The 41,826-nt window shown below is 45.9% G+C and carries 30 protein-coding genes, 1 tRNA gene and 1 pseudogene; 14 read left to right on the forward strand and 18 right to left on the reverse strand.

The features are described 5' to 3' along the window. Positions 1 to 271: 271 nt before the first annotated feature. The 5 genes from ACVA58_RS22775 to ACVA58_RS22795 form a co-directional block, all read right to left on the reverse strand. Positions 272 to 3,079, reverse strand: coding sequence for an ATP-binding protein (locus ACVA58_RS22775; protein WP_446512644.1), 2,808 nt, complete (start codon positions 3,077 to 3,079; stop codon positions 272 to 274). A gap of 241 nt (positions 3,080 to 3,320) precedes the next feature. Then, entirely contained in the window at positions 3,321 to 4,811 is a 1,491-nt protein-coding gene (locus ACVA58_RS22780) for a transposase (RefSeq protein ID WP_446512645.1), read from the reverse strand. 361 nt (positions 4,812 to 5,172) lie between these two features. Continuing rightward, a complete protein-coding gene (deoD, locus tag ACVA58_RS22785) occupies positions 5,173 to 5,883 on the reverse strand; it encodes a purine-nucleoside phosphorylase (RefSeq protein ID WP_446512646.1) in 711 nt (236 codons plus the stop codon). 65 nt (positions 5,884 to 5,948) lie between these two features. Continuing rightward, positions 5,949 to 6,119 (reverse strand): XapX domain-containing protein, encoded by a 171-nt coding sequence (locus ACVA58_RS22790; protein WP_428649646.1) that lies wholly within the window; start codon positions 6,117 to 6,119, stop codon positions 5,949 to 5,951. A 472-nt stretch (positions 6,120 to 6,591) separates the two neighbouring features. Continuing rightward, complete coding sequence (locus ACVA58_RS22795; RefSeq protein ID WP_446512647.1) at positions 6,592 to 7,902, reverse strand: amidohydrolase family protein; 1,311 nt, start codon at positions 7,900 to 7,902, stop codon at positions 6,592 to 6,594. Positions 7,903 to 8,074: 172 nt separating this feature from the next. Here ACVA58_RS22795 and ACVA58_RS22800 point away from each other — a divergent pair, with 172 nt between their 5' ends. Continuing rightward, entirely contained in the window at positions 8,075 to 8,593 is a 519-nt protein-coding gene (locus tag ACVA58_RS22800; protein WP_446512648.1) for a porin family protein, read from the forward strand. A gap of 55 nt (positions 8,594 to 8,648) precedes the next feature. Here ACVA58_RS22800 and ACVA58_RS22805 read toward each other — a convergent pair whose 3' ends face one another. Next, entirely contained in the window at positions 8,649 to 9,059 is a 411-nt protein-coding gene (locus tag ACVA58_RS22805) for a GNAT family N-acetyltransferase (RefSeq protein ID WP_446512649.1), read from the reverse strand. Positions 9,060 to 9,252: 193 nt separating this feature from the next. On the opposite strand from ACVA58_RS22805, the gene ACVA58_RS22810 reads away from it, so the two are divergent. From ACVA58_RS22810 to ACVA58_RS22840, 7 genes are all read left to right on the forward strand, one after another. Further along, positions 9,253 to 10,026: a hypothetical protein gene (locus ACVA58_RS22810; protein ID WP_446512650.1), complete on the forward strand. Its 774-nt coding sequence runs from the start codon at positions 9,253 to 9,255 to the stop codon at positions 10,024 to 10,026. Between the two features lie 159 nt (positions 10,027 to 10,185). Continuing rightward, positions 10,186 to 10,392, forward strand: coding sequence for a DUF3283 family protein (locus ACVA58_RS22815; protein ID WP_446512651.1), 207 nt, complete (start codon positions 10,186 to 10,188; stop codon positions 10,390 to 10,392). Between the two features lie 225 nt (positions 10,393 to 10,617). Next, complete coding sequence (locus ACVA58_RS22820) at positions 10,618 to 11,343, forward strand: response regulator (RefSeq protein WP_446512652.1); 726 nt, start codon at positions 10,618 to 10,620, stop codon at positions 11,341 to 11,343. Between the two features lie 29 nt (positions 11,344 to 11,372). Beyond that, positions 11,373 to 12,818: an ATP-binding protein gene (locus tag ACVA58_RS22825; RefSeq protein WP_446512653.1), complete on the forward strand. Its 1,446-nt coding sequence runs from the start codon at positions 11,373 to 11,375 to the stop codon at positions 12,816 to 12,818. A gap of 3 nt (positions 12,819 to 12,821) precedes the next feature. Continuing rightward, positions 12,822 to 14,069, forward strand: a complete 1,248-nt coding sequence (locus tag ACVA58_RS22830) for an ABC transporter substrate-binding protein (protein ID WP_446512654.1) — start codon at positions 12,822 to 12,824, stop codon at positions 14,067 to 14,069. Between the two features lie 198 nt (positions 14,070 to 14,267). Beyond that, a complete protein-coding gene (locus ACVA58_RS22835) occupies positions 14,268 to 14,789 on the forward strand; it encodes a SixA phosphatase family protein (RefSeq protein WP_446512655.1) in 522 nt (173 codons plus the stop codon). A gap of 104 nt (positions 14,790 to 14,893) precedes the next feature. Further along, a tRNA-Ser gene (locus ACVA58_RS22840) sits at positions 14,894 to 14,984 on the forward strand. A 166-nt stretch (positions 14,985 to 15,150) separates the two neighbouring features. Here the strand turns inward: ACVA58_RS22840 and ACVA58_RS22845 are convergent. The 5 genes from ACVA58_RS22845 to ACVA58_RS22865 all read right to left on the reverse strand — a co-directional run bounded on the left by ACVA58_RS22845 (position 15,151) and on the right by ACVA58_RS22865 (position 19,199). Continuing rightward, a complete protein-coding gene (locus ACVA58_RS22845) occupies positions 15,151 to 16,644 on the reverse strand; it encodes a tripartite tricarboxylate transporter permease (RefSeq protein WP_446512656.1) in 1,494 nt (497 codons plus the stop codon). 10 nt (positions 16,645 to 16,654) lie between these two features. Next, positions 16,655 to 17,116: a tripartite tricarboxylate transporter TctB family protein gene (locus ACVA58_RS22850; RefSeq protein WP_446512657.1), complete on the reverse strand. Its 462-nt coding sequence runs from the start codon at positions 17,114 to 17,116 to the stop codon at positions 16,655 to 16,657. A gap of 67 nt (positions 17,117 to 17,183) precedes the next feature. Then, a complete protein-coding gene (locus ACVA58_RS22855) occupies positions 17,184 to 18,110 on the reverse strand; it encodes a tripartite tricarboxylate transporter substrate binding protein (RefSeq protein WP_446512658.1) in 927 nt (308 codons plus the stop codon). A gap of 17 nt (positions 18,111 to 18,127) precedes the next feature. Further along, entirely contained in the window at positions 18,128 to 18,607 is a 480-nt protein-coding gene (locus ACVA58_RS22860) for a hypothetical protein (protein WP_446512659.1), read from the reverse strand. Between the two features lie 400 nt (positions 18,608 to 19,007). Next, positions 19,008 to 19,199, reverse strand: a complete 192-nt coding sequence (locus tag ACVA58_RS22865) for a hypothetical protein (RefSeq protein WP_428649604.1) — start codon at positions 19,197 to 19,199, stop codon at positions 19,008 to 19,010. Between the two features lie 404 nt (positions 19,200 to 19,603). On the opposite strand from ACVA58_RS22865, the gene ACVA58_RS22870 reads away from it, so the two are divergent. After that, complete coding sequence (locus tag ACVA58_RS22870) at positions 19,604 to 20,440, forward strand: enoyl-CoA hydratase/isomerase family protein (RefSeq protein ID WP_446512672.1); 837 nt, start codon at positions 19,604 to 19,606, stop codon at positions 20,438 to 20,440. A gap of 1,246 nt (positions 20,441 to 21,686) precedes the next feature. On the opposite strand, the gene ACVA58_RS22875 is transcribed toward ACVA58_RS22870, so the two are convergent. Next, positions 21,687 to 22,658: a glycosyl hydrolase family 18 protein gene (locus ACVA58_RS22875; RefSeq protein WP_446512660.1), complete on the reverse strand. Its 972-nt coding sequence runs from the start codon at positions 22,656 to 22,658 to the stop codon at positions 21,687 to 21,689. A 121-nt stretch (positions 22,659 to 22,779) separates the two neighbouring features. After that, positions 22,780 to 25,079: pseudogene (locus tag ACVA58_RS22880) on the reverse strand (GH92 family glycosyl hydrolase). 396 nt (positions 25,080 to 25,475) lie between these two features. On the opposite strand from ACVA58_RS22880, the gene ACVA58_RS22885 reads away from it, so the two are divergent. After that, complete coding sequence (locus ACVA58_RS22885; RefSeq protein WP_446512661.1) at positions 25,476 to 27,779, forward strand: GH92 family glycosyl hydrolase; 2,304 nt, start codon at positions 25,476 to 25,478, stop codon at positions 27,777 to 27,779. A gap of 69 nt (positions 27,780 to 27,848) precedes the next feature. On the opposite strand, the gene ACVA58_RS22890 is transcribed toward ACVA58_RS22885, so the two are convergent. The 3 genes from ACVA58_RS22890 to nhaC all read right to left on the reverse strand — a co-directional run bounded on the left by ACVA58_RS22890 (position 27,849) and on the right by nhaC (position 31,473). Continuing rightward, entirely contained in the window at positions 27,849 to 28,751 is a 903-nt protein-coding gene (locus ACVA58_RS22890) for an ROK family protein (RefSeq protein WP_446512662.1), read from the reverse strand. 28 nt (positions 28,752 to 28,779) lie between these two features. Beyond that, positions 28,780 to 29,949: a MalY/PatB family protein gene (locus ACVA58_RS22895; protein ID WP_446512663.1), complete on the reverse strand. Its 1,170-nt coding sequence runs from the start codon at positions 29,947 to 29,949 to the stop codon at positions 28,780 to 28,782. Between the two features lie 81 nt (positions 29,950 to 30,030). Continuing rightward, positions 30,031 to 31,473 carry a Na+/H+ antiporter NhaC gene (gene nhaC / locus ACVA58_RS22900; protein ID WP_446512664.1) on the reverse strand — a complete coding sequence of 481 codons (1,443 nt, stop codon included), beginning with the start codon at positions 31,471 to 31,473 and terminating at the stop codon, positions 30,031 to 30,033. Between the two features lie 176 nt (positions 31,474 to 31,649). Here nhaC and ACVA58_RS22905 point away from each other — a divergent pair, with 176 nt between their 5' ends. From ACVA58_RS22905 to ACVA58_RS22920, 4 genes are all read left to right on the forward strand, one after another. Then, entirely contained in the window at positions 31,650 to 32,645 is a 996-nt protein-coding gene (locus ACVA58_RS22905; protein ID WP_446512665.1) for a LacI family DNA-binding transcriptional regulator, read from the forward strand. Between the two features lie 302 nt (positions 32,646 to 32,947). After that, positions 32,948 to 35,251 (forward strand): GH92 family glycosyl hydrolase, encoded by a 2,304-nt coding sequence (locus ACVA58_RS22910; RefSeq protein ID WP_446512666.1) that lies wholly within the window; start codon positions 32,948 to 32,950, stop codon positions 35,249 to 35,251. Positions 35,252 to 35,457: 206 nt separating this feature from the next. Next, positions 35,458 to 37,866 (forward strand): GH92 family glycosyl hydrolase, encoded by a 2,409-nt coding sequence (locus ACVA58_RS22915; protein WP_446512667.1) that lies wholly within the window; start codon positions 35,458 to 35,460, stop codon positions 37,864 to 37,866. A gap of 41 nt (positions 37,867 to 37,907) precedes the next feature. After that, positions 37,908 to 40,205: a GH92 family glycosyl hydrolase gene (locus tag ACVA58_RS22920; protein WP_446512668.1), complete on the forward strand. Its 2,298-nt coding sequence runs from the start codon at positions 37,908 to 37,910 to the stop codon at positions 40,203 to 40,205. A 142-nt stretch (positions 40,206 to 40,347) separates the two neighbouring features. Here ACVA58_RS22920 and ACVA58_RS22925 read toward each other — a convergent pair whose 3' ends face one another. Then, positions 40,348 to 41,199: a helix-turn-helix transcriptional regulator gene (locus ACVA58_RS22925; protein ID WP_446512669.1), complete on the reverse strand. Its 852-nt coding sequence runs from the start codon at positions 41,197 to 41,199 to the stop codon at positions 40,348 to 40,350. A 398-nt stretch (positions 41,200 to 41,597) separates the two neighbouring features. Next, on the reverse strand, positions 41,598 to 41,826 hold a 229-nt coding region (locus ACVA58_RS22930; RefSeq protein WP_446512670.1), incomplete at its 5' end, for a hypothetical protein.

The following is a 41,826-nucleotide window of genomic DNA, read 5'->3' on the forward strand; positions in this document are numbered from 1 at the left end:
GTCAGCGCAATTCAATACAAGGCGAAGGTTTGCAGGAATGGCAATCCCTTTCAAAAAGCTTCAACGATGGAGTGAATGGGCTGACACCCTCCCGAAGAGCGAGTTTTCTAAGCTCATGTACAGCGTTATTGTTTCTTAAAGTAGCTTGGGCATATCACTCTGGTTTTAATATTAAAGCCAAATAGGTACAAATTGACGAACAATAATCTGTCAGAAATAAACGGGTGATTGTGCGATGCCATTAAACCGGAAGAATAATGGCACTGCGTCATCAAGTGGTAAGGGTTACCTGATGGTGAATCTCCTCAATCAGCAGCGATAATTGCTGTTCGAGCAATGAAAGAACGTCATCTGAAGGGAGTTTTCCGGCCTTGATTTTCTTTTCGACCGCTGCTGCCGTTTGCTGTACATGGATGGCGCCGATGCTGCCTGATACGCCTTTCAGTGAGTGGCTAATTAATGCCGCTGAATCAAAATCTTGCTCAACCAGGGCTTGCCTTAACTTTTTCATATCCAAGCTATGCTCGTCGACAAACATCTGCAGGAACTGGCATACGATATCGTGGTCGTCGTCCATCATCTCTAGCAGGCTTGTCAGGTCGATTTGTTTAAAGCTGTCTGGATTAAGGTTGCCTTTGCCGTTTGCTGACTGACTGCTGTCGTGGGGGGAAGCCGTTTCATGTGAAAGGGCCTGCCCCTCAGCTTCCTGAACCGAGCGCAGCCGAGCCATATGGGTGATCTTGCTCTTAAAACGCTGGAGGGCATCAACCAGTTTGCGTTCATCCAGCGGTTTAGTGATCATGCATTCCACTCCGGCTTTGAGCATATTGCGCTGGGTCTCGGCAAAGACATCGGCAGTACAGGCAAAGATCGGTGTTTCGCAGGCTGGAGGGGGCAACTTGCGGATCCGCTGGGTCGCTTCGATACCATCCATCACTGGCATATGGTTATCCATCAAAATTAAGTCGAAGGCTTGGGTTTCCATAACTTTTAACGCTTCGGCACCGTTCTCGGCGATAGACGGTATAAAGCCCCTTTGCTTAAGGAAACTTTCAATGATCAGTACGTTGAGATGGTTATCTTCGACAATCAGAACTTTAAGGCCAGTAAATGCATGGCTATCAAAGGCAGTGTCAATGTTTTCTTCGGCGGTATATTGTCCCGGTTGTAACACGACAGAGACATGGAAAGTAGAGCCGGCTCCCTGCTCGCTGGAAACGGATACTTGCCCGCGCATCAGCTGCGCCAGTTGCTTGACGATACTCAACCCCAGTCCTGTACCGCCAAAGCGGCGGCTAGTCGATGCTTCGGCTTGGGCAAATGGGTCGAATATTAGGTTGATGCGCTCGGCAGGAATACCAATGCCGGTATCGGTGATATCAATGTGGAGATATTGCTCGCCGCTGGATTCTCCTGTGGTGAGTGATAGCGATACCGAGACCTTGCCTTTTTCGGTGAATTTAATGGCATTGCTGATGAGGTTAAATAGGATCTGCCGGATCCGTGCCTTATCGGCATAGAACCACTGGCGACGGTCAAAGTCGCACTGGATATTGAATTCGATGCCTTTCTCTTTCGCCAGCGAATAGTAGGTACTCTCGATGGCCCCAACCAAATCGGTAAAGCAGAAGTGGGTGGGGTCAAGCTTCAATTGTCCCTGCTCAATCTTGGAGAAATCCAAAATATCGTTGAGCAGAGCCATCATGTGTTTACCAGACTCGAGCAAGGTGCGCATATGTTGCTCTTGCTCCTTGTTTAGCTCAGTCTTTAACAGCAACTGTGATAAACCTAGCATCCCGTTCATCGGTGTACGGATTTCATGTGACAGGTTGGCAAGGAAGGCGGATTTCGCCCGGTCTGCTGATTCTGCTTTATTCAGGGCCTGATTCAGCCGCTGGGTATCATTGGCGATTTTGTTGGCTCCCTGATTCAATGCATCATGCAGTACTTTGAATTCATAGGGGCCTTTGAATTTATTGTTACGTGAGTAATTGCCAAGTTTGAATTGGGCGGCAAACCGGGTCAGGGTCGCAATAGGCAAGGTGATGTGCTTGGTTAGCATCAAAGACAGCACGATGACGATACCGGCTGTAAACAGCAATGTCAGTAAGAAATACTGCTGAAGGTAGTCGATTGTCGCTGTTACCGTGTGCTCGGGGGTGATGGAGGCGAGGTACCAGTTTGCTTGTCCCTCTAGATGGATGCTGAGCGGGGCAAGGGTCGTGACCATCGCTTGTCCCTGGCGATTATTAAAGCTGTGCAGGTCGCCCGGGTTCTGACTGTCAATTTGTTGGCTTTGCACTGAAAGCTGTAATTGCTGGCGTATGTATGCCTGGAAATCGTCAAATATCGCGAGGCTTATGCCTTGGTGTCGACCTGAAAGGATGATGTCAGCATTTTGGTTGATCAGCATGATGTAGTCGCTGTTGCTGATCCGCTCGCCAAGAAATGTTAGTTGTGCGTTGAGCTCATCGAGCTGGTAACGGATAACAAGATAGGTTTCGTGCTGATCATCGGCATGATGCAGGTGGGTTACCGTACTGATAATATACAGATAGGCAAAATCGTTCTGGTATTGTGGTGATGATATAAGAAGTTTGGCCTTACCGTTGTTTAGCTCGACGAGTTGCTGGTTGATATCTTTCAACCCTGCTTGTTCAAGTGTTGCTGCAATGCCTGTCGGCAGCGTATCGGCAGAACTGGCGACAGCGGTTAACGATTGCTGGTGTGCTTCGATTAGATCTATTTGACTGAAGCTAGGATCAACCTCAGACAACTCCTTGAGGTAGTTGCTGATAAAAGTTCGTTGCTCTGTGAAATGGTCTTCTTTGCGTTCCTGTATCGGTCGTTCGAAAACAGGCGAGCTGGCTAGCTTGCGGATGCTCAACAAGCGTTGGGCGAGGATATCATCAAGATTGTGCGCGGCCAATTCGGTGCGGCTGCTCAATCCCTTGGCGATTTGTTCGGTTGCTACCGTTGTCAGCTTATCGCTACTGAGCCAGTTGTAGATAAAGGCCGGTACAATGCCGATGAAAAGCATACTTCCGAGTAAAATCGGCTTAATTCTATTAGGTATCATCCGTGAACATCCATTCCATTACAGCGGTGCCCGAAGGTCAACACGCATACACTTAGAGAAGAGTGTGATATATCTTCCATGAAGTTATCAACTGATACATGGAAAGGAAGGGGAGAAATTGGATCTCCCCATCATTATTGGCTTGGAAGGTATGATTCTGCCGTGAACAAGCGTTATACCAAACTCAGTAATATTCTGGACTAATCAGCGTGGATTGAATGGTACAGATACAAGGCACTTGTTAGCTAAGAAGTTGCTCGAGAGTCAACGGTTTTGCAACCAGTCCCATGCGCTGGGCTGGAGTGATACCGTCTTTATCTTGGTGGCATAAGTTGTGCCATGCGCGATAGATATCGAGCAAAGGTAATAGGCCGCCTGGTCGTAGTTTACGCCGGGGTTCATTGATAAATTGCGCAAATTGATCTTGGAAGCGCTGTTGGTATCGTGTAATAGCCGTGTGGGTGGCAACTTCCAACCATTTTCCTTCGTTATCCTTTTCACCGCCTAAATGGCAGATCCCTTTGCTGATGTCGTTATGTCGGGTGAAAGCCCAGCGGTCACGCCACCATCCCATCAGCACAATATCAATTCGTCCTGCGAGTTGGCCATGTTGCCATTCGGGATCGGTCTCGACATAAATTGGGTGTATGGTTTTGTCTTTGATGCGGTCGCAAAAAATAGAGATACAGGCCGAACGAAGCAAGGTTTCTTGCGGCATATAAATGGCAAGGTCTTCATTGTGAACCAGCATTTGTTGCAGGTGCATATAATGGGCATACGCCGTGTATTGAGGTCGGATCAAACAGCCTTTGGAGGGATAATTCAAGCGCGGTTTGCTCGACAGTGGGTCTTCGAAATTTGGCCTCGCCATGATTTGCCGGTATACCGCGTCGATATGCGCAAGTAACCCCTGCGGTATTGTGCTTGGGGCTTCAACCAATTGTACGGGGGGAGCAGCCATAAACCGTGCCCCGTTGGTGTACGGGTCATGCCATTCGCTACACTCTTCATGTTCATCGGGCTGGTAGTTGATATCTTGCGCTAATACGTAACCGGACTCGGCTTCGCTACTGGCAACCCAGAGGACACCGTTTCCGCTATTGGGCTGTAAATCACTGACATCTGAGGCTAATGCTAGCTGTGGTGCATGCTTTACCAAGCGAGCATCAAACATGGCTAGTTGTCGGCGACAGCGACTCGCTATATGCGATAGCTGATCGTAGAAAGATTTGGGGTTCATGTTTAGGCGGCGACAGATATCCCTGACCGGATAACCAGTAAACAACATGGCCAGCAATTTTTGCTGGATGAGGTTTTTGCTGTTAAAACCCGACCAGCGGTCGACAAAGGTCGCTTGGCAGCATTTGCAACGGTAGCGCTGGCGATCACCACTGAAACCAAAAGCGTGGTAAAGGTGGCGGTGGGTTAGCACCGGTAGTCCGAGATTATCACAATCAGGGTTGCTGCAAGCTGGCATTCCGCTGCTTTGCTGTTGCTTTAGGCGTAAGGCTTCTTCCACTACGTCATGGTTATTGATGATCGGAGGGAAAGCTCCACACTCTTTGCAGACCAACATTGGTTTGTTCGGATTGTTGCGCTGAAGAACGTAATGTTCAGGATCGGTAGAACCAAAATGGATGCAGCTGACGGTTTTACAATGATTGAGTTGATGACCGTTACTGGCTTGGGGAAGTAACGATGCGTGGTTGTCGATGCGGCGTGTATTCATCATGGCAGCCTAACCTTATCCATGGGCTTAAGCAACAAGCGCGTTATGTGTATTTGTTGGCAGGGGAGAGCCCATAAGGGGGTGGTACAGAGCAGGTATCCCCTGCTCTGTACCATTAGTAACTACAACGGGCTTTATCTTGATATCTTCGCCGGCATTCCATCGCGAGTGCCATTCAAATTGTGTAAGACGCCACATTTTACAAAATTTTGAGCTGCTTGATAGCCAAACAAAGCAATGTTGTAGAAACTAATAATTCTCACTATCTGTCATACCGATACCATCTGATCAAATGGCATTGGTATGAATGTAATAACTAAGGTGTGGCCGATGAATCGGGGTTACATCGACCACGGTAGGTTCGTTACAGCTTGATGGCCGTTTCCAATGCAACATTCATCATTTGTGCAAAGGATTTCTGGCGGTCTTCAGAGCTTAGTTTTTCACCACGCTTAATGTGGTCAGAAACCGTCAGGATAGTCAGTGCCTTAGCGCCCAACTCAGCGGCAACACCGTAGATACCTGCTGCTTCCATATCAACGCCTAGCATGCCTAGTTTTTCCATTTTGTCGAACAAGTCGGCTTCTGGGCTGTAGAACAGGTCGGCAGAGAAAACATTACCAACACGAACCGGTACGCTCTGTGCGCGGGCTTCGTTAACAGCAGTTTCTAGTAAACCGAAGTCAGCGATGGCTGCAAAGTCGTGGTCGTTGAAGCGAATACGGTTAACTTTAGAGTCAGTCGATGCGCCCATACCGATGATCACATCCATCAGTTTTACGTCATCGTGAACAGCGCCACAGCTACCTACACGGATAATGTTCTTCACACCAAAATCTTTGATCAGCTCGTGAACATAGATAGAGCACGATGGGATACCCATACCGTGGCCCATTACAGAAACACGCTGGCCTTTGAAAGTACCGGTGTAGCCGAACATGTTACGAACGTCACAAACAAGTTGAACGTCTTCGAGGTAATTTTCAGCAATGAATTTTGCACGCAGTGGATCGCCTGGCATCAGGACTGTTTCTGCAAAATCACCAAGTTCAGCATTGATATGTGGGGTAGCCATAGTTCACTCCAGGTATGTTGTTTGTACGTTATGTTGTCGCTGTATCGTTTTTTAAAAATGTGCGTTTAAGAGAAAAAACGTTCAACGATGCTTTGGTAGGCAACGCCGCCAAGGTAAACACCGACGATTCCCATGATGCCCGGCAGCACTGGTGGAGCCGGTAATGGAAGTTTTATGGCCGAGAAAAATAGACCAACAATTAATCCTGCAAAAATCGCAAGCAGAATCTCATTCATGTGTTTACCCTCTATATTGTTGTGTATTCTGACCTAGTTGGCTGCTCTTTTGGCGCCTTGACTAGTTGTGTCGTTTTGATGGATTAAAGTGTAAGCAAGGATGTGATTGAATCTCGCGATCATGATCACATTTTATTGAGCCATCAATCAAAAATACCGTATTGATTACCAAATCTGTTGAAATGGTGAGGGGTATCGTTTGCGTGAAAGGTAAGCGATACTTAGTGGCTGGTTTTTGATTTTAAACTTAAGCTCATGAAATATTAGTGTTTATTTTGGTTTTTTTTGAAGTCACTTATCAATGAAACATACTGAAACAGTGTGAGTAAAAATGTGATGTTGTAATGGATTTCATTGCTGCTGAAATCCATGGTGGGAACAAATATACCCAAATAACTTCAAGGTGCTTGGGTATACGCTCATTTAAAAACATAAAAAAAGTGATATCGGTTGAGGGGCGCGCCAAGTCTATTTACTGAAAATCGCTATTGTCGTCGACAATGCCTGGACGGCGAAAAATTGTCTTCCCTTGTTTGATGGTTTCGATGATTTCGATGTCTTTGATAAGACCTGGTGCTACCGTCATCGGGTTAGCAGATAGGATGACGGCATCGGCCTGCTTTCCCGGTACCAGTTCACCTTTATTGTCATCTTCAAAAAATTGAAAGGCAGCATAGGTGCTCATCGTCTGTAGAGCTTGCTGGGGGGTTAGGCGCAACCCACTGCCCATGATGTCTTCCTCTGCCGTCACCCGATTAACCGCAGACCACAATGCGAAAACGGTATCGGCAGCCATTGGGCCGGGGAAACAAATATTGCTGGCGGGTAGGCTATCCTCCAATGCTTGCTTAATCGGGCTCTGACCATTAGCACGGCTGAGACCGAGCTTTTCGACATCATCCTCTCCTTGCTGATATATGTTGCTGGTGTCAAAGCAGCCGATTATTCCCAGCTTGGCATACTGCTGCAATTGGTTATTGCGCATATAACGAGACATTACAACGACATGGCGTTGATCTTGTCCGGCATTGAGTTTTAGGTCGTAACCGGCTTGGATAATAGCATCGATAGCGGCATCGCCCATAGCATGAATAAAAAGCTGGAGCTCATTTTCAACAACCAATTGGAATACGCTGTAAAAGGTGCTGAAAGGTAACAGTGATTCGCTACGCCAGCTCTGTTCGGGTAAGGCCGGATTTTCTTGATAGGGGTAAGCCATCCAAGCCGTGTAGTTTGATGCGCTACCATCAAGGGCCAGCGAAAAGCCCGCCACTTTTAACTTGTTGTTGTATTGCCCAAAGGTGAATTGGTCATCATCGACTAAGGCTTCTATCTCACTGACATTGGGAATTGCGATGATATCTAACAGTAGTTTGTTAGCGTTAGCATGTTGAAGCAAGGTCACGAGATCATTGCGGTTAATACCGATATCGACCAGTGTTGTGATCCCTTGGCTGGCGAATGATAGTTGGGCTTGTTCAATATCGGCTGTTTGTTCAAGGTGTTTGGAAAATTCACTATTGCCGGCAAAAAAACCGGGGACCATAGTGTTGCCGCCTAAGTCGATGACTTCCGTAATATCGCCTTGGTGGCGCATGACGCCGATGCGGGTACCGATTGCTTGTACTCTACCGTTTTTGAACGCAATCGCAGTGACTTTCTCGGCATGAGTTGACAGGGTGAGGATGGTGCCGTTGATATAGATGGTATCGGCATCCGGTGTATCGTCTGTACGGTCACAGCCACTCAGGACGAGCAGTATCAAGACGCAGAGAAATCGCATGATATAGGCTACCTCCTCCGGACAAGACAGTATGGTGAATGAAAACCTGTTTCATGAGTATAGGCAGAGTTGAGCTACGACACGGAAAACAACAATAGAATTGGTAATTTGCTGTGATACGCACTACCCATAATAAGGATGCGGTTAGAATATTTTTCGAAGGATAGGATGCATGAAAAGACTAGGGCTAGTGGCGACATTATTACTCTGCGCAGCGCCTGCTTCAGCAGATCTGCTGGGCATTTCCGTTGGAGCGACGGTGGGGGGCGCTCGCGTTGAGTATAAAGGCAATGACGATACAGGTGTTGAGTATGGTATTAATGGCGCCTACCATTTTAATGATATTTTTAGTGTTAATGCCGGCGTGGTGCAAGGAAGTGCAGACGTAGACGCACCGAATCAATTGGCCAAAAATGAAATTGACTATACATCATTCCCGTTAACGCTAAGGGCGGACTTACCTCTGGTGATAGGCAGTGTGTACGGTAAACTCGGTACCAATTACTACGATTATGATGTCGACCAATCAGGCCAGCCTAGACAAAGTGAAGATGGATGGGGGTTTGCTGGTGGTGCTGGGGTGGTCTTTTCCATGCTGCCATTTGTCGATCTTTCATTGAATTATGAATATCGTGATATGGGGGATGTGACCAATAACTCAATCCTGTTCGGTGTCAGTGCCGGCCTCTGATATCATCCGTTTTCCGCACTCGTTTGGGTTGTCAGTGCGGATTAACCCAATTGAGTTAAAGAATAAGTTTCAGCCTCAGCATATCTTTATGTTGGATGCCATTTTCCATCACCGGTTCATCGTAATGCTTTAGGAAGAAGTCTTTGTCTATATCTATCACCCTGAACCCCTCTCGCTGATAAAAAGCCAGTTGGTATCCAAAGGTTCCGGTTCCAAGTACCAGCGCTTTGGCTTTGTTTTGCCGTGACTCTGCAATCACAAACTGTAACAGCTGGCGGCCGATGCCTTTCCCTTGATAGGTTGGGCTAACCGCAATGTTCATTAACTCTAGGGTTGTTGCCGAATGTGGCTGAAGAACACAGATTCCGATGGTTTCTTGTTGTGATATAGCCGCATAAATATCGGCATTGCTGAGGTATTTCTGTATTTGACTTTCACTGGGGTCGGCCTCAAGTAACAGTGCCATTGGTGCTTGGTCAGCAGAAATTTTTTGAAAATACAGTGTTGGCATAATTGATAAAATACATTACGAATGATATTCGATTTTACCGCATTGCGATGTATTTCACCTCTTATTCAAAACAAGATTCTGATCACCATAATGAAGGCCGTTTTTTTGTACAATGAGGTCAGTCCAGAAAACACCCCGGAGGTGCCTTATGAGCAACTATGAGCATTACCAGTCTACAGTTGAGCAGGTATACCGGGCCATTATGCGGAAAGTCACTAAACCTTGGCATATCGAATACCTTCCTTCGATGGAAGATAGCCAGCAAGTACTGAAACTTGTTTCTCCAAAAGGCACTATCTGTCAGCGTCTGACTTTACCCACTTCATCAGCGCAGCAGTACTGGCCTAATCAAAGTGATGTTAGTCAGCATATTACTGAGTTTGTGGTAAGAGGGGCAGCTCGTCTTGCTCCGCTTCGCCAGAGTGCTTTTCGCAATAATTTCCCGTTTTGGTTAGAAACGTGCCTTCAGCAGCTGCATGGCCTGTGTGATGTAAAAGAAAAGTTGCTCAACATGGTCAGTAATGCACGTTTTCCATTCCCTAGCCAAGTTAATATTGAAGGTAACTATCTACCTTGCTGGGTCTGGAGCGAAGATCAGGGTTATATGGCGGTATCGGTCGTTGATCGCCGTACCGGACGTTTTACTGGGGTGCGCCATGTTGAGTCTCGACACTTGATAGACCAAGAACGTTGGCTGGGCGCCCAGGTTATTGATTCGGTAGAAGAGTCGATTGATACTATCGATCATTACGTGAATGAACTGATCCAATCACAGAAAAAGACTGATTTTGAAGAGCCTAGCTTGGCTGATGCTATCAGTAACCCGTGCGCAGCAACACTCAGCCCCGTGGCAAGCGTGGCGCTGACGATGGCTGTGGTAGCTGGTTTCTTTATTACCTTCAAGTGGTTGCTCGGATTCTGAATCCTTAGGCTCTCTTGGTTTGCTAAGCCCGCAATTCTCCCCCTTGTTATAGTAGGGGCATTGCGGGCTTTTTCGTTGTTAATACCTGAAGAGTACCTTGGGAATAACGGGGGTTTGAGATAAAATCGCCACCGAATTGATCGGAATAGGATATAGGGCATGCATAATTTATCATTGCTTTCAGAAGCAGAAAAAAATCGGGTGGAACTGGATAAGCAAGCTTCTTACTCCGTTTGGCAGGTAAAGAATGGCAAGAAAGGCTATGAGGTGTTTGCCGAAGTCACTGGCAATATTGTCGATGACGACGAGCGAGAGTTTTTTGAGCAAGCGGTGTCGAAGTATAAGATCAAAATGGGTGTCGCATAAGTTTTAACTGTTCAATCGCTAGTGGCAAACGTTTGCTATGCTTGTCATTTTTATCTATTCAGATCATGATTATAAGGCGCGATACGCGCCTTTTTTGATTCAGTTTGGTATGTTAGCGCACAGTATTATTTTGGCGTTAGCATATTGCTTTTTGGCATGATGTTGCCCGGAAGAATGTGTAAAAGAGCTAGGGGGAACCCCTTGCTAGGGCAGAAGGAAAATGTAATGAGCACAAGCAAGAAAGTTCTTGTTGTTGATGATGACCAGGAAATCCGCGAGTTGCTGGATGAATACCTTACCAAGGCGGGGTTTACAGTAATAACCGCTGCTGAAGGGGAGGAAATGAAACGCCGCCTGGCAATGGGGACCCCTGATTTGATCTTGCTGGATGTGATGATGCCGGGTGATGACGGCTTTACCCTGTGCCAATATATTCGTAAAACATCTGATGTGCCTATTATTATGCTGACTGCCGTCTCTGACGAGATGGATCAAATCATTGGGCTCGAGCTGGGTGCTGATGATTATATCGCCAAACCGTTCAGCCCGCGCCAGTTGATGGCACGCATCAAAGCGTTATTACGGCGTGTTAAGCCGACCGAAGCGCAACAGATGCCATCGGTTCCCAAGTCGATCCGGTTTGCCAACTGGCGTTTGGATACCGCTGCCCAACGTCTATATGATTTGGACAAAGAGAAAGATTACGAACTCAGTGGTAGTGACTTCGCGTTGTTGATGCTGTTTTTAACACGTCCTAACGAAGTGTTGGACCGCGATACGATATCCTTTGCGACTCGTGGTCGCGAAGCGACACCATCAGCCCGGAGCATTGATGTTCAGTTGAGCCGTTTGCGCCAGCGTTTAGGAGATAAGGGTACCCAGCAGCGATTGATCAAGACAATTCGTGGCAACGGCTACTCATTCAATGCCGAGGTTACCTACGAGGAATAAACAACCTCGCACTGCTGGTGGTTTTATCTATGAATATTCGAAAGTGGTGGCCAAAGTCCCTATTGGCCCGCACACTCTGGTTTACCCTGCTGGCGGTTTTCCTTGCCCAGGTTATCGCGACCAGTATTTGGTATGGGCAATCAAAGCAGCGTGATTTGGAGGGCTTGGAGTCAGCCTCGGCCAGTATGGCTAACATGTTTGCGTCGACTGTGACCTTCTTCCAGTCCCTGCCTTTGGAATACCGTCATATTGTGTTGGATCAACTGCGTAATATGGGGGGAACTCGTTTCTTTGTTTCCTTCAACCAAGAAGAGATCTTGATTGACCCGATCCCTGATTCTTTGATGAAGAAGACGGCAGTCGGTGCTTTCGAGGACGTGCTCAGTGAGAAGCTTCCTTTACTTGATGTGATCCGGGTGGAATTTTCTCGCCCCGAAACCTTGCATGTCCTTAAGAATGATATTTTGCTCAGCGATCTCCCTCGCTCTTGGGCGCATTATACCCTCAGTCTTGAACCCTTTAATCCACCGATTTTGGTGGTGCAGTTAGAGTTGGCTGAAAATGAGTGGTTGTATATCGCCGCCCTGTTGCCAGCGCCTTATGTAACCTTGGAAGATGAAATCATTACTGGCCAGCAATTGGTGTTTATGGTGTTCATGACCGCGTTGTTGTTGGTGTTCACGTTCTTGATGATCAGACGCCAGACCAAACCGCTGAAACGACTGGCGAATGCGGCGAATGCCATGAGTTTTGATATTTATCAGCCGCCGTTAAAAGAAGAAGGGGCCTCTGAGCTGGTAACGGCGACACGGGCATTTAATCGGATGCAATCGCGGGTACAGCGTTATATTGATGATCGCGAGCATTTGTTTTCGTCTATCTCACATGACTTGAAAACGCCGATCACCCGCTTGAGGCTGCGTGCCGAGCTGATTGACGATGATACTAAGGTCGAAAAATTCAACCATGATCTCGATGAGTTGGAGATGATGGTCAAAGGTGCATTGCAAACGGTGAAAGATACCGACTTGCATGAAAACCTAACTCAAGTGGATCTGAGAGAGATGCTTAACAGTATTGCTGAGCGTCATAACCATCATCAAACAAAGGTGGTGATCCCGCAAATGAAAATCGCCCCACTTACGGGTAAGCCGCTTGCTCTCAAGCGCTGCTTTAGCAACCTGATTGATAACGGGGTGAAATATGGCCATGAGGTAAGACTGATTATCGTCGATGAAAAAGACTCGCTGATCCTTATTATAAAAGACAAAGGCCCAGGGATTCCAAAAGAGTCACTCGAAACGGTATTCGAACCTTATGTTCGTGTCGCAAAAGATGAGGAAGGTCATGGCTTGGGGTTAGGAATAGCCCGTAATATCATTCACGCCCATGGCGGTGATATGGCTATTCATAATGCGGTAGATGGCGGATTGGAAGTGAAAGTCTACATTCCCCGCCTGTTGAAAGAAGATTAAACAATGAACATGAAACACACCTTGATACCGGCTTTATTAATGCTTGCCAGCAGCGCAGCTTCTGCTGGAGAAGTAGAGGTATTGCACTGGTGGACTTCTGGAGGTGAAGCCCGATCCGTCTCTTTGCTGAAAGAAAAAATCCAAGCCCAAGGTAATCACTGGAAGGATTTTGCCATTGCTGGTGGTGGTGGGGAAAGCGCAATGACCGTGTTAAAAACCCGCGCGGTGTCGGGCAACCCGCCTTCGGCAGCCCAAATCAAAGGCCATGATATTCAAGAGTGGGGAAGATTGGGTTTTCTGACCGACTTAAATGATGTCGCCGCAACCGATCATTGGTCAACGATCCTTCCGCCTGTCGCCCGTCAAATCATGATGTACGACGGTGACTATGTGGCTGTGCCGGTCAATATTCACCGAGTGAACTGGCTATGGGCCAACCCAAAGGTGTTTGCCAAAGTCGGGGTTGATGTTCCTAAGTCACTTGATGAATTTTTTGTTGCCGCTGAGAAAATACAGAAAGCCGGGTATGTTCCCTTGGCTCATGGTGGACAGCCTTGGCAAAACGTGACTTTATTTGAAGCGGTTGCTTTGGCGGTATTGGGCCCTGCTGATTATCAGCGTGCGTTTGTTGATCTCGACATGTCGGTGCTTGGTGGCGATAACATGGTGAATGTCTTCACCCAGTTCCGTCGTATGCGTGATTATGTCGGAACGAGTTACCGGGGACGTAATTGGAACTCGGCAACGGCCATGGTAAGCAGTGGCGAAGCCGCGATGCAAATCATGGGGGATTGGGCCAAAGGCGAGTTTGAAGCCGACGGAAAAATTCCGGGACAAGATTACCTGTGTATGGCTGCGCCGGGAACACAGGGATTATTTACCTACAATATCGATAGCTTTGCTTTCTTTAAGTTAACCGATGAAGCTAACAGTCAAGCGCAGAAGGATTTAGCCAGAGCAATACTGGATAAGGAGTTCCAGTCTTCATTCAACCTCAGCAAAGGCTCTATCCCAGTCAGGATGGACATGGACTTGGCCGAGTTTGATCAGTGTGCCAAAGATTCACTAGTGGTGTTCAAGCAAAGTAGCCAATCCGGTGGTTTGGTGCCGAGTGTTTCGCAGGGGTTGGCGACAACAAGTTATGTTCAAGCCGCTATCTTTGATGTGGTCAGCAACTTTTTCAATGCCAAAACAGCTGATCCCAAGCAAGCTGCTGATCGTTTGGCACGGGCGGTGAAATCAGCCATGTAGCGGTGTGTTGAATAACTCGATGTTTTTGTAGGGTTGCCATAAAGGCAGCCCTTTTTTGTAATCGAAACAGTCATCTTTGTTGAGTTTCATATACTAATAGCAAGCATTTAGGATGTAACTAGATGCGTGATGTATGAGTTTGGCGGGTTTCGAGCTGTGGTTGCTAGGGAATCAGCCTGTTCTGAAAAGGGGAGAGCAATGAAATTATTGTTTTTAGTCCGTCATGCGAAATCTCGATGGGACGACCCATCATTAGATGATCACGAGCGGCCTCTAAATAACCGAGGTTTGAAAAATATTCCGAAGATGGTCCACCGCTTGAATGGCTGGCAACAAGGGCCACAGTTAATTGTCACCAGCTCGGCGTTACGTGCTGCCCAAACGGCCTACATGTTTTCAGAAGGTCTGGCTGGTAGTCCTAAGCTTGAATCAAATCCGACGATTTATACCGAATCGGCGTTTGAACTTATGGATATCATTCGTGAAACCACCGATGTCGTAGACAGGTTGATGCTGGTGGGCCATAACCCTGCGATTACGGTACTGGCCCAAATGTTCGGCTTCAAAGAAGACAATATACCCACTTGTGGTGTGGTGGTGTTCGGCTTTGAGGTCGACTGTTGGCAAGCCATTGCCGAAGAGCAGGGGACCATGTTTTATTATGATTACCCTAAGCGGACTCGGCCTGAAAGCGTTAATAAGGGTATCGAGTCAGATTGAGAGTATAAAACACCCTTGTTTGGTATCTTTTGATGGAATGGTAACCATACAGATTTTGTGGGGTTTACAGCTTTAATAAACCTCTATATTATACGCCGCACAAAGGAGAGATGGCTGAGTGGTTGAAAGCACCGGTCTTGAAAACCGGCATACGTTTGTAGCGTATCTAGGGTTCAAATCCCTATCTCTCCGCCAAATTTAAAGGCCTTGTCGAAAGACAAGGCCTTTTTCGTATGCGTTGAGTTAAGTGAAATGGTTTTTTAAACAAATCCGCTATACCTAGATCACTTTGCTACATGTTACAAAACCTCGTCGAAAGACGAGGCTTTGTAATATCGATAATCTGCTACCACACGGTTGACTAAGGCGTCACAGGCTTCTGCGCCTGCTTCTTCTTGAGCTTCATCGTGGAGTAAACCGAGAATACAGCCAACACAATGAATGCAAGGGCAATAGGGCGTTCATACAAGAATGACCAACTGCCATCAAACATCAATAGCGATTTCCTCAGGTTTGTCTCTGCCATCGGCCCGAGAATGATGGCCAACAAGATTGGGGATGAAGGGATCTCCATCTTATTGAGGATAAAGCCGAATAAGCCAAAGCCGATTGCGATACCCACATCAAACATCGAGTTGTTAATGGCGTAGGCACCAATGACTGACAAGAAGATAATAATAGGGATCATGATGATCTTCGGTACCTCGATGATCCGGCAGAAGAAACGGATGCCGAGCAGGCCGATGAGCAACATGACAATGTTGGCAACCAGCATTGAGCTGAACACGCCATATACCACTTCTGGGTTCTGGCTAAACAGTAATGGCCCTGGAGTTAACCCTTGTACTATCAGAGCGCCAAGCAATACTGCCGCAACGGCGTCACCAGGTACCCCCAGTGTTAGTAGCGGAACCAATGAGCCACCAGTAACGCCATTATTGCCTGCTTCTGCTGCGGCCAAACCATGTACCGAGCCTTTGCCAAATTCATCTGGGTTCTTCGCTGAGCGCTTGGCTTCGTTGTAGCAAACGAACGCCGAAATATCGGCACCTGCACCCGGCACTGAGCCAATTGAAGTGCCCATCAAACCACTTTTGATCGCTGTTGGCAGCATGGTTTTCAGATCTTTCTTGCTCAGTAGCTTATGGTCAAATTTAGGTGGTGCGCTTTTCTTCTGGGTGTGTAATTTCTCAAGCTGATTGAGGCCTTCTGAGATAGCAAACAAGCCAATCAGAACCGGAATGACATTGATGCCGCTATATAAGTCCATCACATCAAAGGTAAAGCGTGGCACACTACTGATAGGATCAAGGCCGACGGTAGAAATCAGCAAACCAATGCTACCAGCTAATAAGCCTTTTAGAATGTTCTTTGACGATACACTGGCAATAATGGTTAACCCAAACAGTGCAAGAGCGAAATATTCTGGTGCATTGAATTTAAGGGCAAAATCAGCCAGTAGCGGAGCAATTGCAATCAATACAATAGTACTGATCAAACCGCCAATAAAAGATGCTACCGCAGAAATACTCAGGGCTCGCGCTGCTTGGCCTTTAGCTGCCAAAGTGTGTCCATCAAGCACTGTGGCGGCTGAGGCTGGTGTTCCCGGTGTTTTGAGCAAAATAGCGGCTATCGAACCGCCGTAAATGCCACCGATATATACACCAATCAGCATAACTAGGGCTGCTGTTGGCTCCATGCCAAAGGTAAAAGGCAGTAGGATCGCAACCCCCATGGTGGCTGTTAAACCGGGTAGGGCGCCAAGGATAATACCGCCCAGCACGCCGAAGACCAGGACGGGAAAGACGCTTGGGCTAAAGGCCGTTAGAAGGCCTGAAAATAGATGTTCTAACATAAGCGGCCTCTTACAAAATGATGCCATCAGGAAGTGCGATTACAAACACTTCGCCGAATAAGTAATAAACAGAGAAAACGAAGACGGCTGCAATCACGTAATAGAGGGGTTTCTTCACCTTGAAATAAATAAGATACAGGGCGAAGGCTATAAGGCTTGCAAACAGATAGCCGAGAATATGAATTAAGAAGGCGTATCCAAAGAGGTATGCGATACCAAAAATAGAGAGTTTGGAAAAAAGCGGTTCTTCATGTTCTAGGTGTGGATTTTTCTTGAGCTTATTTTTTTGCCAGTGCTGGAAGATTAATACTGTCGAGATCACCATCATGGCAATGACTACCACGGTTGGGAAAAAGGCCGCATCGACACTAGCATCTTGAAACATGGGCTTGTCGAATTGGCTGATAATAATGAGTGAAGCGGCACCTAATAAAATTATCAGGGACGGGAAAAGAAAGTTTCTATTTAACATAGAATCCATCCTTGTGTTGAGCGTGTTCAAAAGAATGGAGCCAGCACTGGGCTAGCTCCTGATAGGTTTAGTTAATTAGCGTGCCTAGAGATTGAGTATCTTCGTAGACAAATTTAGTAAATTCTTCGGCGTTAAGATTGTGAATAGTCATCGCGCCAGTTGCCATGAATGACTTGAATTCCTCACTAGCCATCGCTTCGTCAAATGCTGTACCTAGCTTTTCAATAATGTGATCTGGTGTGTCTTTAGGGGCACCGATACCACGCCATGTACCTGTTACGACATCCACACCTTGTTCTTTCAATGTCGGAACGTCTTTGATAAACGAGATGCGCTCTTCAGACATCACGCCTAGGGCCTTTAACTGGCCTGAGCGAAGTTGGGCAATTGCCTCGCCTGGTGTCACCATAGTGACATCAGTATGGTTGCCAAGAACGGCTGGGATTGCTTCAGATGCACCATTGTAAGGAATCGCGTTTAGCTTGATTTCTTGGTCTTTCTCAAGTGCCATTAAGTAGAAGTTTGGCGCAGCGGTTGAAGCAAACTTCACTTTACCCGGCTCTTTTTTGGCTTCTTCAATCAAATCGTTGATGCTGTTGTACGGGCTATCGGCAGCCACAAGAACAACGGCTGGATCTAGGTTAACCATGCGGATAAGCTTGAAATCATCTGCATTGTGGCGCATTAGCCCCATTTGTGGCAGTGAAGCAATCTCGCGGGTAACAACGGTCAGGGTATAACCATCAGCACGCTGCTGGGCACCAAAGCTCATCCCTACAGCACCAGCACCACCGGTGCGGTTCATGACGGCAATGTTTTGACCAAGCACATCTTTAGCGCTATTGGCCAGTGTGCGACCTACCGCATCAGTACCGCCACCGGCACCGAACGGGACGACCAAGCGGATATTCTTTGTTGGATAATCAGCGGCCATTGCTGTTGCTGACGCTAATACACCTGCGGTGACCATGACTGCTTTTAGTAGTTTATTCATATTATTAATACCTATTGTTATTTTTCACATCGGTAAGTTTGAGTAGGGTTTTCGATTTTTTGAGTTTGGTAGTCATTTATCGTCAGTTGCTCGATAGCAAGTGCAATCCAGCCGCTAATTAACATGTCATACCATTGCTGCACACCGCTGCAGGCGACGACGACATTGCCGTAGACAAACGAGCCGTAATACAGCACATCATCGTCACGTAATGACGACGGATGGCTAGTTTGATGATTGATGTTGGCTTGAGAATCACGCCAAGCTTGTTGGGCTTTTTTTCGTGCTAGCTGGTCGAAAGGAATCGTCCATGCATCGGGCTGACCGATTGAGGTTTCAACTAAAATGGCTTCTTCAAAGCTGCACTCCCAAGGCTTAAGCCGTGGATCCATCACGACAATATGAAGCTCTTGTCGATTAGTCCGTGAGAATAGGCGCTCTATCGCTGGCCTAACGAGTTCGATTGCGTCTTGGGCAATTTGCTTATGTGTGTTCATCCTTACACCTTAATATCCTTGGTACACATACAAGCTATTGTATTATTTTATGCTAATCAAAGGGGCTTTTAAGAAAGTGATAAACTCATCACTATTGTTGGTATATCTTCATGATTTTGATCACCTTATTTGTGTTTATTGACGAAATTATGGTGATGTTAATCACCTTTGCGCTTTTATGCTTTTGTTGGTTTATTTGTATTATTAAATTAATGTGAGGTGAAGAGGTATTATGGCTGTGGACAAAAGAGTTAGGCGTTATATGTGAAATGATTTATAAACTTAATTTAAGTGTATTTAAATTAAGTTTAATTGAACGGAGTATCATAAGCGGAATAAACTATTAGGGGAAATACAGAATGTTCTTTCCCCATACAGTCAATCACCATAAAGGATATGGTTAGAGTAGGCCTGCTTCACGCGCCTGGTGGAGGACCGCTGGCTCTACCAAGGCATATGCCGCATCCCACAAGGAGGCGATATACAGTTTTTCCTTGCCTTTGGCTTGCCGCTCGAGCTGATCCAGCTTGTGTAGTTCTTCTAAGGTTAGTGGTCTGGTAAATAATTCCTTAGCTAATTTAAGTTTTTCCATCTGCCTGACTCCGCAATACTAAATTGTAAAGTTGGCTGCGCTAAAATTATGTGATGCCGAAATCGGCAAAACAGTGATGTCAGCAAACTTTTCAATTTAGGCTTAATCAAGGCTCAAACTAACCCTAAATCAAACCCATTGTAGGCAGTGACGAATCTTAGTTTCTTTGTTCTAACTTTTATCTCTACCCTAATAGCTACAGCTTTGTAATAGCGTGACCGATACCGCAGTTGTAGTTTTTTTAAACAGTTTTGGTCGGTAATACGATCTACGTTAGATCCTAATTGCAGGTGATGTAGAAAGTTACAGATAAAGGTAGATTGGAAGAACGCATGACTCATTTTTGTTGAGATAGAGTGAATTAAATAGCGTGCCATTGAAGGGAGGCGACCATTGTGAACGACATGCAGCTAGGTACAGTTTCTGCTGGCCAATTATTGACTCAGCTTGAGCAGGGGATTCTAACGATAACGATGAACCGTCCGGCGAAATTAAATGGCTGGACGATGGATATGATGAACGCCCTCAAAGAGGTTTTTGAGAAGGCAAATATTGAGAGTAAGGTCAAAGCCATCATTCTCACTGGGGCGGGGGACTATTATTCCGCCGGGGTGAACCTCAGTGGTACCTTAAAGGTAATGGCACCACGTAAATTGCGTGAGTTGATTGCTTCGAACAACCAAGCGTTGTTCGAGGTTTTCCTTGGTTGCACCAAGCCATTGTTGATCGCAGTGAATGGCCCGGCAATTGGTGCCAGTGTGACATCTGCGACATTAGCCGATGGCATTGTTGCTGCTGACAATGCAACGTTTTCGACGCCTTTTTCTGTACTCGGTGTTACTCCTGAAGGTTGCTCAAGTGTACATTTACCTCGCTTGATTGGGGAGGAGAGCGCGCAGCGTATGCTAGGTGCTGAGGGATGGAAACCCGATGCTCAGCAAGCACTGGCTATTGGGCTCATTCAAGATGTAGCTCCGCAAACGGAGCTGATGGAAAGGGCTGAATATATTGTTCGACAATGGCTTGAAGAAGGGAAACAGCGACAGATCTTAGCTGGAAGTGAGCTTGATGAGCTTCGGAAGGTGAATATCGACGAGTCTCAGCAGTTAGCCGATGCCTTTTTGAAAGCTGCTTTTCTTAAACACCAAGCACAGTTCTTATGGAGAAAGAAAAAGATTATGCCGTCGGCGGTGTTCTGGCTACTTTGGGGAACGAGGCCGGTATGGCGGTTTGGGCTGTAATCTGAGATCTGGGCTGTAATTTGAGGTTTAGGCTGTAATTTGAAAATGTTTGTTGGTGGCAGGCCGCTTATTTCTGCCACCAAAACCTATTCAGATAAATTGACTAAATTATTTTTCGTTTTTTCTATTACCTCTTCAAGATAGGTTAACTCCGCGATGTCATCATCGGATATTGCGTTAAAATATCGCCAATGAAGATTAATCAAATGTTCAACGTAATATTGCTGATTTAATTTGAGGTCGATGCCATTAGAGCCTTTCATACTGCTTAACCTTACAACTCTGGTTCTTTTTCTTTCTCACCACTCTTTATCAAATGCACCTCCATCATAGACATATGAGAAAGAATAATTGATGAACAGTTGCTACACTGATATTTAGCATATTTCTTTTTGACAAGACGTTCTAATCTCGTTCTATGTATACGATGAAAGTGGACAAGGTCATTGCATGATGGGCATTGAAAATAATTCATACTATTCCTTTAGAGGTTTTATTTGCAGCTGCAGCTTGGTAGCGTTGTTTTATATCCACAGATACAGATGAGAGTACCGTCATCTATATTGATTAAAAAATTATCACTCTGCCCGCACTTAGGGCATTTTATTAGTTGGCAGTCGCAAACTTCTTCTGACATCCCTATTGTCAACCTTGTTTATTATGGGATTGATATCATAATGATGTATGGAATCTCATGGTATTACCGTGATCTTGATCCAAAAAAATGATATTAAATTTGTTGCATCTTTGCTGTGTATTATTTTTTAGGCTATGCGATAGGTGATATGTTATAACCTTATGTATATAAAGGGTTTATATGTAAAGGGTTTATATGTAAGGGGTTTATATATGAAGCGCTTATATTAATGCATGAAATTTTGTACATTCTATTTATTGCTATCTTTGAGGTAGTGAATATTGGATTACATCATGGTTTGTTTTTTATACGTTTTATGGTGAGGAGTTTTAGGTAGTCGTCGTTGATGTGTTTGTAGATGTATTCTTTACTAAAAAAACTATCGGTTGATGGATAGAGTTAGGCGTTGAACTTACCTATGGATGAAGGATAGTTAATATTACTCTCTTGAAAGAATATTATTTTCGCTATTTTCACCACATCGTTGTTAAATGTTATAAATCAGTTTACGTGCCAATTTTGATGCTAATAATGGAAAGGCCAGATAGCACATGATGGCAAGCGACTATCTGGTACATACTTGGCAGGTTGATTACGGAATTTATCGGGCTACTGGGTATTTTCGCGGCCCATTAATTGCCACATTTCTTTCGCAATGGAGTAGTGCGGCGTGTCTTGTTGATCCAAGCTATCGGTATCAAGTCGCCAAGCAAAAATGCCACGTGCACCGCGTTGTTTGGCTATATCCACAAAAGCTGCAGGTGCGTCAGCTGGGCGGTTATAGCTTTCGCTGGCAAGGCCGATCAGCATTTTTGATACCTCGATGCCTGTTTCCTCGAATTGATCGATAAAGTCGAAGCGATTGCCCCAGTAGGTTTGTAAATTGACATAGTCAAAGTGCTGGTTAACCAGCTTTCCATCCCATACGTCGAGTGAGGTATGGTCTGGGGTAATGGTCAGTAGGTAAGGGTTATTGCTACGGCCATCTTCTATACTGGCAAGATCTATCCGTTTTCTAAGGGCGAGGACCAAGTCTGTAAACTGGCTTAGATTTATGGGGTCGGTTCCTATCTCGTAATCCATGTCAAAGCCGTCGAGTTGATGGGCACGGATCATGGTGATAACGCTTTCAGCGAAGATTTCAGGATCTTGTGCACTTTTCCAGTAGTCTTGCATGCTCCACCCTTCAGAGATCAGTAGCTTGATCTCAGGGTTTTTAGCGCGTGCAAGGGTGACAATTTGATCAATACGTTCTTGATCAGTAAACGGGGCTTCTTGGTGGGCGTTTTCGTAGCCAAGCTCATATATACCATCGCCATCTTCATCATAGGGATGGGCAAAAGCGATGTAGATGAAGTCCATTTTATCGAACGGGGTGTCTTCGCGGAGCCTCTTGTCCCAATTATCGTCGAAAACACCAAAAAAGTGACCAATAAGCTCGGTATTCGTGGTGGTTTTTGAATCACTATTATCACTACTACTATTGCAACCGGTTAGCCCTAGGCTCGCAATGCCTAATGTGGCTGCAAACAGCGCAGTTTTCATGACTTGAATTGTCGGTAATGCAGGTCGTTTGGACATGGATTCCTTCCTTAGAAAGGTGAGTATGGTTAAGGTTCTCATGAGAACGTGGGAGTGGGTAAGAGCACGCCGCAGCAAGGGCTGAGGCGTGCGTTGGTAGAGATAATTGATGCCGCTATATTTATGGCTGTGGTGGTGTTGATGTCATGACAAAGTGCAGGTTGCCATCGGGCTTAAATTCACTATGGTCAAAGAAGAGATCCTTAGTCAGTGCTTTTCCGTTTATGGTGACTGACTCAACATACAGGTTGTCGGGGCCATTGTTCTCTGCGGTAACAGTAAATTCACCCCCTGCAACAGGTATCGTCGCTTCATTAAACAGTGGGCGGCCAATGGTGTAAGTTGTGCTACCTGGCGTGACTTGATAAAAGCCCAACGCGCTCATGACATACCAGGCCGACATCGCACCCACATCTTCGTTGCCGACAATCCCTTCAGGGGTGGCAAGGTAGAATTCTTCAAGTATTTGGTCGACATATTCTTGGGTCTTCCAAGGTGTCGTGGTGTAGTTATATAGATAAGGCACATGCTGGTCCGGCTCGTTACCATGGACATATTGACCAATTAGCCCGGTCATGTCGCTGGTGCCTTCTTGCTCCTCGGCATTGAATAAGGCATCAAGATTTTCTCTAAAGGCCGTTTCTCCCCCCATTACCGATTTCAATCCATTGATGTCATGTGGGGCGAACCATGTCCACTGCCAGCCATTTCCTTCGGTGTAATCACCGGTTTCATGTTCGGCATTGTATGGGTCGAAAGGCGTTCGCCAGCTGCCATCCAGCATTACCGGGCGCATAAAGCCAGTGGCACTATGCTCGGTATACTCTGCTGGGTTGAAATCGAAATAGCGTTGGTAACCTTTTGCCCGTTCCATGTATGTGTTGTAGGCTGGATCGCTGCCCGCCAGCTTGGCAATTTGCGCGATACACCAGTCGTAGTAGGCATTTTCCAGTCCGTAAGAAACGGATTCGTTTGTTTCATCGGCGGGTGCGTAGCCGATATCTTCAATGAATTTGATATGTGGGGTCATGACCTTGTTGAGCAGGTCTTGATCCCAATGTTGGAAATCTTCAGGATGCCATGTTGAGCTGGCAATACCGGCTTTGAGTGCTTCCAGTTTTTGTTGCTGGGTGAAAGCGTCAGGGTATTTGATCATCGCATCAGCAATGATCGCCACAGCGGGATAGCCCACCATGGTGCCCGTGTAGTTGCTGTGGAGTTCCCACTTGGGTAATAGGCCGCCTTCTTTTTGCTTTTCGACCAAGTTGAGTGCGTATTCCACGGCACGGTTGGGTTCGGTAATGGTTTTCAGTGGGTGCAAGGCACGGAAAGTATCCCACATTGAATAGACAGTGTAATTGGTTTGCCCTTCTGGATTGGTATGAATTGCCTTGTCCATTCCCCGGTACTGACCATCTACATCTTGGTGGATCATTGGCGCTAATTTAGTGTGGTAGAGCGCACTATAGAAAATGGTTTTCTGATCGTCACTACCACCTTCGATATGGAACGGGTCAAGGCTCTCTTCCCAGCGCTGCTCTGCTTGTTGGTGAGCAAGGTCAAAATTAATATCAGCCGCTTCTGCTGCTAGGTTGGCTTCAGCCCCAGCGGTGCTGACCGGAGATAATGCCACCTTGATTTCCACCGGCTCATTGCTGGGCTCAAACTCGATAAAGGCCACGATTTTTTTACCATTGCCGGTATTACCGTTGATATCTTGCCCTTCATCGGTGATTTGAAACTGCTTGATTGGGGAGGAGAAAGTCGCAACAAAATACACATGCTGATCAGCCGCCCAGCCACCACTGATACGCTTACCAATCACCGTTTTATCATCAATGAAGGTAATTTCGTTTTCTAGGCTAACACCGCCCCAGTCTTCGTTTAAGGTATGACCCAGATCGATTTTCAGTTTTTTTGGTTGATCTGAAGGGTAGTGATAGCGGTGGAGGCCAACCCTTGGGGTTGCGGTGAGCTCTGCTTCAATGCCTGAGTTATCGAGTGTGACTTGGTAGTAGCCTGCTGTTGCATGCTCGTCGATTTTTGAAATGCAGACTTTTGGTGCTGATCATCCTGGCTGTAAGGCATAAACAAGATATCACCTAAATCACCAATGCCTGTACCGCTTAAGTGGGTGTGGCTAAAGCCGTAGAGTGTGGTGTCATCATAGTGATAACCACTGGATGAGTGCCAGCCAGTAAGGTGGGTATCGGGACTTAATTGGACAAACCCTTCGGGGACAACAGCTCCAGGGAAAGTATGGCCATTAAATCCGGTGCCAATAAATGGGTCAACATACTCTAGGACCTTGATGGGGTGTGTTTTGCCGCCATCATCGGATTGACCACTATCTGAATTACAACCTGCTAGTGACGCTAAAATAGCTGAAAGTGTTACTGCCAGAATGTGCTTATTAAACATAACAGACCTATTAATTTCGAAATAATTTGATGTAAAAAGAAAATGTAGAGTTACTTACTCATGTTTATTAATACTTTGTGGTGAGTAAATTATTGCAATGCTTATTATCGGAGCTATAGAAAACGTTAATAGTGGACATTTGTGCCCTTTATAGGATATTTGTGCCCGATTATTGGCGATGTGATTTTTATTCCAATGCATGATGAATGGTCAAGATTACTGCGAATTGAGATCATCAACACAATTATGTATTTAAGGTAACAAAGTCCAGTAAATGAATTAAAAATCGTATTAAGTTAAAAATGAGTCGTCGATAGAATTTCTAATGATAATTCAAACCCAGCGAATGTTTATTAATTTAGAAAATGTTGGGCATTTAATCTATTAGGAGTTTCTATGTTTACACGAGCGCTCTTGGCACTGTCAATTGCCAGTGTTGTCGGTTTAACCGGGTGTAACTCTGATGGCGATAACAACAGTAAAGTTGATGAACGCCCAGACAATTACAAAGTGCTAGATTACGTTAACCCCTTTGTTGGTACTGGCCCTGATGGACACACTTTTCCCGGAGCGGCTTTTCCATCAGGTATGGTGCAGCTGAGTCCAGATACAACTATGGAAGGGTGGGGATCGGCGGCGGGATATTTTGATGATGGTACTGTAGATGATATTCCTGTTTATGGTTTTAGCCACACGCATTTAAGTGGAACAGGGATCACGGATCTTGGTGATATTCTTATTTTACCCTACACCAATGAGGAAAATAGCCGTTACAACACGTTTGATAAAAGTAATGAAACGGCGAAGCCGGGCTATTATTCTGTCACGTTAAATCGTGATGCAATCGAGGCAGAACTGACGGTTTCACCACGTGTTGGTTACCATAAGTACCAATTTAAATATGGTGAAACACCGTTTATTAAATTGGACTTAGCGCACACCTTGAATAAAAGCTGGGGCAATAAGTCGTTATTGAATGAGCTTGAAATTATTGATGCCTACACGGTCAGAGGCCACCGTAAGAGTGATTCTTGGTCGAAGAATCAAAGTGTGTATTTCTATGCGAAATTTTCATCGCCTATTATTTCGAATAAAGTTGTTGTAGATGGAGTTGAGTTCGACGATGTGCTGAATAGCGTCAATATCGAAGGCGAAGAAGTCGTATCATATTTCGAATTCGAACCGAGCAATAAGCCATTAGAAATCAAACTGGCGATTTCAGCAACAAGCATGGACGGTGCGCAGCTTAACCTTGCATCTGAAGTGCCAAGCTGGGGGTTTGATGAGGTACATGCCGCGGCTGAAAAAGCGTGGGCGGATGAGCTGAATACGGTTGGGGTCTCAGGGGGAACGGAAACTGAAAAAACCAACTTTTATACTGCAATGTATCACACGCAAATTGCCCCGATGATCTTCCAAGACGTTGACGGTCAATATCGCGCCATGGATCCGGCTAAAACCATCAAACAGGCCGACGATACGCCAAACTATACCGTTTATTCTATGTGGGATACTTTCCGTGCATTCCACCCGCTACAAACCATCATTCATCCAGATAAAGCTGAGCAGTACGTCAATGATTTGATCCGCAAGCAGAAAGATGGTGGTTTGTTGCCTAAGTGGGAACTGCATGGCCATTACACAGGCACCATGATTGGTTACCCATCGGTCTCAATTATTGCCGATGCACTGACAAAAGGCTTTGATATCGACATCAACGATGCCCTACATGCAGTGAAGGAAACCACGACATACGACTTATCCCGTTTCCCCGATTGGGATCAGAATACCTTGGCCTATGTGCAGGACTTGCAGATGAAGGCCAACATTGAGGACGGTTTTGTCCCATACGGTTATTGGAATTCAGCCTCGTATGGCATCGAGTATTCATACTACGATTGGGCGGTATCAGAGGTTGCTCGGTTGGCCGGTGACAGTGCCACTCAGCAGACGTATCTTGATCGCTCTGAGCATTACCTTAAATATTGGGATGCTGAAACTCGTTTCTTCCGCGCGCTAAATGCCGACGGCTCATTTAACTTACCTGAAGGGGAAGAGATGTTTGATCCCTACCACGTTGATGAGTTTGCCTTTACCGAAGGCAATGCTTGGCAGTGGAAGTGGCAAACATTCCATGACTTCAAGAAGCTAGAAGAATTATTAGGCGGCAAGGATGGCTTCAAACAGGATCTCGATGCCCTGTTTAAAGCCGATGAATCAACCAGTGGTGAAGACTTACCGGATATGACAGGGTTTATCGGCCAGTACTTGCATGGCAACGAGCCATCACACCATATTGTCTATCTGTGGAATCGTACCGATGAGCCGTGGCAAACCCAAGAGTACTTAGATAGGGTGATGCGAGAGTTCTACAAGCCGACCCCAGATGGCCTCATTGGCAATGAAGACGTCGGTCAAATGTCGGCGTGGTATGTACTGAGCGCAATGGGCTTCTATCAGGTGACACCGGGGATCCCTGAATACACGATTGGCCGTCCATTGTTTGATAAGGTCGAAGTCAACTTACCGAACGGAACGTTTACAGTGGTGGCCGAAAACAACAGCCCTGCCAATAAGTACGTACAGAGCGTGACCATTAACGGCAATGCCTTGGCCGATGGTTGGGTCTTTAATCACAGCGATATTGTCGCTGGTGGTGAGTTACGTTTTGTCATGACAGATAAAAAACCGTCGAATTAAGTGAATTCTTTGGCTATAAGTGCCAGTAAAAACAGAAATAGGAAGGCCCTCGAAAGAGGGCCTTTTCAATTATACTTGGCTAAGTGGTAACCAAGCGGCCCCACGTACACCGCTGCTATCGCCGTATTTGGCTGGTAACAATGCCGTTTCACTATCAGGGCTGAAAACATATTGTTTCATCTGCTTGGCCACGTCGTCATACAAAGAGGCGATGTTTGACATGCCTCCTCCAATCACAATGGCATCCGGGTCGAGGATATTAACAATGGTGGCAAAGCTTCTCGCTACTTGGTCTACCAACTGGTAGTAAGCTAAGCGGGCTTTCTGATCTCCTGCAGCCAGTGCCTTGGCAATGTCCGGTGCTGATTTACTTTCACCAAAGCGTTGATGATATTGCATCTCAAAACCGCTACCGGAGATATAGCGTTCAATGCAGTTATATCTTCCGCAGTAACATGGCTGGGACTGACCATCTTTATCGGGATGATAGTCAGGCAAAGCATTATGTCCCCACTCCCCACAGATTGCATTGGCGCCCACAATCGATTGCTGGTTAATGACCAGCCCACCGCCACAGCCAGTGCCGAGAATAACGCCAAATACAACTTTCTTTCCCGCTGCAGCGCCATCGATAGCTTCAGATAAAGCAAAACAATTGGCATCGTTGGCGATAAAGATGTCTCTTTCGAGCAGGCGTTCTAAATCCCCTTTAAGATCCATCCCATTCAAAAACGTACAATTGGCATTTTTGATCAGCCTTGTCTTGGGGCAAATAGCCCCAGGTAATCCGATGCCAATACTTGCCTGTGTTTTTAGTTCAGCCTCATTGGCTCTCACCAGTGTCGTTACCGCTTCTAAAAATTCAGCGTAGTTATTGGGTGTTGCAACCCGCTGTTTTAATAGCTCTTGGCTATTTTTGTCGTAGGCACGTAGCTCAATCTTCGTGCCGCCAATATCTAAACCAAATCGCATAACACTTCTACCTAAAGTTCGATGGTGATTATTTCAATACAGTACGTAAGCGGTTGATTTTCTCTTCAAGGATAGACTTTGGGCAGCCTAGGTTGAGGCGAACAAAGCCACGTCCTTGCTTGCCAAAGCTATAGCCCATGGTGGGGATTACACCGGCATTATGCAGTTGCTTTTCAAGCTCTTCGTCGGGAATGTTCATTTCACGGCAATCGAGCCATGCCAGGTAAGTGGATTCTTGTACCCGATAAGTGACTTGGTTGAGCTCTTTGGTAACAAACGCCTCCAATAGCCGGTTGTTTGCTTCGAGATATTGAATGGTATTGTCGAGCCACTCTTTACCGTGACGGTAGGCTGCTTGGTTAGCAATAATGCTGAAAGCACTGTAGACATCGATACCGTAGGCTAGCAGCTTTGATTTTAAAGCTTCAGCTTCTTTAGCATTTGGGATCATGGTGTTAGTTAGGCGCATTGAAGGTAAGCCAAATGATTTGGTACCAGCAATACATACCGCTAATTTGTCGAAATACACCGGATCAACGCGCAAGCAACTGTAAAATTTACTGCCACTAAAGACAACGTCCGCCCAAATCTCATCTGAAATCAAGTAAACGCCGTATTGGTGGCATAGTTGGCATACTTGTGTGACTTCTTGCTCTGTCCATACACGGCCACCAGGGTTATGTGGGTTACAGAACATCATGATTTTCACACCGCTTTTAAGTTGTGCTTCCAAATCAGCAAAATCAATTGTGTAGTAGCCGTTGTCGTTAATCAAAGAGGACTCTGCGACAGTTCTTCCCGTATTTTCGATTGTGCGGTAAAACGCATGGTAAACAGGGCTTAGCAACAAGATTTCATCGCCAGGGTTACTCCAGCGTTCAACAAGCATTGCAATGGCTGGCATGCTGCCGGGGGTGGTATGAAACCACTCTTTTTCTAGCGTGACCTGATGTCGCTCAGACCACCAGTCGATCACTGAGTTGAAGTATTCGTCGCTTCGTTCCGAGTAACCGAATATACCGTGGTCTAGACGTTCCTGCATTGGCTTGGTAATAAATTCCGGTGCTTTGAAGTCCCAATCAGAGACCCAACTCGGTAGCGCTTCTCCTTCCGGTACGCCAAGCCACTTCTCCATGTAGTCCCATTTCAAGCAGTCTGTACCATAGCGATTAATAACGGTATCAAGTTCGTGCGCCATATTATCCTCGTTTAAAGCGGGAAGCCTCGACCATCACGAGGCTTCCGGTTGTTATTTATATGTGTATTGTTGGGGGGGGGGTTATGCTGTCGCTGTCTCGCCCTGACGTACTTCTTTCACCGCTTTAGCAATACCAACACCGGTTATACCCCAGATCATGGCAAAGAAAATGGCGGAATAGTTTTGAACTGCCCAAGGTAGGTAATCCAATGTTGAAACCCCTAAGGTCGCAGCCATAAAGACCCCCGCGTTGGTCCATGGCACAAGTGGTTCTATTACCGTACCTGCATCCTCAATGGTGCGGGAAAGATTCTTCGCATCAAGCTGCATTTTTTTGTAGGTATCACGGAAGAGTTCAGAAGGAATAAGCAGGGCTAGCTTACCGTCAGACGTTGTACAAACAACGGTAATCGTAGTGACTATCGTTGCGCCAATTAGGCTGGCGGTTCCTTTGATCCCTTTCGACAGGGTATTAACCAAGACTTTCAGACCGCCCGTAAGTGAAAGCGTACCAGCAAAAGAGAAGGCACAGAATACAAGCAGAACCACACCCAGCATTGATGTCATGCCTCCGCGGTTTACAAGGGTAAGTACATCATCAATAACCGTCACATTCGCTAGCCCGGCATCGACAAACATTCCGGCATTAAAACCGCTAAGCATAGACGTCAGTGCTGTTACCAAGCTAAAGCCTTGGAAGATAACGGCATTCACGACACCGATAGCAATAGCAGCCAGCATGAGAGGAATGGTTGGTAACTTACGGATTGCTCCCCACAGGATAAGTGCTGGTGGAAGAAGGAGTACGACATTTAGTGAGAACAACTGCTCAATATTGGCAAGAATAGCGATTACTTTTTCAGGGGTATTTGCTGCGACATCACTGCTACCAGCAAAGAAGAATACAACGCTAGAGAGTAGGAAAGCAGGTATTGTCGTCCACAGCATATGTTGAATGTGAGAGTACAAATCAGTTCCCGCAACAACTGGCGCAAAGTTCGTACTATCAGACAATGGTGAGATTTTATCGCCAAAATATGCGCCCGATACAACAGCACCGGCAACGGCGGCTAAGTTAGCATCCATACCCGTAGCGACACCCATGAGCGCGACACCGACAGTGCCCGCAGAACCCCAAGAGGTACCGGTACACAGTGATACAATACAGGTTACATAAAAAGCGGTGAGTACTAAGTATTCAGGGCTTATGATCTTTAGACCGTAATAGACCAGCATTGGGATGGTACCACCCACCATCCAGCTACCAATCAAACCGCCGACGAGAACCAGAATAAATATTGCTGGTATGGTTTTAGCCAAACGTTCGATAATTGCATTTTGAATGTCATCCCAGCTATAACCAATCTTCCACGCTACACATGCAGCAACAACGGCAGAAGATAGCAGTAAGCTTTCGATTGGTAGGCCATACACGCCGTAGCCGATCACGAGGAAACAGACCATCGCAATAATAGGTAGCAAGGCTAGCCCAGTAGAAGGAGTCGATTTTATTTTGTTATTCATGTAATTTACATCCGGATTAATGTAGGAAACAGATATATTTCTAATTACAAACCCATTTCAGGTCACATATTCAGGATAATGCGACAAAATACTAAGATCCGTGATGGAATTCACCAATGTAAAAGAATAAAATTCAATGTAATTTACATGGTTTAAAACTGAGAGCTACTCCACAAATGCCTACTATCAATGACGTTGCAAAATCTGCTGGTGTGTCGACGGCGACCGTTTCACGAGTAATTAATCAATCGAGCAGTGTGTTGCCGGAAACGGTGGCCAAGGTCGAAGCCGTTATGGCAAAGCTGGGCTATGTGGTGAAAGGTAATCGTCGGTTAAATATCAATCAAAGCGATGACACGATTGGCTTGATTATCAGTCGCTTCAATTCACCTTTCTATGGCTTGCTAACCCAAGGCGTTGAAAAGGTTGCTCGTCAGCACGGGCGAAAGCTGATTGTTTCAAGTGGCGAATACGATGCGGGTTGTGAAGGTGATGCGATACAGTTCATGCTCAGTAAAGGGTGTCGTAACATTGTGATACACAGTAAGGCGATGAGTGATGAAGCATTGACGCAGTACGCGAAACAGATCCCTGGCCTTATTATTCTTAACCGCTATGTGCCAGCCGTAGAAACACAATGTGTTTGGCTCGATAACAGTGAAGGTACATACCTCGCGACTCGCCACCTGATTGAACTGGGCCACCGTCGTATCGCATACCTTTCTTGTGAAATGGAAGTCGACGATAAATTTACGCGTTTTGATGGCTACCGCCGTGCACTGGATGAAGCGGGCATTGTTTTTAATCCTGACTGGGTCGAAGAGGCTCCGTTCGGTGAGCCAGGTGGCGCAGAGGCTGCTTCGAATTTACTGAATAAAGGTCTACCTGTTACCGCGATGGTTGCCTTTAATGACTTTTATGCTGCTGCTGCAATGCAGGTTTTCAAAGAGCATGGTGTTGCGATTCCAGAGCGCCTTTCTATTGTGGGATTTGATGATGTGTTACCTCAGTGCTATTTCAGCCCTAAACTCACGTCGATCCGAAGTCCAATAGAATCAATGGCAATGAATGCTGCAAGGCTATCGCTCGAAGGTACCGATAGTCCATTGTCTCGTTTTTTTCATCCACTATTGATTAAACGTGAATCGGCACAAGAGCCATCAGAAATATAAACCTGCCTTATTAATTATACGCTCGGTACACTAATTATCTGTCGGGCGTATATCCATACCTATCTCGCGGAACCAAGCACCTTGAAGTGAATTGGGTATAAGGCAATGAGAGATTACTCACAGCCTTTTGGGATGGTTACAAATTTATAGTTAATGCGTAATTAATCCTATATCTCACCCATAGCCGATAATTAATAATAAATGCCAGATAATCCAATATCGAATCAATTTAAAACTTAAAATTATAACAGGCAGATTTATTGTTTGAGCGAGCAAGGAATTTTGCTGAATAAGGTGGCATTATGTTCCAAAAGAAATATATACCATTGGCTGTTGCTTTAGCGCTAGGCTTGAGTGGGTGTAACTCTGATAGTGGTAATAGTAGCGACGACAAAGAGAATGAGATTGTCGTTGATATGGAAGTACTGAATTATGTTGACCCATTTATCGGTACTGCGGGCTCTGGCCATACTTTTCCGGGGGCGACAGTGCCTCAAGGTATGGTGCAGCTAAGTCCAGATACTACACTGGATGGCTGGCATTCTGCCAGTGGTTATCATGATGCCAGTGATTATGAAAAGGGTGAGATAATAGACAAGAATATCCCTGTCTATGGCTTTAGCCATACTCATCTCAGCGGCACTGGTGTGACGGACTTGGGCGATATTCTTATCTTGCCATACACCGATGAAAGTAATGCCGAGGAAAATACGTTTGATAAAGAATCCGAAGAGGCATCGGCCGGTTATTATAAAGTTAAGTTAAATAAATCAAGCATCGAAGCGGAATTAACTGCTTCCACTCGGGTGGGTTATCATAAATACACCTTCCCTAAAAACAGTGAACGCAAAATTAAATTAGACATTGGCCATACTTTACAAGCAAATGGTGGTGAGAGTGTCCTAAATAAAATTGAAGTGGTCGATGATTACACTATTCGTGGCCGCCGGGTCAGTGGTTCTTGGGTAAAAGATCACAATATTTTCTTTTATGCGAAATTCTCAGCGCCGATTGCTAATGCATTTATGCTGAACCAAGATGGTGCCGAGCGCTCGTTACCGCATGGTGCCGTTCGTAGTGATACTGAAATCGCAGCTTACCTTGATTTTGGCTCAGAAAGTAATGAATCGATTGAAGTACGAGTGGGAATTTCTCCGGTTGATTGGAAAGGCGCTGAGCTAAATTTGGAATCGGAAGTGCCTGATTTTAATTTTGCAAAAGTGAAAGAAGCGGCTGAATACGCTTGGGCAAAAGAGCTTTCTGTCATTGGGTTAAAAGGTGGCAGTGATGTAGAGAAAACCAACTTTTATACCGGCTTCTACCATAGCCAAATTGCCCCTATCGTATTTGAAGATGTTGATGGCCGATACCGCGATTTACTGGGCTATATCCGCGAAGAAGATGGGCTGACCAACTACTCAATCTACTCGATGTGGGATACTTTCCGGGCTGTACATCCATTGCAGACAATTATCTATCCACAGCGTGCCGAAGACTTTGCCAACGATCTGATCCGAAAGCAGAAGAATGCCGGGATATTACCTAAATGGGAAGCTCATTCAAGCTATACCGGCACCATGATAGGTTACCCCGCGACCGCTATTATTGCCGATGCCATTGTCAAAGGTATGGACGTCGACCCGAATGATGCGTTATTAGCGGCAACGGAAAGCTCGACTTACCATCCCGAAGATTTCCCGCAAATTCCTGATGATATATTAGCTTCTGTAATGCCGGGCCAGTACAGCTATTACGAGCAATACCAGTTTATCCATGTGCCGAACTGGAACTCTGTCTCTTATGCGTTAGAGATGTCGTACTACGATTGGACGATTGCCCAGATAGCGAAAGCGGCAGGCGACACCCAGAACTATGACAAGTACATGGATCGTAGTACGTGGTCGCAAAACCATTGGGATCCGGTCGAGAAGTTCTTCGTTCCCGTTGATGATACCGGTACTAAGTTAGCAGAGTTTGACCCGTATAAAGTAGATCACTATTGGTTTACCGAAGGCAATGCTTGGCAGTGGCAATGGACATTGATGCAGGATTTGGATCGCCTCACTGAATTGATGGGGGGGGCTGATGGCCTGAATAAGAAGCTAGACGAGCTGTTTAATGCCGAGCCGAATGAAGGTGATTTGCAAGATATGACTGGCTACATTGGCCAGTATGTTCACGGTAATGAGCCATCGCATCATGTCATTTATTTGTACAACCGTACCAACCAGCCTTGGAAAGCGCAGGAATACTTGGATCAGGTGTATAAGGATTTCTATCACAACGGTCCTGACGGCTTGATTGGTAATGAAGATGTTGGTCAGATGTCGGCTTGGTACATTATGAGCACGATGGGCTTCTACCAAATCACTCCTGGAGATCCGACTTACACCATTGGTCGTCCTGTCTTTGATGAAGTAACGGTGCATCTGCCAGAAGGTGATTTCAAAGTGATCACCGAAAACAACGGCTCAGATAATCTTTACGTGCAAGAGGTGACAATTAACGGGAAGCCGCTGGATAAATACAATACTTTCGCGCATAGCGAAATCTATCCTGGTGGTGAACTGCGTTTCGTCATGACCGACCAGAAACCCGTTAACTAACCCACACGAGATTAACGTAACCATATACGGTTAAAGCAACAATAAACAGGCAAGAGAATGCTCTCTTGCCTGCCTTCACACTCCCATGCAACTACGCCGGTTAGCGAGTTGTCAACTATTTATAACTTCAGGTATTGCCAATTCTCGGTGTTCCGATTTAGTGGTAAGGGATTGCTGTATCTGAAGAAAATGTTCATGGAGGTAACATGTTTCAACGTACGCTGATTGCGACTGCCATTATTCTATCGTTTGGGTTGGTGGGGTGTAACTCCAGTAGCAGTGACAGTAAAACCCAGCCTGATGACTCACTGACTTTACTGCAATATGTCGACCCGTTTATCGGTACTGATGGGTTGGGAAATGTCATCCCTGGGGCTGTCGTACCGGAAGGGATGATCCAGCCAAGCCCTGATGGCGCGAAGGAAGACAATACGCCAACGGATTATCATTATTCCAATGATCGAATCTCGGGGTTTAGTAACACGCATATATCGGGTGCTGGTAAGGGGGATCTTAATGATTTTGCTTTCATGCCTTATACCGGCTTTAACGCCGGAGTAGCAACTATCGATAAGGGTACAGAGGTTTCGACACCGGGCTATTACTCGGCTGATTTAATAGAGAATAAAATTCAAACCGAATTAACGGCAACCAAACGTGTGGCTTTTCATCGCTATCATTTTCCTGACGATCAAGATCGCAAGGTGAAGGTTGATTTAGGCCATGAGTTATTGGGCGAGTGGGGTAACCATAGCCGCGAAATTAGCTTCAAAATAGTCGGTGATAACGCGATTGCGGGTATGCGAGTGAGTAACGAGTGGGCGCAGTACCAGACCGTCTATTTTTACGCCGAGTTCTCCGAACCTTTTGATTCGTATCTTGTTCTTGATGAAGGTGTACAAACCGAGGCGACTGAAATAACGGATAGCCGAGATGTGATCACCCACCTTAATTTTGGTCAGGGTAGTGAAGCACTGCAGGTCAAAGTCGCTATTTCACCATTAAGTACAGAGAGTGCAAAAGCCAATATCGATGCAGAAACGACAGATTTTGAATTTGATGAAGTGCGAGACAAAGCCGCTGTTGCATGGCATGACGTGCTGGAAAAATTTCAGCTAAAAGGTGGAACTGACGCTGAGAAAACCATCTTCTACACATCGGTTTATCACACTTATTTTGCCCCTTTTGTGTATCAAGACAGTGATGGTCAATATCGAGGTATGGATGGAAAGGCCTATCAGGCAGAAGACGGCTTCACCAATTATTCGGTGTATTCAATGTGGGATACTTTCCGAGCGTCCCATCCGTTAAAAACGATCATCGATAAAGAGCGTTCTATTGAATATGTTCATGATCTGCTAAATAAATTTAAGACCGGTGGGGTGTTACCTAAGTGGGAATTACATTCTGACTATACTGGCGAAATGGTGGGGTATCCTGCCGTCTCGGTCATTGCCGATACCATGGTGAAATACCCTGATGCCTTTACCCAGCAAGATTATGAACTGGCAATGGCTGCAGCTGAAGTCAGTGCTAACTTTGATATGAGCATTACAGGTGATTGGATCCCATATCAGGATGCGTGGAACGGTGATAAGCGCTGGATCGTCATGACCCGCCATGGCGAATATCAGGAAGATCTCGGTTATGTGCCTGCCGATGTGAAAAATAATCCAGCCGACATCTACGACACGATCGTTAATGAATCTGTTTCTTATGGGCTAGAGAACGCCTATTACGATTGGTGTATTGCCCAAATAGCCCATTTAGCGGGGGATAAACAGCAAGAAACCCGTTACCTCGAACGCGCGAAAGCGTTCAAGAACTACTTCGATTATAACCCGAGTGAATATGGCCAATATGGCGCGACAGGGTTTATGCGACCGAAAAACCTCGACGGCTCTTGGGTTAACAATATGTCGTCGTGTGAAGGGGATGATTGTGAAGGCGCACCGCTGGATTATTTCTGGCCATATAAAGCTGAGCACCGTGGGGAGGACTTTACCGAAGGTAACACATGGCAGTGGACATGGTTTGCCCCTCACGACATCGATGGTCTAAAAGAAGTGATGGGCGGAGAGCAGGCATTCCTGGCTAACCTCAATGCGTTATTCAATGCCGATTCCGATGCTGATACTAGCCAAGGGGATATGACAGGCTACATAGGTCAATATGTCCACGGCAATGAACCTGATCACCACGTTATTTACCTCTATAACTACACCGAAGAGCCTTGGAAGGTGCAAGAGTATATCGACGAAGTCATGGATACTTTCTATCTGCCAACCCCTGAAGGCCTGATAGGCAATGAAGACGTCGGGCAGATGTCGGCGTGGTACATCATGAGCGCGATGGGCTTCTATCAAATATCCCCAGCTGAACCGGTCTATACCATTGGTCGCCCGTTGTTCGATGAAATGACGGTGGCCGTTGATGGCGGGTTATTCACCATCACAGCGGAGAATAACAGTCCCGACAATATCTACGTCGAGTCGGTCACCATCAATGGCAAGAAACTTGATAGCAATAACACCTTTAGCCATGACGAAATTTACGCCGGCGGTCAGCTGAGCTTTGTTATGTCTAACCAAAAGCCTGACGCACCAGCCAAATAAGTTCGGCATGCAAATCAAACAAATTTTACATTGGAGGTTATATGTTTAAACGTTCATTACTTGCCGCAGCGGTTGCTGTCTCGATAGGCTTGGTCGGATGTAATTCGGACAGTAATAGCAACACTGACGATGGCAAAGACACACCCAAAGCTGATTTGGTGAAGTACGTCGATCCGATGATAGGTACCGGCGGGTTGGCTAATACTTATCCGGGGGCAACGGTCCCTCACGGTATGGTGCAATTAAGCCCGAATAACGGTACAGGCGGCTGGGATTATATTAGTGGCTACCATTATCACGATGATCGGCTGGTGGGCTTTAGCCATACCCAGCTATCAGGTACGGGAGCGGGGGATCTCAACGATATCTTATTGATGCCGTTTAATAGCCGTTCGGATGAGATGCGTGGTAGCAGCGAAGCGTCGCACTTTAGCCATGATAACGAAACGGCAGAAGCTGGTTTCTACAAAGTCATGCTTGATGATTATGGTATAGAGGCCGAGCTGACCACCACCAATCGCGTTGGCTTTCACCGCTACACCTTCCCTAAGGATGCCGACTCTAAGGTCGTGCTGAACTTGGGGTATGCCCTTAACTGGGACTCGCCGACCGATACGGTGATCAAAGTGGTTGATGAGACGACGCTGGAAGGCTATCGCTATTCAACCGGTTGGGCTGCCGATCAACGTGAACATTTCGTGATTAAATTCTCGAAACCCATGACAGGCTTTGAGTTGAAAGATGATGAGACGGGTCAGGTTGTTGGCGGCAATGAAGTACAAAGCACCAAAACCCGTGGTTACTTTAACTTTGATACCAGTGCGGATGAAACGGAAGTGTTGGTAAAAGTCGCGCTGTCATCGGTGGATGTTGCTGGCGCCTATAAAAACCTCGATGCTGAATTGAAAGGCTGGGATTTTGATGACACCCGCCAAGCCGCGCATGATGCATGGCAAAGCGAGCTAGAAAAAGTGGCCGTGACCAGTGATGACGAGACCAAAAAAAGGATCTTCTACACTGCGATTTACCACTCTTACCTTGGACCAACTCTGCACTCAGATGTTGATGGTCGCTATAAAGGGGCAGATCATCAAATCCAGCGCGCCTATGGCTTTGATCGTTATGATACTTTCTCTCTTTGGGATACTTATCGAGCCACCCACCCGTTCCAGACGCTGGTTGAACCAGACCGGGTCAGTGATATGGTCAATTCGATGCTGGCCCATTATGAGGAAACCGGTTTGTTGCCAGTGTGGTCAATGAAAGGCAACGAGACCAACATGATGCTGGGCTATCATGCGGTTCCGGTGATTACGGATGCGTGGCTAAAAGGCATTGAAGGCTTTGACCCTAAGTTGGCACTAGAAGCAATGAAGGCATCGGCGGCGTCAGATCGTGCCGAGATTGTTGCCTATCGTGAAAAGGGCTATGTACCTTATAGCGAAGAAGAGGGCGGCGACGGTTGGGCGGCGTCACGCGCAATGGAATATTCTTATGATGATTGGGCTATCGCGCAAATGGCACAGTCGTTGGGTAAAGAGTCGGACTTCCAGCACTTTATCAAGCAGGCCAAAAACTGGCAGAACCAGTACGACAGCAGCCGAGACTGGTTTGTTCCACGGCTGGAGAACGGCGACTTCATTTCGGATTTTGATCCAGAACGTTATGAAGCGGGCTTTGCGGAAAGTAATGCATGGCAGTATTTCTGGCATGTTCAGCATGATATCGCAGGACTTGTCGATAAGATGGGCCAAGAAGCCTTTATCCAGCGCTTGGATGACTTGTTCGAAACAACCCCCGATCCCGAGCAAGAGCTGCCGATCTTCAGCACCGGTATGGTGGGGCAGTATGTGCAAGGAAATGAACCCGATCACCATGCCCCATATCTGTTCAACTATGTGGGTCAGCCTTGGAAAACCCAGAAGTGGCTGAAGGAAGTGGTGGATGTGTGTTACACCGATAAGCCTGAAGGGATCTGCGGCAATGATGACTACGGCCAAATGTCTAGCTGGTATGTGTTCACTGCGATGGGGTTCTATCCGGTAAACCCTGCCGATCAACGTTATGTGATTGGCAGCCCTATGTTCCCTGAAGTGGCACTGAATTTACCTAACGGCAATACTTTTACCGTGAAAGCCGAGCAGGTGTCGGAGCAGAATATATATATTCAATCTGCCACATTAAATGGTAATAGCCTTGAACGTTCATGGATCAGCCACGGCGAAATTACTCAAGGTGGTGAACTGGTGTTCGAGATGGGCAATGAACCCAACTATAGCTGGGCAACAACCCCTGATGCTTTCCCACCATCGTGGTCAGCAGAAGGTCCGTTTAACTAATCGTCGTTGAGCGAAGTTGTTTAAACAGGCTCAGCTTAGGCTGAGCCTGAAATTCAACCACTCATTTGACTATCAGCCCCAAAAAAGCCCGCTTGTTAAGCGGGCAAGAACTGGAGTCATCTACTTATTGTCATTGTATTGGTCATGAAAGCTGGTAACTGCGATATTCCGTTGGGGTTTTACCTGTTTTACGCTTGAATACACGGCAAAAATAATTCGAGTCAAGGTAACCACAACGTTGAGCGACTTCTTCTAATCGGAAGTTGTATCGCTTGAGCATGAACTTTGCGCGTTCTAGCCTGACCCATGAAATGTAGTCAGCAAAACGCATATGACCCTCTTGACGGAATAATCGTGATAAGTGGTTGGGTGAAATATTAAATCGTTCAGCGACTGTATTGCGGTTTATGTTTCGGTGAAAGTTCTCTTGTACATAAATGCAAATGCCCTTAAAGAGGTCTTCTCTTCGGTTGTTGGTATCCTCTGCCGGCTTTTCAACCATATCTTTGCAATAACTCAGCAGTGCAAGTAATAAGTATTTATCGGCGGGTTGCTTCTTCTTCTCATGAGCGAGGGTAGAAAGTGCACTCAAGATATGATCGATAGCATGACCTGTTCGCTGCGGAACACTGTACTTCACGACATCGTAAAAGCCTTCTTCATTTTCATGCTTACTGACCAAGCTCAGTCCAAGCTGACTTTTACCAAAAAGTAGACTTAGTACCGAACACTCATGATCCCAGCTGGGTTTATTCCAAGCGTTTGCAGGAATAAACAGTGCGTCGCCCACCACCAGAGAAACATTGTCAATTTGTTGTAGATGGCTTTCAAAATGATTTTCGTATTTGCCTTTAAATACTAATTCAAGACGAGGGAAGTTAACTTGGTAACTTGCCTCCGGTGGTGGCATAGAATCACCAGCAAACCAAATATGCTGAAAAGATGCATTGTCAGAGATGGCGCTATCAAGTAGGTCAGAGAAGGTATTCTTCATGGCACTTAATCTGTTATGTCGATGGCCTCAGTAAAACCTGGAGGATGAGTAATGATAATGTGTTAAATATCAACGCTTATAGTTATAGGTTATATTACAAAGAGCATATTATTATGAATTATTATACGGCTAGCGATGTATTATTTTGCTAACTGTTATCTTGGTACCAATTAATTACAAAGTTATCATTTATATCGTATATTAATAGATTGATATTTATATCTTCATAATATCTGCCTGAGTTTATTCGTACGACAGCATGTTTATTGTCATTATGAGGCTGGTCGGTTAGATAATGTATTGGAAAAAGGCGGCATTGACTGGACATTTGTATCTATCGTTACCAGTTGTGATATAGATCTTAGCGGTTTGATGGCTAAACGCACGGTGTCTCCTCTTTATGAAAGTAAGCTATTTTGTTGGTATTCTAACCAGAACAGTGAACGATATACCCAAGCAACGTGGGTATAAAAAGTGGTTATTTGATACGGGGTGTTGAATAAATAACCGGTTAGATGGCTGGGGGGTTTACAATTTACCTCAAGCGAATTAATATACGCCGCACTTACGGAGAGATGGCTGAGTGGTTGAAAGCACCGGTCTTGAAAACCGGCATACGTTTGTAGC

This window comes from Photobacterium sp. DNB22_13_2 (assembly GCF_052873915.1).

Excerpts from the sequence above, each read along its gene's own strand:
- ACVA58_RS22775 (WP_446512644.1), bottom strand. The coding sequence starts at position 3,079 with ATGATACCTAATAGAATTAAGCCGATTTTACTCGGAAGTATGCTTTTC.
- ACVA58_RS22780 (WP_446512645.1), bottom strand. The coding sequence starts at position 4,811 with ATGATGAATACACGCCGCATCGACAACCACGCATCGTTACTTCCCCAA.
- deoD (WP_446512646.1), bottom strand. The coding sequence starts at position 5,883 with ATGGCTACCCCACATATCAATGCTGAACTTGGTGATTTTGCAGAAACA.
- ACVA58_RS22790 (WP_428649646.1), bottom strand. The coding sequence starts at position 6,119 with ATGAATGAGATTCTGCTTGCGATTTTTGCAGGATTAATTGTTGGTCTA.
- ACVA58_RS22795 (WP_446512647.1), bottom strand. The coding sequence starts at position 7,902 with ATGCGATTTCTCTGCGTCTTGATACTGCTCGTCCTGAGTGGCTGTGAC.
- ACVA58_RS22800 (WP_446512648.1), top strand. The coding sequence starts at position 8,075 with ATGAAAAGACTAGGGCTAGTGGCGACATTATTACTCTGCGCAGCGCCT.
- ACVA58_RS22805 (WP_446512649.1), bottom strand. The coding sequence starts at position 9,059 with ATGGCACTGTTACTTGAGGCCGACCCCAGTGAAAGTCAAATACAGAAA.
- ACVA58_RS22810 (WP_446512650.1), top strand. The coding sequence starts at position 9,253 with ATGAGCAACTATGAGCATTACCAGTCTACAGTTGAGCAGGTATACCGG.
- ACVA58_RS22815 (WP_446512651.1), top strand. The coding sequence starts at position 10,186 with ATGCATAATTTATCATTGCTTTCAGAAGCAGAAAAAAATCGGGTGGAA.
- ACVA58_RS22820 (WP_446512652.1), top strand. The coding sequence starts at position 10,618 with ATGAGCACAAGCAAGAAAGTTCTTGTTGTTGATGATGACCAGGAAATC.
- ACVA58_RS22825 (WP_446512653.1), top strand. The coding sequence starts at position 11,373 with ATGAATATTCGAAAGTGGTGGCCAAAGTCCCTATTGGCCCGCACACTC.
- ACVA58_RS22830 (WP_446512654.1), top strand. The coding sequence starts at position 12,822 with ATGAACATGAAACACACCTTGATACCGGCTTTATTAATGCTTGCCAGC.
- ACVA58_RS22835 (WP_446512655.1), top strand. The coding sequence starts at position 14,268 with ATGAAATTATTGTTTTTAGTCCGTCATGCGAAATCTCGATGGGACGAC.
- ACVA58_RS22845 (WP_446512656.1), bottom strand. The coding sequence starts at position 16,644 with ATGTTAGAACATCTATTTTCAGGCCTTCTAACGGCCTTTAGCCCAAGC.
- ACVA58_RS22850 (WP_446512657.1), bottom strand. The coding sequence starts at position 17,116 with ATGTTAAATAGAAACTTTCTTTTCCCGTCCCTGATAATTTTATTAGGT.
- ACVA58_RS22855 (WP_446512658.1), bottom strand. The coding sequence starts at position 18,110 with ATGAATAAACTACTAAAAGCAGTCATGGTCACCGCAGGTGTATTAGCG.
- ACVA58_RS22860 (WP_446512659.1), bottom strand. The coding sequence starts at position 18,607 with ATGAACACACATAAGCAAATTGCCCAAGACGCAATCGAACTCGTTAGG.
- ACVA58_RS22865 (WP_428649604.1), bottom strand. The coding sequence starts at position 19,199 with ATGGAAAAACTTAAATTAGCTAAGGAATTATTTACCAGACCACTAACC.
- ACVA58_RS22870 (WP_446512672.1), top strand. The coding sequence starts at position 19,604 with ATGCAGCTAGGTACAGTTTCTGCTGGCCAATTATTGACTCAGCTTGAG.
- ACVA58_RS22875 (WP_446512660.1), bottom strand. The coding sequence starts at position 22,658 with ATGTCCAAACGACCTGCATTACCGACAATTCAAGTCATGAAAACTGCG.
- ACVA58_RS22885 (WP_446512661.1), top strand. The coding sequence starts at position 25,476 with ATGTTTACACGAGCGCTCTTGGCACTGTCAATTGCCAGTGTTGTCGGT.
- ACVA58_RS22890 (WP_446512662.1), bottom strand. The coding sequence starts at position 28,751 with ATGCGATTTGGTTTAGATATTGGCGGCACGAAGATTGAGCTACGTGCC.
- ACVA58_RS22895 (WP_446512663.1), bottom strand. The coding sequence starts at position 29,949 with ATGGCGCACGAACTTGATACCGTTATTAATCGCTATGGTACAGACTGC.
- nhaC (WP_446512664.1), bottom strand. The coding sequence starts at position 31,473 with ATGAATAACAAAATAAAATCGACTCCTTCTACTGGGCTAGCCTTGCTA.
- ACVA58_RS22905 (WP_446512665.1), top strand. The coding sequence starts at position 31,650 with ATGCCTACTATCAATGACGTTGCAAAATCTGCTGGTGTGTCGACGGCG.
- ACVA58_RS22910 (WP_446512666.1), top strand. The coding sequence starts at position 32,948 with ATGTTCCAAAAGAAATATATACCATTGGCTGTTGCTTTAGCGCTAGGC.
- ACVA58_RS22915 (WP_446512667.1), top strand. The coding sequence starts at position 35,458 with ATGTTTCAACGTACGCTGATTGCGACTGCCATTATTCTATCGTTTGGG.
- ACVA58_RS22920 (WP_446512668.1), top strand. The coding sequence starts at position 37,908 with ATGTTTAAACGTTCATTACTTGCCGCAGCGGTTGCTGTCTCGATAGGC.
- ACVA58_RS22925 (WP_446512669.1), bottom strand. The coding sequence starts at position 41,199 with ATGAAGAATACCTTCTCTGACCTACTTGATAGCGCCATCTCTGACAAT.